The sequence below is a fragment of the Ruegeria sp. YTSA226 genome (genome assembly GCF_059609905.1).
On sequence record NZ_JBXWMQ010000001.1, the window covers coordinates 111,912 to 167,385 of the forward strand.

Consider the following 55,474-nt stretch of genomic DNA (forward strand, 5'->3'; position numbering starts at 1 on the left):
TGCGAATGGCCTGAGGCAGCCAGATCCTGCGGAACATGGTAAACCGAGGCATGCCAAAGGATTGCGCCGCTTCGAGTTGACCCTTCTTAACGCTGGCAAAGGCACCGCGCATGATTTCGCCCTCGTAGCCCGCGTAAGACAGGGTCAGGGCCAGAACCGCATAGGGCCAAGCCTGTCGCAGATAGGGCCACAGCTCGCTGCCGCGTATCCATGGAATCTGAGGGAAAAGTGATCCAAGCCCATAGTACAACAGCCAGATTTGCAGAAGAATTGGGGTGCCGCGAATGACGGTGCAGAACACTTTTGCCGGTGCCGAAAGGTACCAGGGACCAATCGCCTGAGCGAGACCCAGTGGAACGGCGAGCAAGAACCCAAGCACACAGGTGACGGCCAACAGCCAAATGGTCCTCCACAGACCTTCAAGCGCCAGCGGGGCATAGGTTGGAATCCAATCCCAGCGCAGTGAGACGGCGCACCAGATAACGAAAGCAGCAAAAAGTGCCATCAGCACGATCCGATGCGGCTGCATGAGTGCTCGCCAGTCCATTATCGGCTTCCTCCCTTCAGCGAAGGCTGCCCACGACGGGCCCATTTCTCGATACGCGCGAACACGACACCGGAACAAAGCGTGACGATCAAGTACAAGGCACCTGCAGCAAGGAAGAAGGTGAAATAGGCGCGGGTGCTGGCCGCAGCCTGACGGGTCTCCAGCGTCAATTCGCTAAAGCCGACAATGGCCAGCAGGGCCGTATCTTTGGTTGCAATGAGCCACAGATTGGCCAATCCAGGCGTGGCAAAAGACATCATCGCCGGTATCGTCACCCGTCGCATCAGCAAAAGAGAGGGCATGCCATAGGCACGGGCGGCTTCGATCTGACCAGTAGGAACCGCTTGAATCGCCCCCCTGAGGACCTCGGTCGCATAGGCGCCCTGAACAATGCCCAAAACCCATATACCGGCGACAACGCCGCTGATTTCGACCCGGCCATATCCCATTGCCTGCGCGGCCTGATTGATCAGGTCGGTCCCGACGTAATACAGGATTAGGATCAGCACCAGTTCAGGCACGGCGCGCATTACAGTAGTGTATATGCCGAGCAGGTCACGCGTGACCGGCCCGCCATATAGTTTTCCATAGGCCCCGAAAAGCCCGATGATCAACCCGAACCCGAACGCTCCAAAAGCGATCTGCAACGAGTTAGCGAGGCCACGCAGAAGGTTGCCGCCCCATCCCGGAGGACTAAGGGCAAGCAACTCCAAGCTTTGGGCCAAACCCAGGCTTTCGAGGATAGCTTCCACGACGGATCTTACTCGCTGTAGATGCTGGCTGTGAAATAGCGCGAGGTGATTTCGTCATGCGTGCCGTCGGCAAGAATTGCCGCGATACCCGCATTCAGCCTTTCACGCAGCGCGTCATCGCCCTTGCGGACACCCGCGCCGACGCCGCGACCCAGGATCGAGACGTCATTTTCGACCGCGCCTTTGATTTCACAGCAGGCACCAGTGTCAGAAGAGACAAAATCTGCCATGGCGATGCTGTCGGCCTGGGTCGCGTCGATACGGCCGGCGAACAGATCCTGGTTGGCTTCGTCCTGAGTCTGATACACCCGGATTTCTGCCGCATCCTTGAAATGCTCGTTGGCATAGGCCTGGTGGATCGTAGAGGCCTGAATGCCGATGATCTTACCGGCCAGAGATTCTGGTGTCGGTTCAATGTCCATCGACTTGTCGGCGACGATAACGGCCGGAGTGTTGTAGTAAGGGTCGCTGAAATCGATCGTTTTCATGCGCTCTTCGGTGATCGACATCGACGCCATCAGGGCATCAATCTGCTGACCGGTCAGTGATGGGATGATCCCGTCCCACGCAACCGGAGTGATCACACACTCAAGCTCGGCGGCGGCACAGACCGCATCAATAACCTCGATCTCCCAACCGACCCATTCGCCAGAGGCATCCAGCGATGCGAAAGGCGGATAAGGCTCGGCTGCGATCCCGATCTTGACTTCATCTGCGCCAGCCGTTCCAGCCGAAAGCACAGCAGCAGCCAAAGCGGCCACGATTAGCTTTTTGTTTTTCATTGATATTCTCCCTGTTTGATATTTTGTTTGTTCAGCCGACTGATTTTAGGAATTGTTGCAGCCTTGCGGATTTCGGATTGTCGAAAAGTTCGTCGGGTGGCCCCTGTTCCTCGATCTTTCCTTCGAAAAGATACACAACATGGGTCGCAACCTCGCGCGCAAACTTCATCTCATGCGTGACCAGCAACATGGTTCGGCCCTCGGCCGCCAGATCGCGAATTACGGTCAGTACTTCACCAACAAGTTCTGGATCTAACGCGCTGGTTGGCTCGTCAAACAACATTACGCTGGGATCAACGGCAAGAGCACGCGCAATCGCAGCGCGCTGTTGCTGACCGCCTGACAGAAAGGAAGGGAAGGTGTCCGCCTTGTCGCCAAGCCCAACGCGCTCCAGCAGCTGGTGCGCGCGCTTGATCGCCTCGTCCCGCGGTACTTTCAGCACGTGAACGGGCACCTCGATGACATTTTCCAGCAACGTGCGGTGGGTCCAAAGGTTGAAGGCCTGAAACACCATTGCCAGTCGGGTGCGGATGCGTTCCAGCTGACGCCGGTCCTTAGGCGTGCCATCCGAGCGCATCTCAATCGGCTCGCCGTTTACGACGATTTCTCCGGAACTGGGCGTTTCAAGGAAATTGATACAGCGAAGGAACGTGGATTTCCCCGAACCACTGCCTCCGATGATGGCGACGACATCACCCTGATGGGCAGTAAGTGAAACGCCTTTGAGAACTTCGAGCGAGCCAAAAGACTTGTGCAAGTCAGTGACCCGAATGGCTTCATCCGGCGTGGTTTCTGGGTCAGCGTTCATTTTGCAGTTTCATCCCTCTCAACCGTTTTTTTACTTGCAGCTTTAGCAAATCCCTACAATTATGCAACTGTATAATTATAATTTCTGGAAAGATAGATGTCGGATCACGCAACAAAATTCAAGCGAGAACCCGCGGAGCAGCGCAAAGAGGCGTTGATCCAGGCCACGCTGTCTTTGATCGCCGAGCAAGGTTTGCAAGGTGCGACCGTTCGGGCGATTGCCGAGCGGGCCAGTGTAACTCAGGGTCTGATCCGGCACTATTTTTCTTCGAAAGAAGATTTAATTACAGCAGCTTATGACTTTCATATGCGGCGACTGACGGATATGACGTCGGCCCCTGCAGACGGAGATTATAGCACAGCCAGATTGCGGCTGGCGACGTTTGTAACGACCGGGCTGACCCATCCAGTGGTCGATCCGGGGTCAGTGTCCCTATGGGCGGGCTTTTTGAACAAAGTTCTGGCGGACGACAAAATGCAAGCGATCCACGAACAGACATATCGGGATTTTCGTGACCGCTTGGAATCACTCATTGCAGATGCGCTGAACGAGGTAGGCATACCAGCCAGCCCGGCGGAACTGCGCAGGTTGGCTATCGCATGCAACGCCGTGGTCGACGGCTTGTGGATGGAAGGCGGCGCCCTGCCATACGCCTTTGAGCCGGATGAGCTGCCCAAGATTGGGCTGGCTTCGGTTGGGGCAATTATCGGTGTTGAATTGACGGATCTTGAGCAGAGGCAGACATGAAGAAAACAGCGATTACCGAACGCCTTGCCGGCCTGGGTGGCGCCAAATGGGAAGTTTATCTCAAGGCCAAAGAACTTGTCGAGCAGGGGCAGGATATCATCGAATTGACCATTGGCGAGCCGGATGTGCCAACGCCCACCGAACTGGTGGAAAGCGCTGTGGACGCTTTGCGCGCCGGGCGAACCACCTACTCCAATGGGCGTGGTGAGGCTGGACTGCGCTCTGCACTGGCCGATCGTTATTCGGCCAGATCCGGGCGCACGATCACGGATAATCAAGTGCTGTGTTTTCCAGGCACCCAGACCTCGCTTTTTACCGTCCTGATGGGCGTGGCCGAGGCGGGTTGTGAGGTGCTGGTGGGCGATCCGATGTATGCAACCTATCAAGGTGTGGTACGCGCAAGCGGTGCGGATATTGTGCCGGTACCATTGCGGCCGGAAAACGGTTTTCGTATTTCTGCGGATGATATCGCGGACAGGATTACCGCGAAGACCACTGCGCTTTTGTTGACCACACCGCATAATCCTACCGGGTCGATCCTGACAGGCGAAGACATCGACGCAATCGGCAAGCTGGCCATCGAGCATGATCTATGGATCATTTCTGATGAGGTTTATGAAGAACTGATCTTTGACGGATCTGTGTTTTCCTCACCCCTGTCGCTGTCCGAGTTGGCGGATCGGGTAATCGTCGTCTCGTCGATATCAAAATCCCATGCCGCCCCCGGATTCCGCAGCGGTTGGTGCATTGGTCCCGAGGAATTTACCGCGCGCCTTTTGGCGCTGTCGGAAACCATGCTGTTTGGAAATCAGCCCTTCATCGCCGACATGACCGAGACGGCTATTCGCAACGGTTCAACCGTGGCTGAAGGCATGGCGCAACGGTACGCCCGCCGCGCCCGGATGCTGAACGACAGGCTGCCGAACGAGACACATCTGCGCGTGCATCTTCCACAGGCAGGTATGTTTGCGATGATTGATGTCTCGGCCACAGGGATGAATGGAAACGAGTACGCCTTTCATCTGCTCGAACATGGCAAAGTCGCGGTGATGCCGGGGCCGTCTTTCGGTGGCACGGTTGATGACTGGGTCCGTATCGCGCTGACAGTGGACGACGCGATCTTTACCGAAGCCTGTGACCGGATCGTTGCCCACGCGACCCAACTGCAACTGGAAAACGCATGACAAGCATTGGTGAGGCGCTGGTTGATCAACTGGTCAGGCGCGATGTGGATACCGTGTTTGGCATCCCCGGCGTGCATACGGTCGAACTGTACCGCGGGCTGGCCGCATCGGGCATTCGCCATGTCACCCCACGACACGAGCAGGGGGCAGGGTTCATGGCTGATGGTTATGCCAGGGTATCCGGCAAGCCCGGCGTGGCCTTTGTGATTACCGGCCCCGGTCTGACCAATACACTCACGGCGATGGGGCAGGCTCGGGCAGACAGCGTTCCGATGCTGGTGGTGTCGGGGGTCAACACGTTGTCCAGTCTTGGCAAAGGGCTTGGTCACTTGCATGAGTTACCGGATCAACGAGCGATGGCGCGAACAGTCGCTCTGTCATCGGACCGAGTTGAAAAGTCAGTTGAACTAGCAGCCGCGTTGGACCGCGCCTTCGCCCTGTTTCAATCCGGTCGCTCAGGGCCAACACATATCGAAATCCCGCTAGACGTTGCGGGGGACGAGTTTGCTGGTCCGACCGATGCTGCGAAAGGTCCCGTCGATAAGTCTCTTGATCCGGCGCTTCTTGACCGTGCTGCCAAGCTACTGGGGTCGGCAAAAGCGCCGGTCATTCTGGTCGGCGGAGGTGGGCGCAGCGCCGGCAGGTCGATCCGGCAGCTGGCCGAAGCGCTGGATGCGCCGGTTGTTCAAACCGTGAATGCGCGCGGGTTGATGTACGATCACCCGTTGAGTGTACCAGCAAGCCCGAGCCTGAATTCAGTGCGTGCTTTGATCGAGCAGGCCGACGTGGTTCTGGCTTTGGGGACTGAGCTGGGCCAGACGGACTACGATATGTACGCCACCGGCACGATGGCTGAAATGCCATACCTGATCCGTGTGGACCTATGCCCCGATCAGCTGAAGCGCCACGCGGCGGACATTGCCATTGTTGGTGATGCGGCGATGGCAGCGGCCGAGCTTGTGGATCGGTTTGCCGCATCGCCCAAGTCGGCAAACGGTGCCGCGCGCGCGGCTACTTCGCGGCAGAACGCGGTCGAAGAAATCGGGCCAGAAATGCAGGCGTTACTGGCTGTGCTGAACGCCATGCGCGATGCAGTCCCTAACGCGATCATGGTGGGCGATTCTGCTTATCCGATCTATGCAGGAAACCTGTACTACGATCATGATCGGCCCGGCGGGTGGTTCAACGCCGCGACCGGGTTCGGAGCGCTTGGATATGGCATACCCGCCGCGATCGGCGCTGCATTGGCGGACCCTGACGCTCCGGTCATTTGTATCGCAGGCGACGGCGGGGCGCAGTTCAGCCTTCCTGAGCTGATGTGCGCCGTTGATGAAAAACTGCCGATTACCTTCGTGATCTGGAACAACCACGGCTATCAGGAAATCGCCACATCAATGCAGGCGGTCGGCGTGACCGTGCTGGGATGTGATCCGACCCCGCCGGATTTTGAAAACGTCGCCCGATCTTGCGGCATGCCGTTCTGGCGCACTGGCCCTGACCCGTTGGACGTGGCCCAAGCTTTGTTGTCTGCACAATCCCAAGATGGCCCGCGGCTTGTTGAAATCCGCGCGCCCAACCAATCACACTCTTGATGAAAAGTGAGACCGAAAATGACTGACCCGACCTATGAATTCTCGCGCGCGATCACCCGTCGCCCAGCAGCGTCCATCACCGATGGTCTGCGTGCAGAAGATATCGGTACGCCGGACCTAGACCGAATGCTTGCATCTCATGCGCACTATGTCGAAACCCTCAAGAAAACCGGAGCAGAGGTTATCGAACTGGCTCCCCTTGAGACGTATCCGGATGCCGTCTTTGTCGAAGATACCACACTGTGTCTTCCTCAGGGTGCGGTGATGATGCGCCCCGGTGCACCCAGCCGCATGGGTGAGGTGGCCGAGATGGAGCCGACAATCCGCGGCGTTTATGACGAGGTTCGGCAGATCGCTGGGCCCGGCCATATTGAAGGCGGGGACATTCTGGTAACGGGTCGCGAAATTCTGGTTGGCCGGTCAGATCGGACCGATGCGGCCGGTGTCGCAGAGCTGACCGAAATCGTTTCCGACTGGGGCCACACCGTACGCGAGGTTTTTACACCACCGGGCGTGTTGCACTTCAAAACGGATTGTTCGTTGCTGGATGGGGAAACCATCCTGTCCACGAAACGGCTGGACGCATCCGGGTGCTTCGAAGGATATCGGGTTCTGCATGTGGCAGAAGGCGAAGAAGCCGCTGCAAACTCGATCCGGTTCAACCAATTTGTCCTGGCTCCGGCCGGCTTCCCGCGTACCACCGAGATGTTGCGCCAGAACGGCTATGATGTGGTCGAAATCGACAATGTGGAATGCGCCAAACTGGATGGCGGAATGTCATGTCTGTCGCTGAGATTCTGACCTGATTCACGACGATTCAGAACCGACTAACCTTGAACCAGCCAAATGCGTCCTGCTGCAACCAAAGAAAGAGTGGGCGCATTTTGGCGTGATTAAGGTTAGCCGCTTCAACCGCTTGGATATTCATTCGAAATAGTATGATCCCTATCCAGTGGGTGTAGCTTTGCACCAGTTTCGCGCAGTATTTCTTTTGCACCCAAATCCCATCTCGCTCGTGCTTGCCGGGTTGTGTATGACTTGGGCAAAGAAGTTATGGCAGGAAATACATGTCTCAGGCGCTCACCGTATTCACGACGATGAAGAACGAAGGCCCCTATATGCTGGAATGGGTAGCATTCCACAAAACACTGGGAGTCGATCACTTTGTGATCTTCACCAATAGCTGTGAAGACGGCACGGATGCCATTGCCCGCAGGCTGCAGGAATTGGGTCTTGCCACACATGTCCCGAACGAGGTCAAAGAAGGGGGAAACCCGCAGCATCAGATGCTACGGCGCGCGCGGCGTCAGCCCAAAGTGAAAGAGGCCGACTGGCTGATGTGTCTGGATGTTGATGAATTCTGGAACATCCGCTGCGGTGACAACAGCTTTGCGGCGCTGATCGCAGAAACCGAACAGCGGGCCGGAAAGCCGGTGGATGCGATCTCATTCGCGTGGAAATTGTTTGGTAGTTCGGGGAATATCAGCTTTGAAGACAAACCTGTGACCGAGTCCTTTTCGATGGGGGATCAGGAATTCCCGTATCATTCCGGCCGGGCCTATGGTCTGAAAACCCTGTTTCGTAACAACGGAAAATTTACGCGGTTCGGCCCGCATCGCCCGAAAGGGGTCGAAGAAGGGAAAGAAAGCGAAATCGCTTGGTCCGATGCAGGTGGCAGGCTGTTTCCGTCCGAGAAGGTCGGGTGGCGCGCATGGAGGAAATTTGATCATTCGCTGGGGCGGATTCATCACTATTCCGTCCGGTCTTTGGATGGGTTTCTGGTCAAAAGGGATCGGGGCCGGACCAATCATATCCGCGTAGACCAAGGGCAAGCCTATTGGCAGGACATGAATGCCAACAAAGAAACAGATCACTCGATACTGCCAGCGGCGCATCGCGCGGCCCCATTGCTGGCCGAACTGAAAGCCGATGAAGAACTCGGCCGCCTGCACGCGCAGGCATGTGACTGGCATCGCGCCAAGATATCAGAGATCAAGTTGCGGCCTGACTGGGTGGATTTCCGCCTCTGGCTTGCGGAAAATCTGGTCTGATCACCATGGCAGAAGACCTTTCAAAAGAGCAGCTCAAGCCTGATCACCCCGATCGTAAGACGGGGTATGAACGGATTCTGACAGACCCTGCGCCCCCTTGGTTTGTCGAGCTGTATCCAGGTGGGGACGGGACCGGGTTTCTGCAAAAGCTGAACAGACACTCGGTTTTGTTTCACCAAAGGTCTGCGTCCCGGCTTGTGGTCAGCTTTGACAACATTGCCAATGCCAACGACCTGTCTTTTTCCCGCGAACCCTGGGGCTGGAAGTTCTTCCGTGACGAAGGCTGGTCCCATATGGGGATATTTGCGCGGACCAAAGCTTGGTACCGCGATCCCGAGATCATCTCGTATTTTCAGACCCAAGCGGATCAGGGTTTTTTTGCACAGTTTGATCAGGTTGTGTTTGCGGGCGCTTCGATGGGCGGATTTGGAGCGCTGACATTCTCGGCCCTTGTTCCCGGCGCCAATGTCATCGCTTTCAATCCGCAGACAACGCTGGATGAACGGCTGGTCCCGTGGGAGACCCGGTATCGGTTCGGGCAGGTGCAAGACTGGGATCTTCCCTTTAGCGATGCCGCGCAAACCGTAGAAAATGTGGGGAAAGCCTACGTTTTCTATGATCCCTTTTTTGATCTTGATCGCCAGCAGGTGACGCGATTGAAAGGCGATAATGTCGTGCTGCTGAAGACATGGTTTTCAAACCATTTCGCGGCCCCGATGCTGCGCAAATTGGATATACTGAAGCCGGTTATGCTCGAGGCGATGGACGGCACACTGGAACCCCAGGCCTATTACCGGATGATGCGGGCGCGGCGGCGACTGCCTTTGTATATGCGTGGGATCGAGGCGATTGGCGGCGAACGTCACCCACAGCTTGTTGCGCAAGCAAGGCAGAGGTTCCGACGGCTGCGGCGCGCAGCCTTGGCCGAAGCAGCCTCATGAAGCCCGAAAAGGGGGTCTTTATCGGCCAGCGCAAAGACCGGATGGGTGCCCGGTTGCTGATGATGCTGACCTGCATCCGGTTGGCCGAGGATTTTGACACCAGCTATCGGGTCAACTGGTTTCCCAAAGGTGCGGATGCGCCAGAGCTGGACCAGCCGCAAGAATTGTTCTCACAAGAGTGGATGGATGAGCATTTCCTGAGCACCGAATCCTTTGATGCTCTAGGCGAGAACGCCCTGCCGATATGGTCGTTTCAGGGCGATGCGACACCGGATCGGCTGATATCCCATCTGAATTCCGGCCGCTCTGTTGTCGTCGAGGAAGGCTTTGAGGTTCTGGCCTTTCAATGGGAAGATGTCGAGCAGATCCGCCCCCGGTACCGAGAGTTCATCCATCAGATCGGGTTCACGGATGAAATCCGGAACATTATGGAAAAGGCAGATGCCAAACTAAGTGGCAAGGGGGTGTCGGCCTATCACATTCGCCGTGGCGACATCCTGAATGGTCTGCCGTGGAAGCATACGACCTGGCCGGCAAAGATCGAACCGGAAGAACTGTATGCGGCACATCTTGAAAAAAACGCAGGGTGTGCCGCGATCATGTTTTCAGATCAGCCCGAGCTTGTGGCTCGATTCCAAGTGCAGTTTCCGCACCTTATGCAAATGTCAGATATCGCGGATCTTTCCAGTCTGACCCGCGCACAACGAGACTTTCTGGAACTCTATACCATGTCGCGCGCGGATCAGGTGATTGCACCGTTTATCTCGGCGTTTTCCATGGCAGCAGCGCGGATTTCCGGGCAACAAAGGAAGGTTTTTCGGGATGTTTTAGCGGAAAAGGACATCAACCAGGCCAACGAACAGATGATTGAACGGTTGCGCCTTGGTCCGGAAGAATTTCTAAATCTCTCAGAAGCCGCTCATATCTATTCCAAAGCGTCCTTTTACCTTCATGGTTTGGGCGCTGGAGATAGGGCCGAAGAGGCATTGGAACTCGTTCAGCCGCTGATGGATGCGGGTTCTGATAATGCCTTTGTGCCGCTGCTTCAGGCATTGAATTACTTTTACCTGACCCGATGGGCTGAAGCGTTGGAATTGACGGAAGAGGCCCTGAAGAACCCACATATCTGGCCGGAAGATTTTGCAGTCGCTACGGCACTAAAGGCAGCAATCTTGGGGGGGCAGAAAAAGCGCTGGATGGCAGCGCAAGTGCTTAGCCGGGCGTTCTGGACCAAACCAATGCGGCCGGATGTCATCATATTTGGCTCTCGGCTTTTGTATCGCGATCAAATCGCCCATCGCGCTATGCCGCCGATAGATTGGGCAATGCAAAAGATTATTCGGAGGCCTTGGTTCAACTATAATTCCCACGTTGCCCAAAGAAAAGTTCTGGTGCGCTTGCCCTGTAATTTCGACCTGATCCTATTGGATTGGGCTAGTCTGTCCGTAGATCAAAGGGCGCGCCGTCTAACCTCCAACCGATCCCGTTTGCAGACTTTGGCTGACGGGCTAGAAAGCTCAACTCAGTTGCCCGAGGACGTTCGTATTTCCCGCGAAGACCCGCGCTTTGAAGGGGTGCAATCTTTGCTGCGTTTGCATTTGGGAGATACATCTTTGGCGCAGTCTTTGGATATTGCGCGGAAAGTGGCCAAGCGCCTTCCGGATAACCCGTTATACTTAAAGCGACTGGCCGAACTGTATGAGAAAGATGGAGATTTTGTAAACGGAAGGCTGGCCATGGCAGATGCGTTGGCCTGTGATCCGGGAAACCCATTTCTGGTCTTTGCGATGGGGCAGTACCTTGAAAGGAACGGGGCTGAAGAACAGGGGCAAAACCAAATTATTCAGGCTGGGGAACTGGATGACAATACAGCGGCGATCCAAGGCGAGGCCGGCAGGATATATCTGCAACGAGGTGAAAAGCAGAATGCGCGCGTTCATCTTTCCAAGGCCCACGCGCTGTGCCCAACCCTTAAACGATATTCCAATCAGCTGAAACGTGCAGGTGGAAAATAGACGGATTTCTCTTGGTGACCAGCTTGAATACCGGTAGTTTGCGGTCAAAATCTTAAACAAATCTCCGATACCATCGGGGCAATGAAAACAAGCAGGGCAGTCAGGTATGGCCGAACAGGATCCTCGATATATCAGCGTTACCCCTATGAAGAACGAAGGACCATTCGTTCTTGAATGGATCGCCCATAATCGTGCCATTGGTGTGGACCAGATTGTGGTCATGACCAATGACTGTACCGATGGTACAGATGCCTTGCTGCAGCGATTGCATGACCTTGGCATTGTCACACATGTCGACAACAACTCGAGACGTCAGACCAGCCCGCAAAAACGCGCCTATAACGCCTTTCTGAAAATGGATGTGGCCCGTCCACAGGATTGGGTGATCGTTATCGACGCGGATGAACATATTAACGTCAGAACCGGCGACCATACATTGCGTGCGCTGACAGGTGCCATGCCGGATGCAAAAACGATTTCAATGACTTGGCGTCTATTCGGAAACGCCGGCATTGTTCGGTACGAGGACCGTTTCCTGTCGGATCAGTTTCGCCAAGCTGCACCTGAGCGTATTTTTCGACCGCCGCAAGCTTGGGGCTTTAAGACCATGTTCCAACGCGGCCTGTGGGATGCGCTCGGTGTCCATCGACCGAAAAGGCCGACCGTTGAAACGATGGAAGAATGCCATTGGTACAACGGATCCGGTCAACCGATGCCCGAAAGGTATTTTACTGCCAGTTGGCGATCGGCGCGGGACTCCGTTGGGTACGAGCATGTTCAGATCAATCACTATGCCCTGAAATCCTGTGAAAGTTATCTGGTCAAGAAAATGCGTGGTCGGGCCCATCATCTGGGGGAAAGCCTTGGGATGGAATATTGGAACATGATGAACCAAAACGCCGAAACTGAGACCTCGATCGACACAATCCTCGATCGGAAACGGGCTTTGTACTACGAAATGCTCTCAGACGCTGAGACGGCCCGCCTGCACCATATGACCTGCGATCTGCATCGCCAGCAGGTTGCCCAGTTGCGCGAACAACCCGAGATGCAAGACCTCATGCGTCAGATGACCGCCGGGTTCTCAGCCAAGGCCGAGACCTGAGGTCGCTTGGCGAATAGGAACGTTTCATGCTTTGGCTACACATAGGAATGCCCAAGACTGGGTCGACCGCGTTACAGGGGTTTGTTCGCAAAAACGGTCAAGTGATGGCTGGGGCCGGATTACACTATATGGAAACGGGCCGCAGGCGAACCGAGGGGCAGGGGCGTCTGGCCAGCAGTCATAACCTGATTGCCTTCCACATGAACCAAACCGATCAGCCGGTCACCGCCCTGCGCGAAGCGATGGCAAGGGAATATGCTGAGCATGAGGATAAGGCATGCTTGGTATCTTCTGAGATGTTGTATTCAGTCGATCTGCACAAACTGGCCGAGATTTTCGCTGAGATCCCCGCGCGTGAGATGAGGATTGCTTTCTACTGCCGTAGATATTCTGACTTTTTCGAAGCCGACTATAAACAAAGGGCAAAGAACGGCAGGCTTGCCGGGGGCGGCTCGGAATATATTCGTACCCAGCTGGACGAGATACGTGCGCATCCTGAGCGTTTCAGCTTTGCCAGTGCTGCGGCTCGGATAAGGTCAGCTTTTCCGGGCGTCTCGTTGGTGCCTATGCTGTATGAGCGCTCTGAAATGGCCAATGGCAACATTGTCGATGATTTTCTGGATCGCATCGGCGTCCAACTGCCCTTGGGCAGCAAGACCGAAACATCGTCCAATCCTTCGCATTCAAGAGCCGCGTGTGAGGCGTTTGGTGTGGTCACTAGGGCTATGGGACGCAAGAAAAGTCGCCAGTTGCGACGTCGGGCTGTCGATGATCCCGTGATGATGCGTAAGAATGATGTGCTTGAACCGGAAGAACGCACCTGGCTGGACTCGTTTATGGCAAATGAAGATGTGAGTTTTCATCAAGAGTTCTTTCCCGACCGGACGCAGCTTTTTGCCCCTGTCAGGTTGAGCATGCATGATCAGTCGTTTCGCCGGGACACAGCCGCGGAATATCAGGCGCTGCGCCAGGCATCCGAGATCGTGTTTCGCATGGCGCTAGAGGGTTAAGCCCTTATTCGACGGTAATTTCCTGGCGCTGCCGGCCAGTGGTTTTGTCAAAGATCAGGATGCGATTGTCATCAGTCACAACCGCAAACCAGTTGTTTCCAATGGTGACCGCCTGCGCTTTTGCGCCATCGGGCAACTCAACCTGATCGGGCAGGGTGGGGGTCCGGTCCGATAGCCGGATGACAATCAGTGCGAATGTCACTAGAACCCCGCCAATCATCACCGCGGTCAGCAGCATGACCATTCTCCGCAGCAGGCGAAGCTGCGGCGTTTCCTGCGGTTCTTGGGGTTCGGAAGGGACAGTCATGGGCACTCGCCAGATTGAGTTTCAAATCGCGGCCGATCCGCCGCCCCGCCTTGATAAGGCGCTTTCCCGCGATGTGCCAGCGGGGGAAAGCCTGTCGCGGACCCGATTGGGGAAGTTAATCGAAGAGGGGGCCGTGATGATCAACGGAACCGCCACCCGCGACCCCAAGGCCAAGGTGGCCGAAGGCGCAGTGGTGGCGATCACCGTGGCCGAGGCCGAAGACAGCCATATCGGCCCCGAAGACATCCCGCTGGAGGTCGTGTTCGAGGATGCCGACCTGATCGTGATCAATAAACCGGCGGGTATGGTCGTGCATCCTGCGCCGGGTTCTCCGAACGGGACATTGGTCAATGCGTTGCTGCATCACTGCGGTGATGACCTGTCTGGCGTAGGCGGCGTAAAGCGCCCCGGCATCGTGCATCGTATCGACAAGGAAACCAGCGGGTTGCTGGTGGTGGCCAAATCCGACGCGGCCCATCACGGGCTTGCCGCGCAGTTCGAGGCGCATAGTGTCGAACGCTATTATCGCGCCATCTGTTACGGTGTCCCGGATGCCAATGATCCCCGGTTGCGCGGCGTCAAAGGTGTCAGCTTTGAGCCCGGAAACATCATGCGGATCACCACTCAGCTGGCCCGTCACAAAACAGACCGGCAACGGCAGGCCGTGCTGTTTCACGGTGGGCGCCACGCTGTCACGCGCGCCCGTCTGGTCGAAACGTTTGGGGCCCCGCAAGGGCTGGCTCTGATCGAATGCTGGCTGGAAACAGGCCGCACGCATCAGATTCGGGTTCACATGACCCATGCCGGTCATGGTCTGGTCGGTGATCCGGTTTATGGGGGCAAGCGGAAACTCGCAGCTAAAGCCTTTAGCGCGTCTGCCGCAGAGGCCGTACGAGACTTTCCTCGTCAGGCGCTTCATGCTGCAGTTTTAGGTTTTGAGCACCCGATATCGGGTGAAAACCTTCGCTTCGAGGCTGTGTTGCCGGATGATATGGAAAATCTGATTGAACAGCTGCGCACACCGCTGACATAATAAGCAAAGTTGCGTGAATAACGTTTTCTTAGGTTTCCTTTATCAAACGTTAATTTCAAACTGTTAACGGTACCTCTTGAACGGATCGGGACGACCTCCCATATCCATGTTAACGACTTAAACATTTGTCGGAGGGACAAGAAACATGGCCAATTACGCAAATCTCCCCGCGCCGACGCCGGAAGGCGGGCTGAACCGCTATATGCAGGAAATTCGGAAGTTTCCCCTGCTGGAGCCAGAAGAAGAATACATGCTGGCCAAAAGCTGGGTTGAGAAGCAAGATACTGAAGCTGCACATAAAATGGTGACTTCCCACCTACGGTTGGCGGCCAAGATCGCTATGGGTTATCGCGGTTATGGGCTGCCACAGGCCGAAGTGATCTCCGAGGCCAATGTCGGTCTTATGCAGGCCGTGAAACGGTTTGACCCGGAAAAAGGATTCCGGCTGGCGACCTATGCCATGTGGTGGATTCGCGCCTCGATTCAGGAATACATTCTGCGGTCATGGTCTTTGGTCAAACTGGGTACAACCTCGGCGCAGAAAAAGCTGTTTTTCAACTTGCGCAAAGCTAAGGCACGCATCGGTGCGCTGGAAGAGGGCGACCTGCGTCCGGAAAACGTGGCCCGGATCGCAAATGACCTTGGTGTGACCGAAGCAGAAGTGATCAGCATGAACCGCCGGATGTCCGGTGGCGACGCCTCTCTGAATGCGACCGTCGGGTCCGAGGGCGAAGGCACCATGCAATGGCAGGACTGGCTTGAGGACGAGGATGCCGATCAGGCGGGCGACTATGAGGCCCGCGATGAGCTCGACGCCCGCCGCGAGCTGTTGGCGGCTGCTCTTGAAGTTTTGAATGACCGGGAAAAAGACATCCTGACCCAACGCCGCCTGATGGATCAGGCCGTCACACTGGAAGAGCTGAGTACGCAGTACAATGTCAGTCGCGAACGCATTCGCCAGATTGAAGTCCGCGCATTTGAGAAACTTCAGAAGAAGATGCGAGAGCTTGCCCGCGAAAAAGGGATGCTGGCCACAGCCTGACCTCTTCGTTTATTGAACGGACCCGGTGCGACATTGGCCGTGCCGGGATTTCTATTTGTGTTAGCGCTAATGACACTCGGACTGAGGGCGATTACAACAGACCGGATCAAAGCCATAAGGGGTGTCCATGATGCAGAATCCGGTGAATTGGGGCGTATTGGGAGCTGCGAAATTCGCGCGGCAATATATGGCCCCAGCAATCCACGCAGCTGAGGGCGCGCGTCTGGCAGGCCTTGCGACGTCCGATCCCACCAAAGCCGAACCGTTTCAGGCCTTTTGCCCGGATTTGACGGTTTATGACAGCTATGATGCGTTGCTGAACAACCCACAGATTGAGGCCGTTTACATCCCGCTGCCCAACCATTTGCATGTCGAATGGAGCCTTAAGGCACTGGACGCCGGTAAACATGTGCTGTGTGAAAAGCCGATGGCTATGACCGTGTCCGAATTTGCCCCATTGATCAACAAACGGGATGAGACCGGATTGTTGGCGGCCGAGGCTTATATGATCGTCCAACACCCTCAATGGAAGTTTGTACGCAAGCTGATCGCCGACAAGGCGATCGGGAATTTGGCCCATGTGACAGGTGCGTTCAGCTTTGACAGCCGGGCGGATACGGCAAACATTCGCAACCGGGCTGAGACCGGCGGAGGTGGGCTGCGTGATATTGGCGTCTATGTGATTGGCAGCGCGCGCTTTGTCACCGGGCAGGAGCCGGTTCAGGTCGAATCCGCCATCCGGTGGGAGGATGGGGTCGACGCTTTTACCGAGATTCGCGCTCAGTTCCCGGATTTCACCTATTCCAGCTATGTCTCGATCCGAATGCATCCGCATCAAGAGATGGTGTTTCATGGCGACCGCGGCATGATCCGGCTGACTGCGCCGTTCAATCCGCGTGTGTTCGGAGAGGCGCGTGTCGAATTGCACCGCCCCGGCCTGGAAATACAGGTCACACGTTTCCCCGCGGACGATCACTATAAGCTGCAGGTCGAAGCTTTTTGTCGGTCGGTCCGTGAGGGTGCCGAATATCCGTGCCCGCTTGAGTTTTCACGCGGCACGCAGGAAGTGATTGACCGTGTGCTGGAGAATGCAGTGGCGCTGCCATGACTTGCCACGCTTCTTGAACCGCTGCAAAATCGGCTAACACCTTTACAGGAGGCATCCCGATGGCAGGTGGCTGGGCGCGCGACGGCGCAGTAAGCGAACAGATCGAGGCATCCATTTCGGATGAGCTGGCCCGAATGCAGGCCCAGAAACGGCCCGTAGGCGAAAGCCTGACCCATTGTGCCGAATGCGAAGAACCAATCCCCGAAAAGCGCCGCACAGCACTGCCTGGCGTGAAACTGTGCCTCGAGTGCCAGCAAGAACGTGACGGGGCGCACAAAATGCGCGGCGGTATCAACCGGCGCGGGTCGAAGGACAGTCAGTTGAGGTGAGTTTATTATGTTTGCTTTGAGCCCAAAGTTTCACTAGTCGGTACGCAGTTTTGAGAGCATGGGGCAAGAGACATTCCCGCTGTCGCAGTTGGCTGTGAGTTCGTTCAGCGCTGCTTCCAATCGCTTCAGCTCGTTTATCTTTTCACGCACATTGAAGATATGAAGCTCAGCCAGTTCTTTTACGGATCGGCAATCTTCTCCGTCGCCTTCGGACAGGGTTAGAAGCGTCTTTGTATCGGCTAGTGGAAAGCCCAAATTACGGCATTTTTTCAGGAAACGAAGCCTTCCAACATCGTGCGCGGAGTACATCCGCCGGTTATTAGGTGCTCGTTCTGGTTTGGGCACGATCCCTTCGCGTTCATAGTAGCGGATCGTTTCAATGCCGACACCGCTTTGCCGGGATGCTTCCCCAATCGCAAACATGTGAGTTTTCCCGTCTTGATCCTGTAGCGACTACAGAAGTTATACGAGAAGCAGTCACTTTGACAACTCCAACTAATCAAGGGAATGAGATGCAGAAGTACCTTAGCGTTAGTTATCTGGGATCACTGACAGCACTTGGCGTCGCGACTTGCTGTGTATTGCCCATGACAATGATGTTGCTGGGACTGGGGGGCAGTTGGCTAGCCATTTTCGGAAAGATCGCGGCGGCAAGCTACTACGTATTGGCGATATCGACGGCGCTTGTCGCTATATCGTGGCTTGTATCTTATCAGCGCGGTTCCCTAACAAAGTTGAAATGGTGGCTTTCGGGGACTACCGCAATCACCGCGTCAGCTTGGGTCGTCGTCTATAACGAGGCCCGTATCAACGATTACCTGATAATGCAGATGTGAAACAATGACAGAGCAAACTGTAGTGCTTGAAAGCACCCTGACGTGCCCGAAATGCGGTCACAGCGAAAGCGAAATAATGCCGACGGATGCTTGCCAGTGGTTCTATGAATGCAAGTCTTGCGCAGCGGTCTTGAAGCCATTGGAAGGGGACTGTTGTGTCTACTGCTCCTATGCCACGGTGCCTTGCCCCCCGATCCAGAATGGCGATAGTTGTTGCGGATGACAAAGTCCGCTTTGTCCGCAAAGCAGACATCACCGTCTCCGCTTCAGGCGACTTCAGCCCTCCATCGCTTCCAATTCATCAATAAAGCCCGAGATTATCGACAGGCCTTTGTCCCAGAACTTGGGATCGCTGGCGTCCAGACCGAACGGGGCCAGCAGCTCTTTGTGGTGTTTTGATCCACCGGCGCGCAGCATGTCGAAGTATTTGTCCTCGAACCCGTCGGCGCCGCTTTCGTAGACGGAATAGAGCGCGTTCACGAGGCCGTCGCCAAAGGCATAGGCGTAGACGTAGAAGGGCGAGTGCACGAAATGTGGGATATAGGCCCAGAACGTCTCATACCCTTCCATGAATTCAAATGCGGGGCCGAGGCTTTCGGCCTGAACGCTCATCCACAGGGCGTTGATGTCGTCCGGGGTCAACTCGCCCTCGCGGCGTGCGGCGTGCAATTTGCATTCGAAGTCATAGAACGCGATTTGGCGCACGACCGTGTTGATCATGTCCTCGACCTTGCCAGCCAGCAGAATCTTGCGCTGCTCAGGGGTTTCGGCCTTGTCCAGCATTTTGCGGAAGGTCAGCATTTCACCAAAAACCGAAGCGGTTTCGGCCAGCGTCAGCGGGGTGGATGACAGCATCTCGCCCTGATCGGCGGCCAACACCTGATGAACGCCATGGCCCAGCTCATGCGCCAGGGTCATCACATCGCGCGGCTTACCAAGATAGTTCAGCATCACATAGGGGTGGACGTCAGTTACGGTGGGATGCGCAAATGCGCCTGGCGCCTTGCCCGGCTTCACCGCCGCATCAATCCAACCCTTCGAGAAGAACGGCGCGGCGATTTCACCCATACGGGGATCAAAGGCCTCATAGGCATCCATCACGGTTTTCTCGGCGTCATCCCAGCCGACAATCTGCGTGTCTTCCATCGGCAGGGGCGCGTTGCGGTCCCAGACCTGCATCACATCCAGACCTAGCCATTTGCGTTTCAGCTCGTAATAGCGGTGGCTCAGCTTGGGGTAGGCGGCCACGACCGCCTCGCGCAGGGCCTCGACGACTTCGGGCTCGACGTCATTCGACAGGTGACGACCAGTTTGCGCGGTCGGCATATTGCGCCAGCGGTCGACGATTTCCTTTTCCTTGGCCTGCGTGTTGTGAACGCGCGCGAAGGTCTTGACGTTGTCCTGAAACACGCGGGCCAATTCGCGAGAAGCCGCTTCGCGTTTGCTGCGGTCCTGCTCGGTCAGCAGGTTGAGTGTGCCTTCGATGTTCAACTCTTCTCCGTCAACATCAAAGGTCAAGCCTGCGATGGTCTCGTCGAAAAGGCGTTCCCAGGCATCGCCAACAACGCCCAGATCGTGCAGGAATTTTTCAAGCTCGTCAGATAGCTGATAGGGTTTCATCGCGCGGATGCGGCGGAATACGGGCTCGTAACGGGCCAGATCGGTGTTGGCGTCGAAATGCGCTTTTAGCGCGTCGTCGTCGAGGCGATTGATTTCCAGCGTGAAGAACACCAGCGGCGTGGTAAAGACAGTGATCTTTTCCTGCATGTCCGAGAGGAACTTGGCGCGTTCGGCGTCGGTTGTCAGCTGATAATAGCGCAGTCCGGCAAAGGACATGATACGCCCGGCGATCGAGTTGATCTTTTCGTTCCGCAACACGCAGGTCAGCAAGCCCTGGGCATCAAGATCCGCCAAATTGCCTTCGTAATCTGCGGCAAAGGCGGCGCATTCGGTTTCCAACCAGTCCAGGTCACGCGCAAGCTCGGCCGCGTCTTCCGAAGCATAGAGATCCGTCAGATCCCATTCCGGCAGGTTGCCAAGATTATCGGCCCCGCCGACCGCGTTTGCGTCACGTAGTGGAAAAGGAAGGTCGCGCATGGATCACCTCGAAAATCTGCTTTGGCAAACATCTAGGCGCGACCGGCGAGGATCACAAGCGGACAGTCAAAGAGAAAGCGCCGGTTCCAGGGGGTGATCCGTCTATGCAGCTTTGAAATGCGCGGCGATTTGGTCAAATGCAGGGTCGCGCACCTCTGGCGGTTCCATCAGGACTTCGTGTTCACCGTCTGGAATTTCGATCAACGTGCTGTTCGGCCAGTTTGCCATGCGTGCGCGGATGGCCTTGCGGTCCACAATCTGCTCGTGGGAGCCAAGATATGTCAGGCATGGGACGGCTGGGGCAGTCTGCACCATCAACCAGTCGCATTCATCTAATGCCTCGCGCAGCCAGATCGTCGACGGTGCACCAAGGGAAAGTTCGGGATACTTGGCCAGATGATCCTGCATCATTTTGTACATGGCAGGATCGCGCGTCAGGCTATTGCCTTCGAAAGGCTGTGTCAGAACATAGCTGTCCAGTGAAGTGGTCGGGGGGGTCTTTTCGCCAAACCCCAGACGCGGGGCCCAATTTGCGGTCAACCGGCTGATGGGTTTCATAAGGGGCGTAAAGAAAATCCCCCACATCGGACCGGTAAAAACACAGGTAGCAAAACAATCGTTTTCCAAAACTGCCCGCAATCCAATGGCACCACCCATAGAGTGGCCGATAACATGCCAGGGCCTGGGCAGATCAAGCTTTGTGGCCAGCTCTAGCGACACATCTACGTCTTGCTGATAGTCAGTGAATTTATTGACATGGCCAACCCGCGGATCGTCAAGCAACCGGTCTGCCAATCCCTGACCCCGCCAGTCGATCACCAGCACGGCAAAGCCACGCTTGACGAATTCACTCGCTGCATCACCGTATTTTTCGATGTATTCAGTGCGACCGGGAAACAGCATGACAGTCCCGTTCGCTGTACCTTCGGGGCGCCAATGCGCCACGCGAATTCGGGTACCGTCGGCGGTGTTCAACCAATGTGCAACACCGCCAGCGGGGCCGCCAGCCACGTCTTCGAACAAAGGGGCCGACGGGTATTCCATCAGGCCAGGGCCGAGGCGAGTTTCATTGCCGCGCCCATGTCGCCGTCAATGCTCAGTTTTCCGGCCATGAAGGCGCTTGTCGGGTCCAGATCACCATTGAGAATTTGCTCGAAAGTGTCCGCATCAGCGTTCAAAGTCACGTCCGTTTCTTCATCGCTGATGCGCGCGCCGCTTGCATCAACTACGATCGCGCCCAAATCCGCGATGGCAAATTTAGCCGATGCGTCGAAATCGCCGCCCGACAGTTTCTCATTCAGCACTGCTGCGGCTTTTTCCAATGAATCGCTCATGATCTTCCTCATTTTGTTAGTACGCCGTGAATGGACATCCTCGGTCGCAACGCTACACTGACACTTGTTATGAGCAATGCAATCAACAATCTCAAAGGTACCGTTGCGGCACTTTCTGTCCTAGTCATGTTTTCCTCCACTTGCCTTGCGCAGCAGGAGGATTCCCGCGACGAGGCCGAGTTGTTGCAGAACCTTGCGCAGGCCACACCGGACCAGGCGACTGGAATCGACCGCCAGTTACGGGCGCTCTGGTCGCAATCTGGTTCGGCCTCCGCCGATCTGCTGCTGGAGCGTGGGCGCGAAGCACTGGATGATGGTGACACCTATGCCGCGATCGAGCATTTGACGGCCCTGACAGACCACGCGCCTGATTTCGCCGAAGGCTGGCACGCGCGGGCCTCTGCGTTTTTTGGGATCGAAAGGTTCGGGATGGCTGCCGCAGATCTGGAACATGCCCTGACGCTGAACCCGAACAACTATGAGGCCATCTACGGGCTTGGATTGATATTTGAGATTCTGGGTCAGCCCGAAAAAGCATTTGCGGCCTATTCCCATGCCTTGGCTATACATCCCCATTACGAAGAAGTAACCAATGCAGTGAATCGACTGAAAGCCCAGGTCGAGGGCTCGGCCCTCTGAGAACCGGGGGCAGGGGGCAAAGGTGAGCGGGTCATCCCGAATCGTGGCCGTACTTGGCCCAACCAATACAGGCAAAACCCATTACGCAATCGAACGTATGCTGGGGTACCGCACGGGGGTGATCGGCCTGCCGCTGCGCCTGCTTGCGCGCGAGGTATACGACAAAATCGTCGCCATTCGCGGACCGTCGGTGGTGGCGCTGATCACCGGGGAAGAACGTATCGTACCGCCACGTGCTAAATATTGGGTCTGTACGGTCGAGGCGATGCCCGAAGGCATGGGTGCCGATTTTGTGGCTATCGACGAAATCCAACTCTGCGCCGACCCGGAACGCGGCCACGTCTTCACCGACAGGTTGCTGCGCGCGCGCGGCACTAATGAAACCCTGTTTCTGGGATCCGATACCATGCGCGGCCCCATCGCGGCACTTGTGCCCGAAGCACAATTCGTCCGGCGAGAGCGGATGTCGCAATTGGTCTATGCCGGTTCCAAGAAAATCAGCCGCATGCCACCGCGCAGCGCCATCGTCGGGTTTTCGGTCGACAACGTCTATGCCATCGCCGAGCTGCTACGCCGTCAAAAGGGTGGGGCGGCTGTGGTCATGGGGGCGCTCAGCCCACGTACACGGAATGCGCAGGTTGAGCTCTATCAGAATGGTGAGGTCGACTATTTGGTTGCCACCGATGCCATCGGGATGGGGTTGAACCTGGATGTGAACCATGTTGCGTTCTCGTCCCTGACCAAATTCGATGGCCGGCGCATGCGGCCCCTGGCCCCGAATGAGCTTGCCCAAATTGCTGGCCGCGCTGGGCGCGGTATGTCCGATGGAACCTTCGGCGTGACCGGCGAGGCGCCGCCTCTGGACGACGGTGTCGCGCAGGCCATTATGGACAGCCGCTTTGCGCCGATGAAAAAACTGAACTGGCGGAATGCCGCCTTGCAGTTTGGTTCGATTGACGCTCTGATCCACACGCTCGAGATTAGCCCGGATAGCGAACACCTGATCAAAGCCCGTCCGGCAGATGATCTGAATGTGCTTAAATCCTTGTCGCAAGTTGCCGAAATTGCGGCCCGTGCCAGTGATCCGCAATCCGTTCGTTCGTTATGGAATGTGTGCCGAATCCCCGATTTTCGCGGCATCAGCCATGCCGAACATGCCAGCCTGCTCGAAGTGATTTTTGGCCACCTGCATGAAGGTGGTTCGATCCCGGATGACTTTATGGCGCGGCAAATCCGCCGGATCGACCGAACGGATGGCGATATAGATGCACTGTCAAAAAGGTTGGCATATATTCGCACCTGGACTTACGTTGCGCAACGAAATGGTTGGGTACGTGACGAATCCCATTGGCGTGATGAGACGCGCATTGTAGAAGACAGGCTGTCAGACGCTCTGCATGACCGTTTGACTCAGAGATTTGTGGACCGGCGCACATCCGTTTTGTTGCGCCGGCTCAAACAGAAGGAGGCCCTTTTGGCCGAAGTAAATGACAAGGGTGAAGTGACCGTCGAAGGTGAATTCGTCGGTCGTCTGGAAGGGTTCCGGTTCAGTCCGGACAAAAGCGCGCAAGGAGCCGAGGCGAAAGCCTTGAAATCGGCGTCCTTGCAAGCCCTCGCGCCGCAATTCCATCTGCGTGCCGATCGCTTCTATAATGCACCCGATACCGAAATTGATTTTACCGATCAGGGTGGCCTGATGTGGGGTGAATATGCCGTTGGCAAGCTGGTTGCCGGGGCAGAGCCTCTCAAGCCGCTGGTCGAGGTTTTTGTGGACGAGGCCGCGGGCCCCGATGTTGAACAGAAAGTTCAGCGTCGCCTGCAACATTTCATCGACCGCAAAGTGGCCGCACTGTTCGAGCCGCTGCTGAACCTGTCGCGCGATGAAGAACTCAATGGGCTGGCCAGGGGCTTTGCCTTCCGCATGGTTGAGGCGCTGGGCGTATTGCCGCGCGCAGGTGTCGCGCAAGACGTCAAGGATCTGGATCAGGACGCCCGTGGCGCGCTGCGCAAACACGGTATCCGCTTTGGTCAGTTCACCATTTTCATGCCGCTGCTGCTGAAACCGGCCCCAACGCGTCTGCGTCTTGTTCTGTGGGCATTGGCAAATGGCCTGCAGGAATTTCCCGACGCGCCGCCTCCGGGTCTTGTTACTGTGCCCATCGCCAAGGGCGCACCTGACGGTTATGACACTATGTGTGGTTATCGCGATGCGGGCGAACGCTCGATCCGGATCGATATGCTGGAACGTCTGGCCGACATGCTGCGCGCTGAAGACAGCCGTGGTGGGTTCGAGGCCAAGCCTGACATGCTGTCGATCACCGGTATGACGCTGGAACAATTCGCCGACCTGATGCAGGGGCTGGGCTACAAGGCCGAACGCGCCGAGCGTGAAAAGGTTAAGCCCGCACCAGCAGAGCTACCTGCCGCAGAGGCCACGGAAGTAGCTGCCTCCGAGGAAGTACCCGCACCAGAGGGAACCCCCGAAGAGGTCGCCGCACCAACCGAGGCGTCAGCCGAGGCCACCGAAAGCACCGAGGCAGCAGCCGAGGCCACCGCGCCGACAGCAGCAACAGATGAACCCGAGGTTGAGGTCTTCTATACCTTCACCTGGGGCCGTCAGCGTCAGGCCAACCAAGGCCCACGCCGTGAACAGCGGCAGGGGCAGGGCAAAGGTAAGCCGCGCGGTAAGCCTCAGGATGGCCGGGGCAAGCCGCAGGGCAAGAAAGGTGGCAAGCCGCAGGGTGCCAAGACCTTCTCGTCTCGTCCGCCGAAAAAGGAAAAGCCCATTGATCCCGATAACCCGTTCGCGGCCGCGCTTATGGGTTTGAAGGAAGGCAATTAACGCCTTATGACCGAGGCCCGGCTTCGGATCGATAAATGGCTGTGGCAGGCTCGGTTCTTCAAGACCCGCAGCCTGTCCGCCAAACAGGTCAGTGGCGGCCATGTCCGCGTCAACGGAAACCGGATCCTGAAACCGGCGCAGCCTGTGGCCCCCGGTGATGTTCTGACCTTCCCTCAGGGGCGGATTGTGCGCGTTGTGCGTATCGAAAAACTGGGTGATCGGCGCGGACCGGCAACCGAGGCGCAGACACTGTATACCGATTTGACCGAAAAGCAGGACACGCAGCCGCGAAATCCAGGGTTTGAGGGAAAAGGTCGTCCCACCAAGAAGGATCGGCGTCTACTTGATCTTTCTCGCAATCAAGATAGCTGAACATATCTTGAAGCTGACGCCATACTGATTTAGCTAGACGCCCAAACCGCAAACGGGAAATTCACCATGACCTATGTTGTCACTGAAAACTGCATCGCCTGCAAATACACCGACTGTGTCGAAGTGTGTCCGGTGGATTGTTTCTATGAAGGTGAGAATACACTGGTCATCCATCCCGATGAATGCATCGATTGCGGAGTATGTGAACCTGAATGTCCCGCTGATGCGATCCGTCCGGATACTGAGCCGGGCATGGATCAATGGGTCGAGTTTAATCGCAAGTTCTCCGAGCAGTGGCCGGTGATCGTGACCAAGAAAGACCCGCTGCCTGATGCAGAAGAGCGTGATGGCGAAGAGGGTAAGATGGAGAAATACTTCTCTGAGGCCCCCGGCGAAGGCGGCTAAGCGATTCGCGCTCTGAACTTGTCAGTTCAGCAGTGGGATGGCGCCTTATCTATCTGTTTCTTAACACCTTTCTTTCAAGTGGAAAGGGGCAGCCTTTCGAGTGTCTCAATTTTGTGATATACTCGGAAATTGAACGTTGATTGAGATGGGGATGACTCCGTAAGTATGCTCGCTTTGGAGTTCTGATTAGTTGAAAACACAGCAACCTGACCGGGCCGTACTGGCACGGGGTGGGTCGTTTTGTTGTCTGTCCCGCGCTCTCGTAACCAAGGAAGAACCTGTATGTCTAAGTCGAAGAAGCTTGAGTTTCGCCCCAACGACTATGTTGTTTATCCGGCCCATGGTGTCGGTCAGATCATTTCGATCGAAGAACAGGAAGTTGCGGGATACTCGCTCGAGCTGTTCGTCATTTCCTTTGAGAAAGACAAAATGACCCTGCGCGTGCCGACCAACAAGGCGACCGAGTCCGGTTTGCGCTCGCTCAGCTCGCCAGATGTCATCAGCCAGGCCATGAAGACACTGAAGGGCAAGGCCAAGGTCAAGCGTGCCATGTGGTCCCGCCGGGCACAGGAATATGAACAAAAGATCAACTCGGGTGATCTGATCTCGATTGCCGAAGTTGTCCGCGATCTGCACCGCACCGATGATCAGCGCGAACAGAGCTATTCCGAACGTCAGCTTTATGAAGCCGCGCTTGAGCGTCTGACCCGCGAAGTCGCGGCAGTATCCGGCGCAGGCGAAGTGTCTGCGGCCAGGCAGGTGGATGAGGTTCTGACCTCGCGCGCGGCAGCGGCGGCCTGAACCTGCTAAAATCAAAGTTTTAAGGCCATCCCCGCAAGGAGGTGGCCTTTTTATATTGCAGTCACCTATTGAAATCGGGGCCACTAAACCTGCGTAGCTACGGCCATAAGAAACCCTATTTCGGCCAGTTGTTGAGTGGCGCCCAGTATGTCACCGGTCTGACCCTCGATCTTGGCCTTGGCTAGCATCGCCATTGCCACCGCAGACAAAGCGGCAATCAGCGCAGGGAAAACCACCTGCAACCCGATCATTGGCAGAGTGAGCAGCAGCGCCATGGCCCCGCCGAGTATCACCGCGGTCGATCCGGGTGCGCCCACTGAATGGCTAAGGCCCGATTGGCGGGCATTTGGAAGGACGGACATAACAACAGGCATCATAGCCCGCGAAACGATGCATGCGGCCAATATGGTGGCAAAACCCGCATTCGAAAGGATCGCAGCAATCAACGACACGCGCAGCAGTTGCGAAGAAATCAGGGCAAGGACGCCATAGGTGCCGATGTGGCTGTCCTTCATAATCTCTAGCCGCCGTTCAGGCGTGAAACCGCCCCACAGCCCGTCAGCGGTATCTGCAAGCCCATCCTCGTGCATCGCGCCGGTGGTGATGGTCAGGACAAGAACGACAAGTATGGCACACGCTATCGACGGCAGCCCCATAGCCGTCGCCATCCATCCCACGGCACCGGCCAACATGCCGACAACAAGCCCCGCCAATGGAAAGGCCCAAACGGCGCTGGCCTGACGCGAGAACACTCTGTCAGGCAGCCGCGGCACGGGCAAACGCGTCAACAGGACCAAAGCCAGCGGAATATCCCAGGCAGAAATGAGCTTGGTGTCGTTTTTTAGCACTCCTGCGCCTTTCAGGGTCTTGTCGGTTTGATCGCTTCGGTTAAACACGCAGGACCACTCTGATGCAACGAGGCTTTGGATGCTGCCCGAAATTAACAATCTGAATTCTTTCCGCGAAGCTGTCCGGCAAGCCTCCGGGCCCGATGATGCCGCTGCGCAAGGGGCGACTGACCGTAATGGGCAGCTGACCAAACCTCCGGGCGCGCTTGGTCGGTTGGAAGACCTGGCAATCTGGTATGCAGGCTGGCGCGGGGATGCCCGCCCGCAGATCACCTCGCCGCAGGTTATCGTGTTTGCCGGAAACCACGGTGTCACAGCACAGGGTGTTTCGGCCTTTCCGCCGGAAGTGACCGTGCAGATGGTGTTGAACTTTGAACATGGCGGGGCGGCCATCAACCAGCTGGCCAAGGCGGCTGGGGCAACGATGGATGTCCACGCGCTGGAGCTTGAACGACCGACCGCGGATTTCACATCAGGTCCAGCTATGTCAGAGGACGACCTGTTGCAGGCGCTGCGCACCGGGTGGACTGCGGTCAGACCAGACGCCGATCTTCTTGTTGTTGGTGAAATGGGTATCGGCAACACAACCCCCGCAGCGGCGATTGCTTGCGCCTTGTTCGGAGGTCAGGCGGGCGATTGGACTGGTCGCGGAACAGGTGTCGATGATGCGGGATTAGCAAACAAAACCCGTGTGGTGGCCGAAGGTGTTACGCTACATGGCGGTTCGGGCGATGGGCTAGAGATTCTGCGCCGTCTGGGCGGACGCGAGATCGCCGCTATGGCCGGAGCCATTGCCGCCGCACGCGCGCTGCACATTCCGGTTATTCTGGATGGCTTTATCTGCTCAGCGGCCGCCGCGTGTCTGTCTGACCTTTCAGAGAGCGCGCTGGATCACACGATCGCCGGGCACCAGAGCGCGGAAGGTGCGCATGGCGCTGTGTTGGCCAAGCTCGGTAAAGAGCCTTTGCTGAAGCTGGGGCTGCGACTGGGTGAGGGCTCTGGCGGGGCGCTGGCGATCAATATCCTCAAAAGCGCTGTTGCCTGTCATTCCGGCATGGCGACCTTTGCCGAAGCTGGCGTCTCGGACAGTTGATCCGCGCGGCCTGACCGTCAGTTGAAGGTCAGGCCGATTTTTTGTCGTTTTCTTCCGCCAATTCCAGCAGTTCGGTCTCAAGGTCTTTTTCCAGCTGCTGCGCACGCTCGATGTATTTTTTGTTCTCGGCGGTGGGCAGCCCGGGAATCCAGAGCTCTGCCAGTTCACGAACCGACATGCGATCATGGTGGTAGAAAGTCTGTTCGGCCTGCGCTGCCTCGTATTCGCTGAGACCCACATTCTCGAGCACATATCGCCCGGCCCGCAATGAGCCATCGAATGTCTCGCGCACAATGTCGTTCGCGCCGGCTTGATACAGCTCGTACACATGGGTCCGATCCCGTGCCCGCGCGACGATGTGTAGGTCTGGGCGCTGGCGGCGCGCATAGCCGACAAGACGCGTCACCTTCTTGCGATCATCCATCGCAGCCACCAGAACAGATGCTTTTTCAAGGCCGGCCGCGCGCAACAATTCCGGACGGGTCGGATCCCCCAGGAACCCTTTTACTCCAAAGCGACGCATCAGCTGGATGGTTTCGATGTTATGGTCAAGAACGATGGTTTTGAACCCGCTTGCCTGCACCAGACGATTGACGATCTGACCAAATCGCCCGATCCCGGCGATGATGACCGGGCCTTTCTCGTCGATCTCATCCGGTTCGGGTGCCGGTGTGCCATCCCCCATCCGGCGCGAGAGAAGATCATAAATGATGAACAAAAGCGGCGTGATCAGCATGGTCAGCGCAATGATCATCAGAAGTTTTTGTGACAGATCCCCTGGAATCACATTCTGCTGGGTCGAAAACGCCAGCAGGACAAAGCCGAACTCACCCGCTTGCGCCAGCCCCAGTGTAAACAGCCAGTGATCACGCCCGCGCAGTTTAAAGGCGCGGCCAACCAGGAACAGAATGATCCCTTTGACCAAGATTACCAACAGGGCCAGTCCGATCAGGTCGAAGGGGTCGTCAAAGAAATAGGCGACATCGATGCCCGCGCCAACGGTGATGAAAAACAGACCAAGGAAAAGGCCTTTGAACGGCTCTAGGTCGCTCTCCATTTCATGCCGGAACTCGGAACTGGCCAGCACCACACCTGCAAGAAACGCGCCCAGAGCGGGTGACAGGCCAACCAGCGTCATCAGGAAGGAAATGCCAACCACAATCATCAACGCCAGCGCCGTATACATCTCGCGGAGGCGGGTCGCATGAATAAAGCGGAACAAGGGCCTGGTCAGGTACACTCCGGCAAGAATGACGAAACCGATCGCGGCAATGGTGACAAGCGTTACCGCCCACCCTGGCAACCCCTCGACCAATGACAAGCTATGATGCGCCGCGCCGTGGTGCCCCGTGGATATGCGGTTGATAGATCCGTCATTTGCAATCTGGGGAATGGCAGGCAGAGCCAGCAGTGGAAGCAGTGCCAGGATTGGTATGACCGCGATGTCCTGAGTCAGCAGTACTGAAAAGGTCGCCCGTCCTCCATTCGTTTTCATCAAGCCCTTTTCCGACAGGGTCTGCAAAACAATCGCAGTTGATGACAGGGAAAGCGTCAACCCCACTGCCAGGGCTACGGACCATGGATGATTTGCATACATGGCGACGCTGGCGATCACTGCGGTCGATAAAAGCACCTGGAGGCCGCCAAGCCCCAAAAGCCTGTCCCGCATATCCCAAAGAGCGCGCGGTTCCAGTTCAAGTCCGATCAGGAACAGCATCATGACTACGCCGAATTCAGCCACATGCTGCAGGTTTTCCGTTTCCGCACCCACCAATCCGAACAACGGCCCTATGACAAGGCCCGCGGCCAGATATCCCAGTACAGAGCCCAGTCCCAGACGCGCCGAAAGCGGCACGGCGATCACAGCCGCAGCCAGATAGATCGTCGCCTGGTAAAGGAAGTTGTCCATGATCGTCCTTTCAATGCGCTCAGGTGGGCAGGGGGGCGTCGCGTTTGAGCTGATCCATAACGATTTGGCTTTGTATCCGAGCCACTGCAGGATGTGGAAGGATTACCTGATGAAGCAAGCGATTAAGCGCGGATAGATCGTCGCAATAGACATGTAGTAAATAATCGGCCTCACCTGTCATTGTCCATGCGCTGGTGATTTCGGCGCGTGTTTCGACCATACGGGCAAAGCCTTCAGATTGCTCGGGGCCGTGCGTACTCAGATGAACCTGAACAAAACCCTGCACCTGCAACCCTAACTTTAGAGGATCGAGGCGTGCGACATAGCTGGTGATATACCCTTCAGCTTCCAGCCGTTGGCGCCGGCGACCAGCCTGACTGGGCGACAGGTTCAACATCTCTCCAAGTTGATGTGCTGTTAGGTGGGCGTTTTTCTGCAGCGCTGACAGCAGGCGCGTATCAGTGGAATCAAGCATGTGCGGAAAAACTCCGTGATTGGCCAATCTTATGCGCAATTTACGCGCGCTCCTTTAAGTTATTAGAAAACTATGCGCGAAAAAAGTGCCGATTAAGACGTATTTTGAAATCAGCAAATAAATTCCTGTATTAACGGAGACGCGCCATGGGTCCTTTCCCTCACAACGCCCAGAAATCTATCATATCGGATGAAAACCCCGCCGGAACCGATGGGTTCGAGTTTGTCGAGTTCGCACATCCCGAGCCGCAAGAGCTGCGCGATCTGTTCGCAAAGATGGGTTTCGCACTGGTAGGTCACCACAAGGACAAGCCTGCGATTGAGTTGTGGCAACAGGGTGATGTGACTTACATCCTGAATGCAGATCCCGACAGCTATTCTGCCCGGTTCGTGGGCGAGCATGGCCCTTGTGCTCCGGCGATGGGATGGCGCGTCGTGGATGCGCAGAAAGCCTATGAGCACGCTGTAGCGAAAGGGGCTGAACCTTATGACGCGGCAGACAAGACACTGAATGTGCCTGCAATCAAGGGGATTGGCGGATCGTTGATCTATTTCATTGATCAATATTACGAAACATCGCCCTATAATCAGGAATTCACATGGACCGAACAGTCCAAGCCCCGGGGGGATGGGTTCTATTATCTCGATCACCTGACCCACAATGTTTACAAGGGCAATATGGACAAGTGGTTCAAGTTCTATGGTGATTTGTTCAACTTCCGTGAAATCCGTTTTTTTGACATTCAGGGCAAATTCACCGGTCTTTTTAGCCGCGCGCTGACGTCTCCATGCGGGCGTATCCGCATTCCGATCAACGAAGATCGCGGCGAAACCGGGCAGATCGTTTCCTACTTGAAGAAATACAAGGGCGAGGGCATCCAGCATATCGCTGTGGGCAGCGAGGATATCTATGCCTCGACCGATGCGATTGCCGAAAAGGGGCTGAAGTTCATGCCCGGCCCGAACGAAGCCTATTATGAGTTGTCTAAAACCCGCGTGGTCGATCATGAAGAGCCGTTGGACCGGATGATGAAGCACGGCATCCTGATTGATGGAGAGGGGGTTCTGGACGGAGGTGAGACCCGGATTCTGCTGCAAATCTTCTCGAAAACGGTCATCGGACCGATTTTCTTCGAGTTCATTCAGCGCAAAGGCGACGATGGGTTTGGCGAGGGTAACTTTAAGGCGCTGTTCGAATCCATCGAGCGAGAGCAGATTGAAAGTGGAGAAATTTCAGCAGCTTGATGCAAGAAGGTAATCCTGCGTGGTCACCCGCGCAGGCCGCCTCCTAACCACGTGGCATCTTGAGAACCACGTTTCGCCCGCGTTTCTGATAGCGCAATTCATTGTCGCTGATAGCAATGACATTGCCGCCGTCAAGCCTGTCCCCGATCTTAAGCTTTTTGTACCTGCCGCTGGGCAGCCGAACCAATGCGCGGCGATTGGATGGGCTGCCGTAAACCCCGATCAGGTTCAGTTTCCGCAGGTTGATTGCATTGTCGATTGTGGCCTGCCGTGCAACCGAAGCCGAGGATGGGATTTTGGGCGCTGTGGTTTTGGGCTGGAACGTTCCAACCTCATTGTTGAGCTGTTCAATTCCAGCTGCCGAACCCAAAGTCGCAGTACCTGCACTGGCCTGCCGAGTCAGTCCGGCCGGTCGGAGTTTGGGGCGCGGCACCCTCATTTCCGCAAGGGGCTCAGTCGATTCCGGGGGCGGCGGGGCACGCAATAGGGATTCCGGGCGCGGTTTCGGGCGAATTCCGGACAATTCCTTCAATGTACGCCCTTGAAGCCGTTGCCGTTCAAAATTTTCGGCCAGGTTCTCGGGCCTTGGTTTTGGTCGCAATGTCGCCAGCCTGTTGTCGACCACTTCCTCAACAGGTGCCTTTTCCAGCCGGACCAAAGCCGATGGAGGGGGAGTTTTAGAAGGTGTTCCCAAATAGACAACCACCCCGTCCGGGTTCAAGACGCCTTCTTTGGTTGGTATTACCAGCCCGCGCTCGTCAAGGCTGAACCTTGCCCCGGCAGCGGTTGAAAGTGGTTCGAAATCAAATGGCAGGTCGGTGTCGTATGTGTGTACTGGCGGCAATGCGATTGCATCACGCGACAGATTCGAGTCGTCTTTGGAGGCCAGATACAGCTCAATTTGCGGATCCTGCGCTGGCGCTATCAAAAGGCCTGGTGACGTGATTTCGATCTCCGGCTGTGTCGGAACTAACTGAGGTTCAGGCTCAAGCTCGATTTCGTCTACCAACGTGGGCGCAACGTTCAGCGCCTCAAGAATTGCCTGGTCGGTTGCAGACAGCTCTGGCTCTGATTCAGAGGTCGGTGCCATTTCTGGCTCTGCGGCCTCGGGCACTGTGACTTCGGCCTGTGCTGCGGGTGTTTCTGCAGGCTCGACAGGTCCAGAACTCGGTTCGGGTTGGGATATTGTTTCGTCCAGCAGGGCCAGTTCTGAATCGGCAGGGGCAGGGCTGTCTTCTCTGAAAAGACTCCATATGCCACCGGCCACCAACATCAAAGCCACCGCCGCTGCAATTCGCACTGATGGCAGAGAGGTCCAGGTAGGTGCGGCCACTTTTTGGACAGGCCAAAAGCTGGTCGGAGCGGTAGAATCGGCGATCGCATGAACAACCGGACTATCCTGCGCGGGGTCTGTGGCGATCACTTTGGGCGCGTTCGTGGTCGCAGGCGCGTCCCCAAGCGGGAAAAACGGTTCGGTCGGAAAGTCATCTGTTTCATATGCAGCGCTGAACGCGACCGGAACGAATCCGTATCCCAGCACAAACCCCCGAGCTTCTTCCAGTGTATCGCGTGGAACGACGGCGACGCATGTGGTCGCCCCGTCATCTGCCGTGACATATACCAGCTCTGTCAGGTCATAAGGGGTGGCATCGGATACAGCATTTTGCACAGCCTGTTCGGTTTCTTCGAAGGATGATCCGGCCGTATCGACTTTGATGAATTTGACCTGATCCCTTGGGATAACGACCTTGCAACTCAGGTCATTTTCAAGCGCAAACCCCTTGTCCCGAAGCACTTTCAACTGCTCTTCCAAGTAGGAGGCATCCAACGACACCTTACCTATGGCGAACCAGTCGCCATCGGAATTGTGGTGCAAAGAAATTCCGGTTGTAGAAATGGACAGCGCAAAAGCGGGTTTCATAATCCGGAGGAACCATAATTGTCAGTTGCAATGCAAACGATGCCTCGTCCGCAGACCGACATTAAAGCAGGATCTCGCCGAGGGAAAGAAAAAGCCTGCGTCTCCTCTTGCCCCGTGACCCGGTGCAGCCCCATGTTGAAATCAGGATAATTGGAGGGAAGATATTGAAGAAAATCGCTTTTCTGGCTGCTGTGCTGGCCATGTCGTCGGTAGGGATGGCAACTGCGGAAGAACGTCGCATCATTGTTGATGCGGTAGGCATGGTGCATGCGGCCCCGGATATGGCCACCATTACCCTGGGTGTAACAAACGAAGATGCACAGGCATCAAATGCGATGCAGGCGACTTCGGACGCGGTGACCAAAATTCTGACTCGACTGGATGAGATGGGGATCGAAACCCGTGATGTGCAGACACGTGATCTGTCTTTGTCGCCGGTATGGTCTGGGCGGAACAGTTCTAGCGGAGAGCGGCCAGAGATTTCCGGCTTTGTCGCATCCAACAGCGTCGTGGTGCGTGTTCGCGATCTGTCGCAGCTGGGTACCATCATGGATGCGGTCATTGACGACGGGGCCAACAATTTCGGCGGGCTGAGTTTCGGAATTCAGGACCCTGCACCGCTCGAGGCACAGGCGCGGGCCAAAGCTGTCGGTGAGGCGCGGGCAAAGGCCAACCAACTGGCACAGGCGGCCGAAGTCACGCTGGGACCGGTTCAGATGATCCGCGAACAGGCCGGAGGGTTCAATCCCATGCCTCAAATGCGTGCAATGAACATGGCGGCTGAGGGCGGCGTTCCGGTTTCCGGGGGCGAGATTTCGGTCTCGGTCAACGTGTCGATGGAATTTCTGATTTCCGACTAGGATGTGTCGCTGGTTCGGGCCATCAGGGATTGCCGCTGCTGGCCCGACTGATCAAAATTGTCCGGCGACAGCCAGGCCTCGAAAGCAGAGCGGATACGCGGCCATTCTGTATCGAGGATCGAGTACCAGGCCGTATCGCGGTTGCGCCCCTTATAATGGGTGGCCTGCCGAAAGATGCCCTCGAAGGTAAAGCCCAGCCTTTGGGCCGCACTGCAGGACGGGGCATTCAGCGCGTCGCATTTCCATTCGTAACGGCGATACCCCAGCTCGTCGAACACGCGGCGCATCATCAGGTACATCGTCTCGGTGGATTTTGGGCTGCGCTGCAGCAGCGGTGAGAAATGGATGTGCCCAACCTCGACCACACCGGCCGCAGGTTCAATCCGCAGGAACGAGGCCATGCCAATCGGGGTGCCATCACCGTCTAGCACTGTGTGGAACATGGGATCGGCATCCATACAGGACGCGCGGGTCCAGGCGGCGAAATCTTCTTCGCTGTTGAATGGGCCATAGGGCAGATAAGTCCAGTTCCGCCCATCAGTGTCATTGGCAAACGCCCGGTACAGACCGGGCGCATGCCTGTTCACATCAAGGGGCACGACCGAGCAATATTGACCTTCCATCGGTGTATAAGGCGGCGTCGGGCGCGGAAACTTGCCCGAAACCGGCCGGCCGATGGGTTGGCCTAGATCGTTGGTATCGTGCCCGGCCATTTGTCAGGCTGTTGCCTTGGCCAGCGCCTGATCCAGATCGGCAATCAGATCGTTGGCGTCTTCGATGCCGATGGACACCCGAACAACGCTGGGACCGGCGCCTGCGGCCTCTTGCTGTTCCGGGGTCAGCTGACGGTGGGTGGTCGAGGCCGAATGAATGATCAACGACCGCGCGTCGCCCAGGTTGGCCACATGGCTGAAGATCTCCAGCGCGTTCACCAGTTTGACACAGGCGTCATAGCCGCCCTTGACAGCAAAGGTGAATAGCGCACCGGCCCCTTTGGGGTAGTGCGTCTTGACCCGGTCGTGATAGGGCGACGAGGGCAAGCCCGCATAGGTCACATATTCCACGCGGTCATCGGCCTCTAGCCAGGCCGCGATCTTTTGCGCGTTCTCTACATGGCGCTCCATTCGCAGAGACAGAGTCTCGATCCCCATCAGCGTGTAATGCGCCGCCTGTGGGTTCATCGTCATGCCCAGATCACGCAGGCCGATGGCGATGCCGTGGAATGTGAAAGCCAGCGGACCGAATGTCTCGTGGAATTTCAGCCCGTGATAGGCCGGTTCCGGCTGGCTGAGCGAGGAAAATTTGTCATTCGCGGACCAGTCGAACTTGCCCGAATCCACGATACAGCCGCCGGTGACAGTGCCGTTGCCGGTCAGGTATTTGGTGGTTGAATGCACAACCAGCGTCGCGCCGTGCTCAATCGGGCGGCACAGATAGGGTGTGGCCGAGGTGTTGTCGACGATCAGCGGAATGCCGGCGCCATCCGTCACATCCGCCAGTGCGCGGATATCGGTGACATAGCCGCCCGGGTTGGCGATGGATTCGCAGAACACCGCTCGTGTATTTTCGTCGATCGCGTCCTTCACAGCATCCAGATCGTCAGTATCCACGAACTTGGCAGACCAGCCGAACCGTTTGATCGTCTGGCTAAACTGAGTGATCGTGCCGCCATACAGCCGGGTCGAGGCCACCACGTTGCAGCCAGGTCCCATCAGCGGGAACAGTGCCATGATTTGGGCGGCATGACCGGACGAGCAGCAAACTGCTCCAACGCCACCCTCAAGCGTTGCCACGCGTTCCTGCAGAACCGCCACGGTGGGATTGGTCAGGCGGGAATAGATAAAGCCGACTTCCTGCAGGTTGAACAGAGCCGCCGCGTGGTCTGCATCGCGAAACACATATGCCGTTGTTTGATAAATCGGCGTCTGACGGGCACCTGTTGCCGGATCAGGGCGCGCGCCTGCGTGAATTTGAAGCGTGTCGAAACCGTAGGTGGGGCCGTCAGACATGGTAAAAATCTCCTGTTGGGCTATGTGTTGCAGAATCTCTAGGCGATTGGACGCGTGCGCACAACATTGCTGTCAGCGCATCCATAGACCTTTGCTTTTGATCTTGTTGCGAATGACCTGCTCGCGCTGAGGCAGGTTTTCGCGATCGAACATCTCGCGTATTTTGTGCCCTTTGCGCTGGAGCACCAGTTTCTTTATTGGGTCATAGCCCTTGAGCACTTTCTTGAACTTGTTGGGCGCAACCACAGTTTCCAGAACCTCGATCACATGGTCGCTTTCGCGGGCATACAGCAGCGGAAACAGACGGTAGTGGCACGTGACCGACCCGTCCAGCAGGCCAGTGGGCAGTGCGTCGCGGCCGCCGCCAAGGGCATGGATAACCAGCGGCAATGCGACCTGATCCAGCCATGGGTCCAGTGTTTGGCCCGCGAGTTCCAGGATATCCTCATCCCGGATGGTGCAGGCATATTCCAGGAACCGTTCGCCGAACTGGCGTGGGCATCTGTAAAAGAAATAACCCGCATTGAAATACAGGTAGCGCCGCCAGTATTCGGCCGGTTGGGCCTTGTCCAATGAGCTGTCGAAATCCAGTTCGAACCGCTCATACAGGGCGCGCCAGATACCGTCATACCCCGGACCATACAGGGTCGGGCGCGGCCATGTTCCCTCGACTTTCAGCGAGGCACCGGGGCGGTCAAAATCGAAGGGCACACTATTCAGGTCTCCGGTGACAAGCGTATCGCTGTCGAAAAAGACAAACGGTTCCCCCTCGGGCAGGGCCAAGAGCGCCTCGATCTTGTTTCCATAGGGATAGCTTCCACCGAAAGCCCGGTTTTCAAACGGTAGAATTTTGGCCCCAAGCTGATGTAGCGCTTTCAGGACATCCTCATCCTGAATGCTGGGATCCTGTGACCATCGGGCCCCCGGTTGAGGAACGGCTACAAACAGGCGGCCAGCGAAATCGGGACAGCTGTGTCGTAACGAGGCTGCAAACAGCAGTGCCTCGTATTGCAGCCGGTTGTTTTGGCCGATGACCACGATATTGAATTTATTGTTGGCGGTCTGCATCGGGCGTCTCTCGGGTTCGTGGCGTTGGGCCAGCACTGCTCGAATTTTGGTTGGGCGTACACTAGGTAGAGACGTGGCACAAAACCAGATGTGATCATAGATCATGCATCTGAATTTTGAATTCAGGACTTGCGCAACCATCTAGAGACCAGACCCAACAGGAGAAGCCGCATGAGAGTTAACGCAGATTTCACAAAACGTGTTGCTGTGCATTTCGACCGGAATGACTGGATTGCGTCACCTGCCGCAGGGGTCGAGCGCAAGATGTTGGACCGGATCGGGGAAGAGGTCGCCCGCGCCACCACGATTGTCCGCTTTGCCCCAGGAAGCGCCTTTGCCGCCCATACGCATGATGGAGGAGAGGAGTATCTGGTGCTGGACGGTGTGTTTCAGGACGAGACCGGTGATTTTCCTGCAGGTAGTTATGTGCGCAATCCTCCGACATCTTCCCATACGCCTTCGGCACAAGAAGGCGCGACGATACTAGTCAAACTGCACCAGTTTGACCCTGAGGACAGGACCGAAATTCGTCGGTCGATTACCGGGGATTCGAATCTTCAGCTTTTCAAGGGCTCACGCGAAGATGTTCGCGTATTGAATCTGTCACCTGGCGAAAAGCTGGATCTGGATGCAGTCGATGGGTTGGAGTTGTTTGTCATCGCAGGTTCGGTGCAGGAATCCGACGAAGAATTTTCGGTCTGGGACTGGTTGAGATTACCGCCAGGTGCGCGTTCCACTGCTTTGGCCGGAGCAGAGGGCGCGCGAATTTGGATCAAATCTGGGCACCTGTCACAGATGATCTGAGCGGTTCCGGCCCAAAAAACCAGCAATGTACAGTAAAAAACCGGGTGTTTCGGCCTGGTTATTCATTTTTTGACCATTTGGCAAAATTTACCATTTGATAAAAAATCAGATTGTGCCAAGCTGAGGCCATAACAACATATCTACAGGGAGTAGAGCGATGGCACAGGGCCAGATGGTCCCCGGCATAGTCTCCGGGAGGCTTTCCAGCGATGAGCTGACCTCGAATTTCACGGATCTGCATCCACCACTTGCCCCGCATGAGGCCGCAGTGGCCGCGGATCGGTGCTATTTCTGCTATGACGCGCCGTGTGTGACGGCCTGTCCGACAGACATTGATATTCCATTGTTCATGCGCCAGATTCAGGCCGGTCAGCCTGAAGCTGCGGGTGAAACCATCCTTGGCCAGAATATCTTGGGTGGCATGTGCGCCCGTGTTTGTCCGACCGAAACGCTGTGCGAGGAAGTCTGCGTACGCGAAACCGCCGAAGGATCGCCAGTCGAGATCGGGCGTTTGCAGCGGTTTGCTACTGACAGCGTTATGGCATCGGGCGACCATCCGTTCCAGCGCGCCGCATTCACCGGCAAAACGGTGGCCGTGATCGGGGCAGGGCCCGCAGGGCTAGCCTGTGCGCATCGGCTGGCGATGCTGGGGCATGATGTGGTCATTCACGAAAGCCGCCCAAAACCCGGCGGTCTGAATGAATATGGAATTGCCGCCTATAAATCGACCAATGATTTCGCTCAGGCTGAGATCGATTGGTTGCTGATGATCGGCGGCATCACCATCGAGACCGGATCGGTGCTGGGCGAGGGCCTGTCGCTGGATGGCCTTGTTGACAACTATGATGCGGTTTTCCTGTCCATCGGTCTGACAGGTGTGAATGCATTGCGAGCGGGCGGCGAGGATCTGACCGGCGTGCGCGACGCGGTCGACTTTATCTCGGATGTGCGTCAGGCGGCCGATCTGGCTGAGCTGCCCGTTGGGCGGAATGTCGTCGTCATCGGAGGCGGCATGACCGCGGTTGACGCAGCTGTAAAGTCGAAATTGCTGGGCGCGGAAAACGTCACCATCGCCTACCGGCGCGGACGCGAGGCGATGGGTGCCAGCCGCTATGAGCAGGATCTGGCCGCATCGCACGGCGTCAGGATCATGACCAATGTTCAGCCCATAGCCGTACACGGCAACGGGGCAGCCGCCGAGATCGAATTGGAGTATACTGCCAGCCATGACGGTCAGTTGAAGGGCACCGGCGAGAAAACCCGCCTGCCTGCCGATCAGGTGCTGAAGGCAATAGGTCAGACGCTGGAAGGAGCGCCCGAAGGGCTGACGTTGGACGGGAACAAGATCGCCGTCACGGGCGCCGGGCGCACATCGGTACAAGCGGTCTGGGCCGGAGGCGACTGCGCCGCAGGCGGGGATGACCTGACCGTGACCGCAGTGGCCGAGGGGCGCGATGCCGCGATGGATATCCACGCAAGTCTGATTGCGTGAAACTCAATGATCAAGATGCCTGCAAGCATCAGGGAGGCCGGATAAATGGCTGATTTGAAATCGAACTTTCTGGGAATTGAAAGCCCCAACCCATATTGGCTGGCATCTGCGCCGCCGACGGACAAGGAATATAACGTCCGCCGTGCCTTTGAGGCCGGATGGGGGGGGGTCGTGTGGAAAACACTCGGGTCCGAAGGTCCACCGGTCGTCAATGTTAATGGCCCGCGGTATGGGGCGATCTACGGCGCAGACCGTCGGTTGTTGGGTCTGAACAATATCGAGCTGATTACAGACCGCCCATTAGAGGTAAACCTTGAAGAAATGGCGCGGGTTAAGGCTGATTATCCAGATCGCGCCCTGATCGCCTCGATCATGGTGCCGTGCGAAGAAGAAGCCTGGAAGGCTATCCTGCCGCGTGTTGCCGAAACCGGTGCCGACGGGATCGAACTGAACTTTGGCTGTCCACACGGGATGAGCGAGCGCGGGATGGGGGCGGCCGTAGGGCAGGTGCCGGAATATATCGAGATGGTGACGCGCTGGTGCAAGAAATACTATGACCGTCCGGTCATCGTGAAACTGACGCCGAATATCACTGATATCCGCAAGCCCGCCGAGGCCGCAAAGAATGGTGGTGCGGATGCGGTATCGCTGATCAACACGATTAATTCGATTACCAGTGTCAATCTGGATAGCTTCAGCCCTGAACCCTCGATTGACGGCAAAGGCAGCCACGGCGGCTATTGTGGCCCTGCGGTGAAACCGATTGCCCTGTCGATGGTGTCCGAGATTTCGCGTGGACAGGCAACGAACGGAATGCCGATCTCGGGTATTGGCGGTGTGACTACCTGGCGCGATGCTGCAGAGTTTATGGCATTGGGTTGCGGCAATGTTCAGGTCTGCACGGCGGCGATGACCTATGGGTTCAAGATCATTGACGAACTGACGGCGGGCCTGTCGAAATGGATGGATGAAAAAGGGTATCAGGACGTCTCGGAAATTGTCGGTCTTGCGGTTCCGAACGTGACCGACTGGCAATATCTGAACCTGAATTATGTCGCCAAGGCCAAGATTGATCAGGATCAGTGCATCAAGTGTGGTCGTTGCTATGCCGCCTGCGAAGACACCAGCCACCAGGCCATTTCAATGTCCGAAGAGCGCGTGTTCGAGGTTATGGATGACGAATGTGTGGCCTGTAACCTGTGCGTGGATGTGTGCCCGGTCGAGGGATGTATTTCCATGGTGCCGATGGACGCTGGCGAAATCGACCCGCGCACGGGACAGGAAGTGCAGCCCGAATATGGCAACTGGACAACCCATCCCAACAATCCAATGGCGAAAGCCGCCGAGTAGTCCAAGAAAATTCGTCGAATTTTCTTAGAGCAGGATGTCGATGGGGGGCGTTGTGGCAGTTTGCGACATTTTGGGTGGCGGTGCGGATCAGATGATATCCGCGCCTCCTCACTTCGTCTTGGAACGCCTTATGTCCCACTTCTCGCTCTACCCACCCAACGAAAGCCTTACCACGGCACCTGTGTGTGGACAGGGAAGAAAAGAGTAGCGTCATCCTAGGCTCAGGGTGAGCGGGTTCCGGCTAACGAAAACCTAAGGCGCCAGCAATTTGCGGTAGAGCGTGTCGATAAACGGTTCAGCACCTTCATACGGGTCTTCGTCGCCAAGAATGGCCCGAACCTGGACATCGAAATCCGCATAATGCTGTGTCAAAGCCCAGATGGAGAAAATAAGGTGGTAGGGGTGGAGGCGCGCGATTTTACCCTGTTCCATCCAGGCCGTAAGGATTGCGGTCTTCTCATCCATCAAAGTTTTGAGATCATTGGACAATGCATCGTGTATGCGTGGCGCACCCTGGACCAGTTCATTGGCAAACAGACGGCTTTCGCGCGGAAGTTCCCGGCTCATTTGCAGTTTGCGATGGATATAAGCGCGTATCTCTTCCAATGGGTCCCCGTCGGCGTCGAGATCATGGAGAGGGGCCAGCCAAATCTCGAGAAGGCCAGATAGAAGGGCCGTGTGAATCGCTTCTTTTGAGGGGAAATAATATAGAAGATTCGGCTTGCTCAACCCGGCCTCGGCAGCAATCTGGTCGACGGTGGCACCGCGGAAACCGTAGGCAGAAAACACGTTCAAAGCGGCTTCTAGAATTGCAGCGCGGTTTTTTTTCTGAATTCGTGTTGGTGCGCGGTCTTTGGACATGTCTTTGCCTGTCTGATTTTTGGGCTCGCAAGTGCGGAATATGCCAAAAATTCCCACCGAGCTCTGCTATTTCTTGACTGATGTCGAACCCGTGATAGCGTGAGTTTGACCAGATGGTCAAATCAAGACACCAAAAGCGAGCAAATCGCAAGCAACAGGGAAGACTAGGATGGCAGCTCCGGCGCAGAACCTCAGGATCAATGGCGACAGGTTGTGGGACAGCCTGATGGAGATGGCCAAGATTGGCCCGGGTGTTGCGGGGGGCAATAATCGTCAGACCCTGACGGATGAAGATGCGGCAGGCCGCGCGCTGTTTCAGAAATGGTGCGAAGAGGCCGGGTGCACCATGGGGCTGGACCAAATGGGCAATATGTTTGCGCATCGAGAGGGCACGTACCCCGAGGCATTGCCGGTCTATGTGGGTTCACATCTGGATACGCAGCCGACAGGCGGCAAATTTGACGGTGTTCTGGGTGTATTGGGCGGGCTGGAAATCATCCGCACGCTCAATGATTTGGGAATCAAGACCAAACATCCAATCGTTGCGACGAACTGGACGAATGAAGAAGGCACGCGCTATGCACCTGCGATGCTGTCCTCGGGGGTTTTTGCCGGGATGCATACGCAGGATTGGGCTTATGACCGTGAGGATGCCGATGGTAAGAAGTTCGGAGATGAGCTGAGCCGCATTGGCTGGCGCGGTGACGAAGAGGTTGGCGCCCGAAAGATGCACGCCTTTTTTGAGCTGCATATCGAACAGGGCCCCATTCTTGAGGCCGAGGGGAAGGATATCGGCGTTGTCACCCATGGTCAGGGTCTCAGCTGGACCCAGATTACCGTTACCGGAAAGGACGCCCATACCGGGTCTACGCCGATGCCGATGCGCAAGAATGCCGGATTGGCGATGGCACGTATCCTTGAAAAGGTTGACGAGATTGCTTGGTCCCACGCGCCCCACGCGGTGGGTGCGGCGGGGCATATTGATGTGTTTCCGAATTCGCGTAACGTGATCCCGGGGAAAGTTGTGTTTACTGTCGATCTCCGTTCGCCCGATCTGGACGTGATCACCGATATGGAAAATCGTCTGCGCGTAGCGGCCGAAGATATCGTGGATGAGATGGGCCTACAGATCGAGTTCGAGAAGGTCGGCGGATTTGATCCGGTGCAATTTGATGAAGGCTGCGTGGCAGCCGTGCGCGATGCGGCTGAACGGTTGGGTTATTCTCATACAGATATCATTTCGGGCGCCGGTCATGATGCCTGCTGGATCAACCGGGTTGCACCAACAGCGATGGTGATGTGCCCTTGTGTGGATGGGCTAAGCCATAACGAAGCCGAAGAAATCAGCAAGGATTGGGCTGCCGCCGGGGCGGATGTTCTGTTTCATGCGGTCGTAGAGACGGCTGGAATTGTGGAATAGGGGGCTCTGCCCCCGTCGTCCGTTGGGCGACTCCCCCCCCCCGGTATTTGTAGCCAGATGAAGCAAGCGGCGCAGACCGCATCAGGGAGATTGATATGAGCACTGTTATCAAGAACGGGACCGTCGTAACCGCGGATTTGTCTTACCAGGCGGATGTGAGGGTCGAGCATGGGGTGATCACCGAGATTGGGCCGGACCTAAAAGGTGATACGGAACTGGATGCGACAGGCTGCTATGTGATGCCTGGCGGGATCGACCCGCATACGCATTTGGAAATGCCGTTCATGGGCACCTATTCCAGCGATGATTTTGAGAGCGGAACCCGGGCGGCATTGGCCGGAGGAACCACGATGGTGGTTGATTTCGCTCTGCCCAACCCAGGTGAAAGCCTGTTGGATGCGCTCAAGCGCTGGGATAACAAGTCGACACGTGCAAATTGCGACTATTCTTTCCACATGGCGGTGACCTGGTGGGGCGAGCAGGTGTTTGATGACCTCAAGACGGTGATCGAGACACGCGGCATCAACACGTTCAAGCATTTCATGGCCTATAAGGGCGCGTTGATGGTCAATGACGATGAAATGTATGCTTCGTTCAAGCGTCTTGCTGAGCTGGGTGGAACGGCCATGGTGCATGCCGAGAATGGCGATGTTGTTGCCGAGCTCAGCGCCAAGCTGTTGGCCGAAGGCAATACAGGTCCCGAGGCACATGCCTATTCCCGTCCGCCGCAGGTCGAGGGCGAAGCGACCAACCGCGCGATCATGATCGCGGATATGGCCGGAGTGCCGCTGTATGTGGTGCACACTTCGTGCGAAGAGGCGCATGAGGCCATTCGGCGTGCCAAGATGCAGGGCAAGCGGGTGTGGGGGGAACCTTTGATCCAGCATCTGACCTTGGATGAGAGCGAGTATTTCAACCAGGATTGGGACCACGCGGCGCGGCGGGTCATGAGCCCTCCGTTCCGAAACAAGCAGCATCAGGATAGCCTGTGGAACGGATTACAATCTGGTTCGTTGAGTGTCGTGGCCACCGACCATTGCGCCTTTACGACGGATCAGAAACGCTTTGGCGTGGGGGATTTCACCAAGATCCCGAACGGTACCGGAGGGTTGGAAGACCGGATGCCGATGCTGTGGACTCATGGGGTGAATACTGGTCGGCTGACGCCAAATGAATTTGTGGCAGTTACTTCAACAAACATCGCCAAGATATTGAATTGTTATCCAAAAAAGGGCGCAGTTCTTGTAGGTGCCGATGCCGATTTGGTGGTGTGGGATCCTGAGAAAGGCAAGACGATCAGCGCGAAATCGCAGCAATCTTCGATCGACTACAACGTGTTTGAGGGCAAAGAGGTCAAAGGCTTGCCGCGCTTTACTCTGACCCGTGGGCAGGTTGCAGTGCATGACGGAGAGATCAGGACTCAGGAAGGCCATGGCCAATTTGTTGAACGCGAGGCCAATACTACCGTCAACAAGGCGCTGAGTACTTGGAAAGAGCTGACAGCGCCGCGACCGGTGGTGCGCACCGGTATTCCAGCAACCGGTGTATGACAGAATATGTGGCAGATATCACGTCTTATTACGGTTTAAGTTCAAGGGGATGGAATGAATATTGAAACCGCTGCACCGCCTGTAATCGAGGCGCGGCAACTGGATCTGACCTTTCAGACCAATGACGGGCCGGTCCACGCTTTGAAGGATGTGAACCTGACCATCGAAAAGGGAGAATTCGTCAGCTTCATCGGACCCTCCGGCTGTGGTAAGACCACCTTCTTGCGGTGCATCGCTGCGTTGGAAACACCGACTGGCGGGACATTGACCGTCAACGGTATGACCCCGGATGAGGCGCGGCGGAATCGGGCCTATGGCTATGTATTTCAGGCCGCGGGTCTGTACCCTTGGCGCACCATTTCCAAGAACATCAAGCTCCCGCTTGAAATCATGGGGTTTACAGCTGCCGAGCAGGAAGAACGCGTAAACAAGGTTTTGGAACTTGTTGATCTTGAAGGGTTTGGTGGAAAGTTTCCCTGGCAGTTGTCGGGGGGGATGCAGCAACGGGCCAGCATCGCACGGGCGCTGGCCTTTGATGCGGATATCCTGCTTATGGACGAACCTTTTGGCGCGTTGGATGAGATTGTCCGCGATCACCTGAACGAGCAGCTTCTGGCGCTTTGGGCGCGGACTCAAAAGACCATTGGGTTTGTCACCCATTCCATCCCTGAGGCCGTCTATCTGAGCACCAAGATCGTTGTAATGAGCCCTCGGCCCGGACGGATCACTGACGTGATCGACAGTCCGTTGCCGAAAGAGCGGCCGCTCGATATTCGCGACACGCCGGAATTCATCGAAGTTGCCCATAGGGTGCGAGAAGGGTTGCGCGCGGGGCATTCGGATGAATAGCAGCGGGTTTAAGGCATTCTGGGCTGTATTGACGGTACTGGCCGTCATAGTAGCCTTTTGGTACGCCGCTTGTATTCCGATGAATATCAAAGGCGTTCTGACCGAACAAGAACGGGCCGGCGCCACTGTTCAGCCACCCTCGGCAAAAGATCGTCGCGATCTGTCCGAATTCAGTCTGGTTCTGGACAATAGCTTTGCCATTCCAGCCACGTGGGAACAGGATCGCCCACGGTTGCCCGCTCCGCATCAGGTGGCCGTTGAGATATGGAAGACAACGGTCCAGAAGAAAATCACCTCAAAGCGCTCGCTGGTTTATCACGGCTGGGTGACGCTGAGTGCGACGATACTGGGTTTTGCCATTGGCACCGGCCTGGGAATTCTGCTGGCTGTTGGGATCGTACATAGCCGGGTCATGGACCTGTCGGTCATGCCCTGGGCGATAGTCAGCCAGACCATCCCGATCATCGCTCTGGCCCCGATGATCATTGTGGTCCTTTATTCTGTTGGCGTGCAGGGGATCATCCCCAAGGCAGTCATATCGGCCTATCTCAGCTTTTTTCCTGTCGTGGTCGGCATGGTCAAAGGTTTGCGCAGCCCGGATGCGATGCAACTGGATTTGCTACGTACCTATAGCGCGAGCCACGCGCAGGGGTTCTGGAAACTGCGTTTGCCGGCCTCGATGCCGTATCTGTTCACCTCGCTGAAGATTGGCATTGCCGCATCCTTGGTGGGGGCCATCGTGGGTGAATTGCCCACCGGGGCAGTTGCGGGACTGGGCGCGCGCCTGCTGGCAGGCAGTTATTATGGTCAGACCGTGCAAATCTGGTCGGCCCTGTTTGCTGCGGCGATTCTGGCGGCCTGTCTTGTGGGGCTTCTGGGGCTGATTGAAAAGTCGGTCCTGAAACGGATGGGGATTGCGCAATGATACCAATTCTGGGCGCACTCGGTGTGTGGCTGTTAGGATGGTGGTTTAACAGCCGCTTGGCCAGCGGGCCCTATGCTGATACGCGGATGGTCCGGTTTCTGGCTCCGCTGATCTTTGGTCTGACTATCATCATCATCTGGGAGCTTTTGGTGCGTGGCCTTGAGGTGTCTTTGGTCATACTGCCCGCTCCATCGGTTATCTGGATTCGGTTCTGGGACAGCTTGCCAACGCTTTGGATGGATTTCGTGCAAACCATCATCAAGGGCGCGCTGAGCGGTTACATCATCGGCTGTGGAGCCGCCTTCCTGATGGCGATTGCAGTGGACCGATGGGATTTTCTACGCCTTGGGCTTTTGCCCGTGGGCAACTTCGTGGCTGCTCTGCCGATTGTCGGCACCGCGCCGATTCTGGTCATGTGGTTCGGGTTCGACTGGCACTCCAAAGCGGCGGTGGTTGTCGTGATGGTCTTTTTCCCAATGCTGGTGAACACCGTCGCCGGGCTGCGCGAGGCGACAGCAATGCAGCGCGACCTGATGGAGACCTATGCCGCCACCTATTGGCAAAGCTTTCTGAAGCTGCGCTTGCCTGCCGCGATGCCATTTGTTTTCAATGGTCTCAAGATATCCACCACCCTTGCATTGATCGGCGCTATCGTGGCCGAGTTCTTTGGCTCACCGACGCTTGGCATGGGTTTTCGGATATCAACCAGCGTGGGGCAGCTCTCACTGGATATGGTCTGGGCCGAGATCGTAGTGGCGGCTTTGGCTGGGACATCATTCTATGGTCTGGTGGCCATGATCGAAAAGGCGGTGACCTTCTGGCACCCATCGCAGCGCGGATAAAAATTCAACAGACCCCAAAAATGAAAAATGGGGCGCCAACTGAAACTAGGAGATGTGAAGATGAAAAAGATACTCAGCGGGGCGGTTGCCGCCTTTAGCCTGGCCGCCAGTGCAGCCTGGTCGGCGGATGAGGTGACATTGCAGTTGAAATGGGTCACGCAAGCTCAGTTCGCAGGTTATTACGTGGCCAAAGACAAAGGGTTCTACGAAGAAGAAGGTCTTGATGTCACCATTCTGCCAGGCGGCCCGGACATAGCGCCGACACAGGTCATTGCCGGTGGCGGCGCTGACGTGACGGTCGAGTGGATGCCAGCTGCGTTGGCCGCGCGCGAAAAGGGCCTGCCGCTGGTGAATATTGCCCAGCCTTTCAAAAGCTCGGGTATGATGCTGACCTGCTGGAAAGATGCCGGTATTTCCGCACCAGAAGACCTTAAGAACCGGACACTGGGCGTCTGGTTCTTTGGCAACGAATTCCCCTTCATGAGCTGGATGAGCCAGCTGGGCATTGATACCGGTGGCAAGAGCGAAAATGGCGTCGAGGTTTTGAAGCAGGGCTTTAATGTCGACCCGCTGCTGCAGCGTCAGGCTGATTGCATCAGCACCATGACCTATAACGAATACTGGCAGGTCATAGATTCCGGCGTCAGCCCCGACGAACTGGTCACATTCAAATACGAAGATCAGGGCGTCGCGACGCTGGAAGACGGCCTGTACGTTCTTGAAGAGAACCTGAGCGACGCGGCATTTGTCGACAAGATGGAACGTTTCGTGCGGGCGTCGATGAAGGGGTGGAAATATGCCGAAGAGAACCCAGATGAAGCGGCCGATATCGTGCTTGAAAATGACGCGACTGGCGCCCAGACCGAAGCGCATCAGAAACGTATGATGGGTGAGATTGCCAAGCTGACTGCGGGCTCAAACGGATCGCTTGATCCGGCGGATTTTGAGCGCACTGTAGGGACGCTGCTTGCCGGTGGTTCTGATCCCGTTATCACCAAACAACCCGAAGGTGCCTGGACGCATCAGATTTCGGATGCAGCACTGAACTGAGACAGGTTCACGATGGAATATGGCGCGGTCCCAAACGGGGCCGCGTTTTTTGTTGGAAGCGTCGAAAATGTGACTGCACTTGTAGCGCGTTTGTCATAGTAATTACCTGTAAATTATAGCAAACTGTTCAATATGTGGAGTATTAGGTAGGTAATGCAGGATTTCACAACAGAATTCAGGTCGGCGCTTGCTTTGATCCTTCATTGGGATCCGGAGCTGTGGGCGATTGTTCTGTTGTCCCTGAAAGTCTCTGTTTTTGCCGTTCTGATTTCTGCCGTTATCGGGATGCCCATGGGCGCGGCTTTGGCCGTTGCGCGTTTTCCAGGGCGGCGGATTCTGATCGTCTTGATGAATGCCTTGATGGGCTTGCCCCCGGTTGTGGTAGGTTTGCTGGTCTATCTGATGCTGTCGCGTTCCGGTCCGTTGGGGGTCCTTGAATTGCTCTACACACCGACGGCGATGATTATTGCTCAGGTCGTTCTGGTGACCCCGATCGTTGCCGCACTGACACGTCAAGTGGTCGAAATGCTGGCCGAGGAATATTCCGAGCAACTCCGCTCACTCGGCGTGTCGCGGATGGCATCGATTCCGGTGCTATTGTGGGATGCGCGGCTGTCTCTTGTTACTGCATTGTTGGCAGGGTTTGGCCGTGCGATTGCCGAAGTTGGAGCGGTTATTATCGTTGGCGGCAATATCAATCACGTCACGCGGGTGATGACGACGACAATCGCCCTTGAAACGTCCAAGGGTAATTTGGCCTTGGCGCTTGCGCTTGGGGCGATCCTGATTGCCATAGCCATCGCAGTAAACGCCATGGTCAGCACGCTTAGCCTGCGGGCCGAGAAGGAAGGGTTGCACCATGCGTGATCTGGTGCTCGAGATGGTGAAATGTCTTTCTGTTCACGGTTTACAGATTTCCCGCAAGGGAAAGACACTGCTTCAAGTGCCAGAGTTATCCCTGATGGGGCTGGGACCAACTTTGATCCTTGGGCCGAACGGAGCGGGCAAGAGCCTGCTTTTGCGCTGTTTGCACGGGCTTATCGTCCCGGATAGCGGCAGGGTTCAGCAGGACGGGATTGCCCTGAATGCGTATCACAAATCACGACAGGCGATGGTGTTTCAAAGACCGGTTCTGTTGCGCCGGTCCGTGTCAGCCAATCTTGATTTTGTGCTAAAGCGTCAGGGCATGCCCCGTGCAATTCGCAAATCCCGGATCGACGAATTGCTGGCCGAAGGTGGGCTAGAGGGTAAGGCACGCCAGTCCGCCAGATCGCTGTCCGGGGGCGAGGCGCAACGGCTGGCCATCCTGCGCGCGCTGGCGCTGGACCCGGAGACTTTGTTCCTGGACGAACCAACCAGTTCGCTTGATCCCGGTGCTACGCAGATGATCGAACGGATGATCTTGCGCGCTTCGAACCGAGGGGTTCGCATTGTCATGGTATCCCACGATATCGGTCAGGCACGCCGTCTGGCAGCGGATATCGTCATGATGCAGGCCGGACACGTGGTCGAACACGGTGCTGCCAAACAAGTTCTGGATGCCCCGACAAGTGACGCCGCGCGCCGGTTTGTTGCCGGTGGTCTGGTAACCTAATCAGAATATGGAGTTCAAATGATCCGCAAATTCGTCGGGGCTGCAGTAATAGCGCTTGGCCTGAACACTACAGCCGCATTGGCCGAAACGCCATTTATTGTAGTCCAATCAACCACGTCGACTCAGAATTCGGGCTTGTTCGACCATATCCTGCCAGGCTTTGAAGCCGAAAGCGGGATTGATGTCCGCGTGGTGGCTGTTGGTACAGGGCAGGCGATCCGCAATGCGATCAACGGTGACGGGGACGTCTTGCTGGTTCACGCCAAACCTGCCGAGGAGAAATTTGTGGCTGACGGTTGGGGCGTTGAGCGGTCGGACGTGATGTACAATGATTTCGTCCTTGTGGGGCCAAAATCCGATCCCGCCAAAGTGAAAGGGGGAACTGACATTATCGCGGCGCTGACCGCCGTGGCTAAGGCCAAGGCGCCCTTCGCCTCACGCGGGGATGACAGCGGGACGCATAAGGCGGAGCTGGGCCATTGGGCCTCGTCCGGTATCGACCCGACCGACGCTTCGGGCACTTGGTACCGGGAAACTGGATCCGGGATGGGGGCGACACTGAATGTGGCCAGCGGGATGGGTGCCTATGCGCTGACGGATCGGGCGACCTGGCAGAGCTTTGGCAACAAGGGAAACCTAGAGGTCATGGTTGAGGGCGATCCACTCCTGTTCAATCAATATGGGATTATTCTTGTGAACCCTGACAAGCATCCCAAAGTGCGGGCGGCCTCGGGGCAGCGCTTTATTGACTGGTTGACCGGGCCCGAAGGGCAGGCGGCCATCGCATCTTACACGCTCGACGGCCAGCAGCTGTTCTTTCCCAACGCCCAATAGGGTCAGCCGCTGGCTCCATTGTGATGGATGGTTCCCAGATCCGACAAGTCATACCCGCCGAATTCTTCTGCCCGGGTGGCAAAGCGGTCGGATTGCACAAAGCCGAGCAACCGAAGCATCGGGCCATCGAAATAGGCGCGCCTCCAGATGGCAAGGTCCAGGCGTTCGGTATGGGTCGGGGCAAAGCCCAGATTGTACAGCCCCGCAAGCGCACCCAGGCCGAATCCGGCATCGGCTTTGCTGTCATGCAGGGCTATGGCCAGCTCTTCTTCGGTACGTGCGCAGGTCGGCAGGGTATCCAGATCGTCTCGGTTCAGGCCGTGCGCCTGCAGTTGCGTGTCGAACAACCGTTGACTGGCGGCACTGTCCTGACGAAGAAGAATGCGACGGCCCCTGAGGTCAGAAAAGTCCGATATCCCAGTCACACCGGGGGCCATCAGTAGCCCACGCTGGCGTTTTGCTAGTTCGAACAGAATGACGGGTGCCTCTCCCAGATGGTCCTGCAGAGATTGCGTGTTGAATCCGTCTGTCTCGTGGATATGCAGCGCCGCAGCCTGCGCTGATCGTTCTTTCAGACGATTCAAGCCGTCAAATGAGCCGTCATAATAAGTTGCCAGGCCCGACCCGCTTTCCCGCAGAGCCCAATCCAACAGCGGATCATGACTGCCCGCCACGATCGGCGGCAGCGACGGTTCTGCGACCTGCGGTCCGCTACGTGATGCGTTCAGCCAGGCAATGACTTCAGCCCTTGGAAACAAGAGTTTGCCCATGGCACGGACACAGGGGACCTCGCCGGATGAGGCAAGGTCATAGGCTTTACGCTCGCCAATGCGCAGCAGGTCCGCCAGTTCTTTGGTGGTCAGGTATTCTGACATTCAGTCGAGGCGCACGGCCGAACCCGCGCTGGCGTTCGCCGCGCTGAATCCGAATTGACCTAAGGCAAATGGCGCAGCGACGGCAATTACAGCCATCGTGGCAACTGCGGCTATAAAGGCTTTCATATTTACCTCCGGTTCAGTTTTCCGGTGCCGTGACGCGGCGCAGAAAGGCGATCAAATCTTTGCGGTCATCCGCTTGTGTAATCCGTTGCATGGGCATCTTCGATCCCGGAATGTAATGGTCTGGTCCTTGGTCGAAAAGGGCATTTATCGTCTCGTCATTCCAAATGATATCAGAGTCTTGCAGCGTGTCCGAGTAGAAATATCCCGGTAAGCTTCCCGCCCGGCGACCAAACACACCAGAGAGCGTAGGTCCAGCACGTCTGTGCCCGTCCGCCGTCAGGCTGTGACAGATCGAGCATTTGCGCACGAATTGGCGTTCGCCATTATCCATCTGGTCAGGGTTCTTCAGAAAACTTGGTTCAGTCGCGGCCATCTGTTGTTGGTCGCCAAGGTCAGATACCGGCCAGCTATACATCGCCTCATCTATACCACCTGCATAGATGTTTTTACCATCGGTTGAGAAGGCCAGCGCCCAGACCGGGCCGCGCAATGTGGCCCGGAAATCCTGTGCGATGCGCCAGTCGATGGTATCGACCAACATGATATGACCCTCACCATCCCCCACCGCCAGCAAGCTGCGGTCCGGGCTGAGAGCCAGCGCAAGGATTGGACGGCGGTCCAGGGTGAAATCATGCTCGTCGCCTGTAGTCAGATCACGAATGCGCGTGACGCCATCGACGGCCCCATAGGCAATCCAGTTTTCATGGGGATTCAGGACCAGTTCGTTGATGCCGAACCCGTTATCAACCAGTCGCAGTTTTTCCTGACCGGTTGCGACATCCCAAAGACGAACCGCCCCATCAACCCCGCCGGTATACAGCGCATCCCCGTTTGGTGTGAACACAACAGCATTCACACCGCTGCCTGTGGGCCCTAATACCCTTGGCTCTGTCCCGTCAAGCGGCCAAACCCCTATCGTGCCGTCCCAACTGGCAGTGGCGATGTAGGAGTCTGAAACAGCAATATCGACGATCTTGCCTTTGTGCCGCCCGAGGATTTGGCCATCCGGCCACCGGCGCAGGGTAAAGTCGTCACCCGCGGAATAGATCGCTGTGCCGCCAAAGGCGACGCTGTTCACGGCAGCCTCGTGCCCTTCAAGCCATTGCGGCGTGCGGTCTGACCACAGACCGACGGAGTTGTCGAAGCTGGCCGTCGCAATCCGGCCGTCCGGCGCGGCGGCAATCCCCATGATCGGTCCTCCATGACCTTTGAGCGTAAAGAACTCGGCCATTGCGGGCAGGGGGGTCAACACCAGTGCAAGGATTAGACCGCGCATCTATTCCGCAGGCGAGGCCGCTGCCTTACTGGCCTCTTTTTCCTGGACCTCTTCCAGCCAAAGCGAGTGGTGCTCACGCGCCCATTGTTCCTCGACCTCGCCGGTGCCCATCGCGTCGAAAGCGCCCTCCATCCCCACCGAGCCCAGGTAGATATGCGCGATGATGATGGCGATGAAGACATAGGCGACCATCACGTGCCAAACCTGAGCATATTGCATCTCTTCTTGTGGTGACATCTGCACCGGAAGGTTCAGACCCAACATCTGCGGGATGCTGGTGGCATTTGCGATTGAGAAGGTCTTAGCAAACAGCGGCATCTCAAACGGGAACAGCAGAGACAGGCCAGACAGGCTGATCGATACGCCCAGCAGGATACAGGCCCAGAAGATGATCTTTTGACCCGCGTTGAATTTTTTGGCCGGAGGATGGCTGCCTTTCGTGAACAACCCGCCGCCGGCGGCCAGCCATTTCAGGTCGGTGCGGTTGGGGATGTTGTGGGCGATCCAGTTCACAGTGACCATGATCAAACCCAGCATGAAGGCCCAGGCGAGGTTGTTATGCAGCCATTTGCAGCCCTGCGCTATGGCTGCAAAGCCTTCTTTCCCGAAGATTGGGATCAGAAAGTCTCGACCATAAAGGGTCAGCAAACCGGTCAGGCCAAGGATAAGGAAAGAGCCCGCGAACAGCCAATGTCCGAACCGCTCAAAGCCTGAGAAACGCGTAACCGTGCGTCCCGTCTTTTCACCATCAATGCGGATTTTACCCCGGACCAAGAAGAACAGCAGCAGGATGCCAAGCATCCCGGCCAGAATATACGTGCCGTAATCGCGCAACGGGCCTGTTCGGAAATTCAACCACCACATGCCTCCGTCCTGTATCAAGACGCTGGCGGCGGGGCCATTCGACGAAACGGTCACATCTGCCGAGCCATAGCGCAAAGCGCGATAGACGTCGCTGTCAGATGCTACGCCGCGTGTGCCCAACTGGCCCAACAGGCCTTCGGCATTGCCCTGGCCGGTGTTATCCGAGCGATATGTGGTGTCCACGTCTTCACCTCGCTGCCGGGCCAAGATATCCTCGAGCGTGGTCGCACCACCCGTCGAATTGCGATCCGGAGCATCCTGAGCAAGGGCAGGAACAGTCAAAACAATGAGACAGAACAGAAGTCGCAGGAAAGTCATATGAACCTCGTGACGCGGTCATTGGCGTAGGCCCTTTTCCGGGCGGGCAGAGATTTTTCGTCGAAAAATCTTAGTGGTCCCCGGCACACGGTTTGCGCGCCGGGGAAGGTTTGGCCAAGGATCAGCCGTCTTTTTGGTCGTAGGCTGTGCCCCACCCCCAGGCGCCAGACCCGAAACCGCGCGCCACGACGCGTTCGCGATAGATGGCCGATACCACGTCGCCGTCACCGGCAAGCAGGGCCTTGGTGGAACACATCTCGGCGCAGATGGGCAGTTTGCCTTCTGCGATCCGGTTGCGACCGTATTTGGCGAACTCTGCGGTCGAGTGCGTTTCCTCG

At 56.6% G+C, this 55,474-nt stretch carries 57 protein-coding genes (2 of these 57 only partly in view); 35 read left to right on the forward strand and 22 right to left on the reverse strand.

The window, feature by feature from the left end:
- The 4 genes in view from AC2FFF_RS00600 to AC2FFF_RS00615 are tightly spaced (at most 31 nt apart) and all read right to left on the reverse strand, a layout consistent with a single transcriptional unit that may run on beyond the window.
- Positions 1-547 carry the 5' portion of an ABC transporter permease gene (locus AC2FFF_RS00600; RefSeq protein WP_425595839.1) on the reverse strand. 224 nt of this gene lie to the left of the window's left edge, so only the first 547 of its 771 coding nucleotides appear in the window; the start codon lies at positions 545-547; the stop codon falls past the left edge of the window.
- Positions 547-1,299, reverse strand: coding sequence for an ABC transporter permease (locus AC2FFF_RS00605; RefSeq protein ID WP_281972280.1), 753 nt, complete (start codon positions 1,297-1,299; stop codon positions 547-549). The genes AC2FFF_RS00600 and AC2FFF_RS00605 overlap by 1 nt, the downstream gene beginning before the upstream one ends.
- An 8-nt stretch (positions 1,300-1,307) precedes the next feature.
- Positions 1,308-2,081: a transporter substrate-binding domain-containing protein gene (locus AC2FFF_RS00610; protein WP_281972279.1), complete on the reverse strand. Its 774-nt coding sequence runs from the start codon at positions 2,079-2,081 to the stop codon at positions 1,308-1,310.
- 31 nt (positions 2,082-2,112) lie between these two features.
- Positions 2,113-2,889, reverse strand: a complete 777-nt coding sequence (locus AC2FFF_RS00615) for an ABC transporter ATP-binding protein (RefSeq protein WP_281972278.1) — start codon at positions 2,887-2,889, stop codon at positions 2,113-2,115.
- 96 nt (positions 2,890-2,985) lie between these two features.
- Here AC2FFF_RS00615 and AC2FFF_RS00620 point away from each other — a divergent pair, with 96 nt between their 5' ends.
- The 9 genes from AC2FFF_RS00620 to AC2FFF_RS00660 all read left to right on the forward strand — a co-directional run bounded on the left by AC2FFF_RS00620 (position 2,986) and on the right by AC2FFF_RS00660 (position 13,534).
- Positions 2,986-3,636, forward strand: coding sequence for a TetR/AcrR family transcriptional regulator (locus AC2FFF_RS00620; RefSeq protein WP_142634456.1), 651 nt, complete (start codon positions 2,986-2,988; stop codon positions 3,634-3,636).
- Complete coding sequence (locus AC2FFF_RS00625) at positions 3,633-4,820, forward strand: pyridoxal phosphate-dependent aminotransferase (protein ID WP_281972277.1); 1,188 nt, start codon at positions 3,633-3,635, stop codon at positions 4,818-4,820. Before AC2FFF_RS00620 ends, AC2FFF_RS00625 begins: the two co-directional genes overlap by 4 nt.
- Positions 4,817-6,412, forward strand: coding sequence for a 5-guanidino-2-oxopentanoate decarboxylase (locus AC2FFF_RS00630; protein WP_281972276.1), 1,596 nt, complete (start codon positions 4,817-4,819; stop codon positions 6,410-6,412). Before AC2FFF_RS00625 ends, AC2FFF_RS00630 begins: the two co-directional genes overlap by 4 nt.
- An 18-nt stretch (positions 6,413-6,430) precedes the next feature.
- Positions 6,431-7,213, forward strand: coding sequence for a dimethylarginine dimethylaminohydrolase family protein (locus tag AC2FFF_RS00635; protein ID WP_281972275.1), 783 nt, complete (start codon positions 6,431-6,433; stop codon positions 7,211-7,213).
- Positions 7,214-7,479: 266 nt separating this feature from the next.
- Positions 7,480-8,463 (forward strand): glycosyltransferase family 2 protein, encoded by a 984-nt coding sequence (locus AC2FFF_RS00640; protein WP_142634447.1) that lies wholly within the window; start codon positions 7,480-7,482, stop codon positions 8,461-8,463.
- A gap of 5 nt (positions 8,464-8,468) precedes the next feature.
- Positions 8,469-9,404 (forward strand): hypothetical protein, encoded by a 936-nt coding sequence (locus tag AC2FFF_RS00645; protein ID WP_271946477.1) that lies wholly within the window; start codon positions 8,469-8,471, stop codon positions 9,402-9,404.
- Positions 9,401-11,419, forward strand: a complete 2,019-nt coding sequence (locus AC2FFF_RS00650; RefSeq protein WP_281972274.1) for a hypothetical protein — start codon at positions 9,401-9,403, stop codon at positions 11,417-11,419. Before AC2FFF_RS00645 ends, AC2FFF_RS00650 begins: the two co-directional genes overlap by 4 nt.
- Positions 11,420-11,525: 106 nt before the next feature.
- Complete coding sequence (locus AC2FFF_RS00655; RefSeq protein WP_281972273.1) at positions 11,526-12,524, forward strand: glycosyltransferase family 2 protein; 999 nt, start codon at positions 11,526-11,528, stop codon at positions 12,522-12,524.
- A 47-nt stretch (positions 12,525-12,571) separates the two neighbouring features.
- On the forward strand, positions 12,572-13,534 hold the full coding sequence (locus AC2FFF_RS00660; protein ID WP_282027458.1) for a hypothetical protein: 963 nt from the start codon (positions 12,572-12,574) through the stop codon (positions 13,532-13,534).
- Between the two features lie 4 nt (positions 13,535-13,538).
- On the opposite strand, the gene AC2FFF_RS00665 is transcribed toward AC2FFF_RS00660, so the two are convergent.
- Positions 13,539-13,841 (reverse strand): DUF6476 family protein, encoded by a 303-nt coding sequence (locus AC2FFF_RS00665; RefSeq protein WP_142634436.1) that lies wholly within the window; start codon positions 13,839-13,841, stop codon positions 13,539-13,541.
- Between AC2FFF_RS00665 and AC2FFF_RS00670 the strand changes: the two genes are divergently transcribed.
- The 4 genes from AC2FFF_RS00670 (at position 13,840) to AC2FFF_RS00685 (ending at position 17,353) form a co-directional block, all read left to right on the forward strand.
- Positions 13,840-14,874 carry an RluA family pseudouridine synthase gene (locus AC2FFF_RS00670; protein ID WP_496793388.1) on the forward strand — a complete coding sequence of 345 codons (1,035 nt, stop codon included), beginning with the start codon at positions 13,840-13,842 and terminating at the stop codon, positions 14,872-14,874. The genes AC2FFF_RS00665 and AC2FFF_RS00670 overlap by 2 nt on opposite strands.
- Positions 14,875-15,019: 145 nt before the next feature.
- Positions 15,020-15,916 (forward strand): RNA polymerase sigma factor RpoH, encoded by an 897-nt coding sequence (gene rpoH / locus AC2FFF_RS00675; protein WP_142634432.1) that lies wholly within the window; start codon positions 15,020-15,022, stop codon positions 15,914-15,916.
- Between the two features lie 130 nt (positions 15,917-16,046).
- Positions 16,047-17,024: a Gfo/Idh/MocA family protein gene (locus AC2FFF_RS00680; protein ID WP_142635148.1), complete on the forward strand. Its 978-nt coding sequence runs from the start codon at positions 16,047-16,049 to the stop codon at positions 17,022-17,024.
- A 59-nt stretch (positions 17,025-17,083) separates the two neighbouring features.
- Positions 17,084-17,353 carry a DksA/TraR family C4-type zinc finger protein gene (locus AC2FFF_RS00685; protein ID WP_281972270.1) on the forward strand — a complete coding sequence of 90 codons (270 nt, stop codon included), beginning with the start codon at positions 17,084-17,086 and terminating at the stop codon, positions 17,351-17,353.
- A gap of 33 nt (positions 17,354-17,386) precedes the next feature.
- On the opposite strand, the gene AC2FFF_RS00690 is transcribed toward AC2FFF_RS00685, so the two are convergent.
- Complete coding sequence (locus tag AC2FFF_RS00690) at positions 17,387-17,776, reverse strand: MerR family transcriptional regulator (RefSeq protein WP_281994762.1); 390 nt, start codon at positions 17,774-17,776, stop codon at positions 17,387-17,389.
- A gap of 89 nt (positions 17,777-17,865) precedes the next feature.
- Here AC2FFF_RS00690 and AC2FFF_RS00695 point away from each other — a divergent pair, with 89 nt between their 5' ends.
- Positions 17,866-18,189 carry a hypothetical protein gene (locus AC2FFF_RS00695; RefSeq protein WP_271946493.1) on the forward strand — a complete coding sequence of 108 codons (324 nt, stop codon included), beginning with the start codon at positions 17,866-17,868 and terminating at the stop codon, positions 18,187-18,189.
- Positions 18,190-18,193: 4 nt separating this feature from the next.
- The gene (locus tag AC2FFF_RS00700; protein WP_271946496.1) at positions 18,194-18,412 is read left to right on the forward strand and encodes a GDCCVxC domain-containing (seleno)protein; all 219 of its coding nucleotides are present in this window, start codon (positions 18,194-18,196) and stop codon (positions 18,410-18,412) included.
- A gap of 53 nt (positions 18,413-18,465) precedes the next feature.
- Here AC2FFF_RS00700 and AC2FFF_RS00705 read toward each other — a convergent pair whose 3' ends face one another.
- The 3 genes from AC2FFF_RS00705 to AC2FFF_RS00715 all read right to left on the reverse strand — a co-directional run bounded on the left by AC2FFF_RS00705 (position 18,466) and on the right by AC2FFF_RS00715 (position 21,620).
- The gene (locus tag AC2FFF_RS00705) at positions 18,466-20,286 is read right to left on the reverse strand and encodes a M3 family oligoendopeptidase (RefSeq protein WP_282021351.1); all 1,821 of its coding nucleotides are present in this window, start codon (positions 20,284-20,286) and stop codon (positions 18,466-18,468) included.
- 102 nt (positions 20,287-20,388) lie between these two features.
- Entirely contained in the window at positions 20,389-21,330 is a 942-nt protein-coding gene (locus AC2FFF_RS00710) for an alpha/beta fold hydrolase (protein WP_281972268.1), read from the reverse strand.
- Positions 21,330-21,620 carry an SCP2 sterol-binding domain-containing protein gene (locus tag AC2FFF_RS00715; RefSeq protein ID WP_142634424.1) on the reverse strand — a complete coding sequence of 97 codons (291 nt, stop codon included), beginning with the start codon at positions 21,618-21,620 and terminating at the stop codon, positions 21,330-21,332. The genes AC2FFF_RS00710 and AC2FFF_RS00715 overlap by 1 nt, the downstream gene beginning before the upstream one ends.
- 69 nt (positions 21,621-21,689) lie before the next feature.
- Between AC2FFF_RS00715 and AC2FFF_RS00720 the strand changes: the two genes are divergently transcribed.
- The 5 genes from AC2FFF_RS00720 to AC2FFF_RS00740 all read left to right on the forward strand — a co-directional run bounded on the left by AC2FFF_RS00720 (position 21,690) and on the right by AC2FFF_RS00740 (position 26,679).
- The gene (locus AC2FFF_RS00720; RefSeq protein WP_281972267.1) at positions 21,690-22,259 is read left to right on the forward strand and encodes a tetratricopeptide repeat protein; all 570 of its coding nucleotides are present in this window, start codon (positions 21,690-21,692) and stop codon (positions 22,257-22,259) included.
- Positions 22,260-22,281: 22 nt separating this feature from the next.
- On the forward strand, positions 22,282-25,101 hold the full coding sequence (locus AC2FFF_RS00725; RefSeq protein WP_281972266.1) for a helicase-related protein: 2,820 nt from the start codon (positions 22,282-22,284) through the stop codon (positions 25,099-25,101).
- Positions 25,102-25,107: 6 nt separating this feature from the next.
- On the forward strand, positions 25,108-25,473 hold the full coding sequence (locus AC2FFF_RS00730) for an RNA-binding S4 domain-containing protein (protein ID WP_271946509.1): 366 nt from the start codon (positions 25,108-25,110) through the stop codon (positions 25,471-25,473).
- A gap of 66 nt (positions 25,474-25,539) precedes the next feature.
- Complete coding sequence (gene fdxA / locus AC2FFF_RS00735) at positions 25,540-25,878, forward strand: ferredoxin FdxA (protein ID WP_085821728.1); 339 nt, start codon at positions 25,540-25,542, stop codon at positions 25,876-25,878.
- A 282-nt stretch (positions 25,879-26,160) separates the two neighbouring features.
- Complete coding sequence (locus AC2FFF_RS00740; RefSeq protein WP_142634416.1) at positions 26,161-26,679, forward strand: CarD family transcriptional regulator; 519 nt, start codon at positions 26,161-26,163, stop codon at positions 26,677-26,679.
- Positions 26,680-26,762: 83 nt separating this feature from the next.
- Here the strand turns inward: AC2FFF_RS00740 and cobS are convergent, their stop codons facing one another.
- Complete coding sequence (gene cobS / locus AC2FFF_RS00745) at positions 26,763-27,575, reverse strand: adenosylcobinamide-GDP ribazoletransferase (protein ID WP_345741749.1); 813 nt, start codon at positions 27,573-27,575, stop codon at positions 26,763-26,765.
- A 31-nt stretch (positions 27,576-27,606) separates the two neighbouring features.
- Between cobS and cobT the strand changes: the two genes are divergently transcribed.
- Positions 27,607-28,620, forward strand: coding sequence for a nicotinate-nucleotide--dimethylbenzimidazole phosphoribosyltransferase (gene cobT / locus AC2FFF_RS00750; protein WP_281972264.1), 1,014 nt, complete (start codon positions 27,607-27,609; stop codon positions 28,618-28,620).
- Positions 28,621-28,648: 28 nt separating this feature from the next.
- On the opposite strand, the gene AC2FFF_RS00755 is transcribed toward cobT, so the two are convergent.
- Both AC2FFF_RS00755 and AC2FFF_RS00760 read right to left on the reverse strand, forming a co-directional pair.
- Positions 28,649-30,529, reverse strand: a complete 1,881-nt coding sequence (locus tag AC2FFF_RS00755; RefSeq protein WP_142634410.1) for a monovalent cation:proton antiporter-2 (CPA2) family protein — start codon at positions 30,527-30,529, stop codon at positions 28,649-28,651.
- 19 nt (positions 30,530-30,548) lie between these two features.
- Positions 30,549-31,004 carry an Lrp/AsnC family transcriptional regulator gene (locus AC2FFF_RS00760; protein WP_142634408.1) on the reverse strand — a complete coding sequence of 152 codons (456 nt, stop codon included), beginning with the start codon at positions 31,002-31,004 and terminating at the stop codon, positions 30,549-30,551.
- 146 nt (positions 31,005-31,150) lie between these two features.
- Between AC2FFF_RS00760 and hppD the strand changes: the two genes are divergently transcribed.
- Positions 31,151-32,248: a 4-hydroxyphenylpyruvate dioxygenase gene (hppD, locus tag AC2FFF_RS00765; RefSeq protein ID WP_281972263.1), complete on the forward strand. Its 1,098-nt coding sequence runs from the start codon at positions 31,151-31,153 to the stop codon at positions 32,246-32,248.
- 43 nt (positions 32,249-32,291) lie between these two features.
- Here the strand turns inward: hppD and AC2FFF_RS00770 are convergent, their stop codons facing one another.
- Entirely contained in the window at positions 32,292-34,169 is a 1,878-nt protein-coding gene (locus tag AC2FFF_RS00770) for a hypothetical protein (RefSeq protein WP_496882803.1), read from the reverse strand.
- A 164-nt stretch (positions 34,170-34,333) separates the two neighbouring features.
- Here AC2FFF_RS00770 and AC2FFF_RS00775 point away from each other — a divergent pair, with 164 nt between their 5' ends.
- Positions 34,334-35,029, forward strand: a complete 696-nt coding sequence (locus AC2FFF_RS00775) for an SIMPL domain-containing protein (RefSeq protein WP_142634402.1) — start codon at positions 34,334-34,336, stop codon at positions 35,027-35,029.
- On the opposite strand, the gene AC2FFF_RS00780 is transcribed toward AC2FFF_RS00775, so the two are convergent.
- The 3 genes from AC2FFF_RS00780 to AC2FFF_RS00790 form a co-directional block, all read right to left on the reverse strand.
- Positions 35,026-35,742, reverse strand: coding sequence for a GNAT family N-acetyltransferase (locus tag AC2FFF_RS00780; RefSeq protein WP_281972261.1), 717 nt, complete (start codon positions 35,740-35,742; stop codon positions 35,026-35,028). The two genes, AC2FFF_RS00775 and AC2FFF_RS00780, sit on opposite strands and share 4 nt — an antisense overlap.
- A 3-nt stretch (positions 35,743-35,745) precedes the next feature.
- Positions 35,746-37,038: an O-acetylhomoserine aminocarboxypropyltransferase/cysteine synthase family protein gene (locus tag AC2FFF_RS00785; RefSeq protein WP_142634398.1), complete on the reverse strand. Its 1,293-nt coding sequence runs from the start codon at positions 37,036-37,038 to the stop codon at positions 35,746-35,748.
- Between the two features lie 72 nt (positions 37,039-37,110).
- Entirely contained in the window at positions 37,111-38,106 is a 996-nt protein-coding gene (locus tag AC2FFF_RS00790) for a GT-B fold glycosyltransferase domain-containing protein (RefSeq protein WP_281972260.1), read from the reverse strand.
- A gap of 171 nt (positions 38,107-38,277) precedes the next feature.
- Here AC2FFF_RS00790 and AC2FFF_RS00795 point away from each other — a divergent pair, with 171 nt between their 5' ends.
- The 3 genes from AC2FFF_RS00795 (at position 38,278) to preA (ending at position 41,752) form a co-directional block, all read left to right on the forward strand.
- Positions 38,278-38,910: a cupin domain-containing protein gene (locus AC2FFF_RS00795; protein ID WP_281994754.1), complete on the forward strand. Its 633-nt coding sequence runs from the start codon at positions 38,278-38,280 to the stop codon at positions 38,908-38,910.
- A gap of 157 nt (positions 38,911-39,067) precedes the next feature.
- Positions 39,068-40,402 (forward strand): NAD(P)-dependent oxidoreductase, encoded by a 1,335-nt coding sequence (locus tag AC2FFF_RS00800; protein ID WP_281972258.1) that lies wholly within the window; start codon positions 39,068-39,070, stop codon positions 40,400-40,402.
- A 45-nt stretch (positions 40,403-40,447) separates the two neighbouring features.
- On the forward strand, positions 40,448-41,752 hold the full coding sequence (gene preA / locus AC2FFF_RS00805) for an NAD-dependent dihydropyrimidine dehydrogenase subunit PreA (RefSeq protein ID WP_281994752.1): 1,305 nt from the start codon (positions 40,448-40,450) through the stop codon (positions 41,750-41,752).
- A 252-nt stretch (positions 41,753-42,004) separates the two neighbouring features.
- Here the strand turns inward: preA and AC2FFF_RS00810 are convergent, their stop codons facing one another.
- The gene (locus AC2FFF_RS00810; RefSeq protein WP_142634388.1) at positions 42,005-42,613 is read right to left on the reverse strand and encodes a TetR family transcriptional regulator C-terminal domain-containing protein; all 609 of its coding nucleotides are present in this window, start codon (positions 42,611-42,613) and stop codon (positions 42,005-42,007) included.
- Positions 42,614-42,782: 169 nt separating this feature from the next.
- On the opposite strand from AC2FFF_RS00810, the gene AC2FFF_RS00815 reads away from it, so the two are divergent.
- The 9 genes from AC2FFF_RS00815 (at position 42,783) to AC2FFF_RS00855 (ending at position 51,677) form a co-directional block, all read left to right on the forward strand.
- Positions 42,783-44,033 (forward strand): Zn-dependent hydrolase, encoded by a 1,251-nt coding sequence (locus tag AC2FFF_RS00815; protein ID WP_281972256.1) that lies wholly within the window; start codon positions 42,783-42,785, stop codon positions 44,031-44,033.
- 95 nt (positions 44,034-44,128) lie between these two features.
- Complete coding sequence (gene hydA, locus AC2FFF_RS00820) at positions 44,129-45,583, forward strand: dihydropyrimidinase (protein ID WP_281972255.1); 1,455 nt, start codon at positions 44,129-44,131, stop codon at positions 45,581-45,583.
- Between the two features lie 54 nt (positions 45,584-45,637).
- Positions 45,638-46,432 carry an ABC transporter ATP-binding protein gene (locus tag AC2FFF_RS00825; RefSeq protein WP_496882804.1) on the forward strand — a complete coding sequence of 265 codons (795 nt, stop codon included), beginning with the start codon at positions 45,638-45,640 and terminating at the stop codon, positions 46,430-46,432.
- Positions 46,425-47,357, forward strand: a complete 933-nt coding sequence (locus tag AC2FFF_RS00830) for an ABC transporter permease (RefSeq protein ID WP_142634380.1) — start codon at positions 46,425-46,427, stop codon at positions 47,355-47,357. Before AC2FFF_RS00825 ends, AC2FFF_RS00830 begins: the two co-directional genes overlap by 8 nt.
- Positions 47,354-48,199 (forward strand): ABC transporter permease, encoded by an 846-nt coding sequence (locus AC2FFF_RS00835; protein ID WP_496882805.1) that lies wholly within the window; start codon positions 47,354-47,356, stop codon positions 48,197-48,199. Before AC2FFF_RS00830 ends, AC2FFF_RS00835 begins: the two co-directional genes overlap by 4 nt.
- 60 nt (positions 48,200-48,259) lie before the next feature.
- Positions 48,260-49,249: an ABC transporter substrate-binding protein gene (locus tag AC2FFF_RS00840; RefSeq protein WP_271946556.1), complete on the forward strand. Its 990-nt coding sequence runs from the start codon at positions 48,260-48,262 to the stop codon at positions 49,247-49,249.
- A gap of 153 nt (positions 49,250-49,402) precedes the next feature.
- On the forward strand, positions 49,403-50,116 hold the full coding sequence (locus tag AC2FFF_RS00845) for an ABC transporter permease (protein WP_496882806.1): 714 nt from the start codon (positions 49,403-49,405) through the stop codon (positions 50,114-50,116).
- Positions 50,109-50,843, forward strand: a complete 735-nt coding sequence (locus tag AC2FFF_RS00850) for an ATP-binding cassette domain-containing protein (protein WP_281972251.1) — start codon at positions 50,109-50,111, stop codon at positions 50,841-50,843. Before AC2FFF_RS00845 ends, AC2FFF_RS00850 begins: the two co-directional genes overlap by 8 nt.
- Positions 50,844-50,861: 18 nt before the next feature.
- A complete protein-coding gene (locus AC2FFF_RS00855; protein ID WP_281972250.1) occupies positions 50,862-51,677 on the forward strand; it encodes an ABC transporter substrate-binding protein in 816 nt (271 codons plus the stop codon).
- A 2-nt stretch (positions 51,678-51,679) separates the two neighbouring features.
- Here AC2FFF_RS00855 and AC2FFF_RS00860 read toward each other — a convergent pair whose 3' ends face one another.
- The 5 genes from AC2FFF_RS00860 to fdh3B form a co-directional block, all read right to left on the reverse strand.
- Positions 51,680-52,552: a substrate-binding domain-containing protein gene (locus tag AC2FFF_RS00860; protein ID WP_281972249.1), complete on the reverse strand. Its 873-nt coding sequence runs from the start codon at positions 52,550-52,552 to the stop codon at positions 51,680-51,682.
- Positions 52,553-52,678 (reverse strand): hypothetical protein, encoded by a 126-nt coding sequence (locus AC2FFF_RS00865; RefSeq protein WP_281972248.1) that lies wholly within the window; start codon positions 52,676-52,678, stop codon positions 52,553-52,555.
- A gap of 13 nt (positions 52,679-52,691) precedes the next feature.
- Positions 52,692-53,954: a c-type cytochrome gene (locus AC2FFF_RS00870; protein ID WP_281972247.1), complete on the reverse strand. Its 1,263-nt coding sequence runs from the start codon at positions 53,952-53,954 to the stop codon at positions 52,692-52,694.
- Positions 53,955-55,136, reverse strand: coding sequence for a formate dehydrogenase subunit gamma (locus tag AC2FFF_RS00875; RefSeq protein ID WP_281972246.1), 1,182 nt, complete (start codon positions 55,134-55,136; stop codon positions 53,955-53,957).
- A gap of 121 nt (positions 55,137-55,257) precedes the next feature.
- A protein-coding gene (gene fdh3B, locus AC2FFF_RS00880; protein WP_085821701.1) for a formate dehydrogenase FDH3 subunit beta crosses the window boundary here: on the reverse strand, positions 55,258-55,474 show its end. 377 nt of this gene lie beyond the right edge of the window; 217 of the gene's 594 nt are visible here — the last part of the coding sequence; its start codon lies beyond the right edge, outside the window — the gene reads right to left on this strand; its stop codon occupies positions 55,258-55,260.

What these genes read in the sequence shown, in the direction of transcription:
- AC2FFF_RS00860 (WP_281972249.1), bottom strand. Translation starts at nt 52,552, where the DNA reads ATGTCAGAATACCTGACCACCAAAGAACTGGCGGACCTGCTGCGCATT.
- AC2FFF_RS00795 (WP_281994754.1), top strand. Translation starts at nt 38,278, where the DNA reads ATGAGAGTTAACGCAGATTTCACAAAACGTGTTGCTGTGCATTTCGAC.
- AC2FFF_RS00800 (WP_281972258.1), top strand. Translation starts at nt 39,068, where the DNA reads ATGGCACAGGGCCAGATGGTCCCCGGCATAGTCTCCGGGAGGCTTTCC.
- AC2FFF_RS00610 (WP_281972279.1), bottom strand. Translation starts at nt 2,081, where the DNA reads ATGAAAAACAAAAAGCTAATCGTGGCCGCTTTGGCTGCTGCTGTGCTT.
- AC2FFF_RS00665 (WP_142634436.1), bottom strand. Translation starts at nt 13,841, where the DNA reads ATGACTGTCCCTTCCGAACCCCAAGAACCGCAGGAAACGCCGCAGCTT.
- AC2FFF_RS00620 (WP_142634456.1), top strand. Translation starts at nt 2,986, where the DNA reads ATGTCGGATCACGCAACAAAATTCAAGCGAGAACCCGCGGAGCAGCGC.
- rpoH (WP_142634432.1), top strand. Translation starts at nt 15,020, where the DNA reads ATGGCCAATTACGCAAATCTCCCCGCGCCGACGCCGGAAGGCGGGCTG.
- AC2FFF_RS00780 (WP_281972261.1), bottom strand. Translation starts at nt 35,742, where the DNA reads ATGGCCGGGCACGATACCAACGATCTAGGCCAACCCATCGGCCGGCCG.
- AC2FFF_RS00840 (WP_271946556.1), top strand. Translation starts at nt 48,260, where the DNA reads ATGAAAAAGATACTCAGCGGGGCGGTTGCCGCCTTTAGCCTGGCCGCC.
- AC2FFF_RS00855 (WP_281972250.1), top strand. Translation starts at nt 50,862, where the DNA reads ATGATCCGCAAATTCGTCGGGGCTGCAGTAATAGCGCTTGGCCTGAAC.
- preA (WP_281994752.1), top strand. Translation starts at nt 40,448, where the DNA reads ATGGCTGATTTGAAATCGAACTTTCTGGGAATTGAAAGCCCCAACCCA.
- fdxA (WP_085821728.1), top strand. Translation starts at nt 25,540, where the DNA reads ATGACCTATGTTGTCACTGAAAACTGCATCGCCTGCAAATACACCGAC.
- hydA (WP_281972255.1), top strand. Translation starts at nt 44,129, where the DNA reads ATGAGCACTGTTATCAAGAACGGGACCGTCGTAACCGCGGATTTGTCT.
- AC2FFF_RS00755 (WP_142634410.1), bottom strand. Translation starts at nt 30,529, where the DNA reads ATGGACAACTTCCTTTACCAGGCGACGATCTATCTGGCTGCGGCTGTG.
- AC2FFF_RS00730 (WP_271946509.1), top strand. Translation starts at nt 25,108, where the DNA reads ATGACCGAGGCCCGGCTTCGGATCGATAAATGGCTGTGGCAGGCTCGG.
- AC2FFF_RS00685 (WP_281972270.1), top strand. Translation starts at nt 17,084, where the DNA reads ATGGCAGGTGGCTGGGCGCGCGACGGCGCAGTAAGCGAACAGATCGAG.
- AC2FFF_RS00845 (WP_496882806.1), top strand. Translation starts at nt 49,403, where the DNA reads ATGCAGGATTTCACAACAGAATTCAGGTCGGCGCTTGCTTTGATCCTT.
- AC2FFF_RS00785 (WP_142634398.1), bottom strand. Translation starts at nt 37,038, where the DNA reads ATGTCTGACGGCCCCACCTACGGTTTCGACACGCTTCAAATTCACGCA.
- AC2FFF_RS00680 (WP_142635148.1), top strand. Translation starts at nt 16,047, where the DNA reads ATGCAGAATCCGGTGAATTGGGGCGTATTGGGAGCTGCGAAATTCGCG.
- AC2FFF_RS00740 (WP_142634416.1), top strand. Translation starts at nt 26,161, where the DNA reads ATGTCTAAGTCGAAGAAGCTTGAGTTTCGCCCCAACGACTATGTTGTT.
- AC2FFF_RS00715 (WP_142634424.1), bottom strand. Translation starts at nt 21,620, where the DNA reads ATGAGCGATTCATTGGAAAAAGCCGCAGCAGTGCTGAATGAGAAACTG.
- AC2FFF_RS00655 (WP_281972273.1), top strand. Translation starts at nt 11,526, where the DNA reads ATGGCCGAACAGGATCCTCGATATATCAGCGTTACCCCTATGAAGAAC.
- AC2FFF_RS00870 (WP_281972247.1), bottom strand. Translation starts at nt 53,954, where the DNA reads ATGCGCGGTCTAATCCTTGCACTGGTGTTGACCCCCCTGCCCGCAATG.
- AC2FFF_RS00660 (WP_282027458.1), top strand. Translation starts at nt 12,572, where the DNA reads ATGCCCAAGACTGGGTCGACCGCGTTACAGGGGTTTGTTCGCAAAAAC.
- AC2FFF_RS00650 (WP_281972274.1), top strand. Translation starts at nt 9,401, where the DNA reads ATGAAGCCCGAAAAGGGGGTCTTTATCGGCCAGCGCAAAGACCGGATG.
- AC2FFF_RS00815 (WP_281972256.1), top strand. Translation starts at nt 42,783, where the DNA reads ATGGCAGCTCCGGCGCAGAACCTCAGGATCAATGGCGACAGGTTGTGG.
- AC2FFF_RS00695 (WP_271946493.1), top strand. Translation starts at nt 17,866, where the DNA reads ATGCAGAAGTACCTTAGCGTTAGTTATCTGGGATCACTGACAGCACTT.
- AC2FFF_RS00630 (WP_281972276.1), top strand. Translation starts at nt 4,817, where the DNA reads ATGACAAGCATTGGTGAGGCGCTGGTTGATCAACTGGTCAGGCGCGAT.
- AC2FFF_RS00635 (WP_281972275.1), top strand. Translation starts at nt 6,431, where the DNA reads ATGACTGACCCGACCTATGAATTCTCGCGCGCGATCACCCGTCGCCCA.
- cobT (WP_281972264.1), top strand. Translation starts at nt 27,607, where the DNA reads ATGCTGCCCGAAATTAACAATCTGAATTCTTTCCGCGAAGCTGTCCGG.
- AC2FFF_RS00760 (WP_142634408.1), bottom strand. Translation starts at nt 31,004, where the DNA reads ATGCTTGATTCCACTGATACGCGCCTGCTGTCAGCGCTGCAGAAAAAC.
- AC2FFF_RS00770 (WP_496882803.1), bottom strand. Translation starts at nt 34,169, where the DNA reads ATGAAACCCGCTTTTGCGCTGTCCATTTCTACAACCGGAATTTCTTTG.
- AC2FFF_RS00790 (WP_281972260.1), bottom strand. Translation starts at nt 38,106, where the DNA reads ATGCAGACCGCCAACAATAAATTCAATATCGTGGTCATCGGCCAAAAC.
- AC2FFF_RS00875 (WP_281972246.1), bottom strand. Translation starts at nt 55,136, where the DNA reads ATGACTTTCCTGCGACTTCTGTTCTGTCTCATTGTTTTGACTGTTCCT.
- hppD (WP_281972263.1), top strand. Translation starts at nt 31,151, where the DNA reads ATGGGTCCTTTCCCTCACAACGCCCAGAAATCTATCATATCGGATGAA.
- AC2FFF_RS00625 (WP_281972277.1), top strand. Translation starts at nt 3,633, where the DNA reads ATGAAGAAAACAGCGATTACCGAACGCCTTGCCGGCCTGGGTGGCGCC.
- AC2FFF_RS00810 (WP_142634388.1), bottom strand. Translation starts at nt 42,613, where the DNA reads ATGTCCAAAGACCGCGCACCAACACGAATTCAGAAAAAAAACCGCGCT.
- AC2FFF_RS00700 (WP_271946496.1), top strand. Translation starts at nt 18,194, where the DNA reads ATGACAGAGCAAACTGTAGTGCTTGAAAGCACCCTGACGTGCCCGAAA.
- AC2FFF_RS00640 (WP_142634447.1), top strand. Translation starts at nt 7,480, where the DNA reads ATGTCTCAGGCGCTCACCGTATTCACGACGATGAAGAACGAAGGCCCC.
- AC2FFF_RS00865 (WP_281972248.1), bottom strand. Translation starts at nt 52,678, where the DNA reads ATGAAAGCCTTTATAGCCGCAGTTGCCACGATGGCTGTAATTGCCGTC.
- AC2FFF_RS00835 (WP_496882805.1), top strand. Translation starts at nt 47,354, where the DNA reads ATGATACCAATTCTGGGCGCACTCGGTGTGTGGCTGTTAGGATGGTGG.
- AC2FFF_RS00645 (WP_271946477.1), top strand. Translation starts at nt 8,469, where the DNA reads ATGGCAGAAGACCTTTCAAAAGAGCAGCTCAAGCCTGATCACCCCGAT.
- AC2FFF_RS00705 (WP_282021351.1), bottom strand. Translation starts at nt 20,286, where the DNA reads ATGCGCGACCTTCCTTTTCCACTACGTGACGCAAACGCGGTCGGCGGG.
- AC2FFF_RS00850 (WP_281972251.1), top strand. Translation starts at nt 50,109, where the DNA reads ATGCGTGATCTGGTGCTCGAGATGGTGAAATGTCTTTCTGTTCACGGT.
- AC2FFF_RS00690 (WP_281994762.1), bottom strand. Translation starts at nt 17,776, where the DNA reads ATGTTTGCGATTGGGGAAGCATCCCGGCAAAGCGGTGTCGGCATTGAA.
- AC2FFF_RS00830 (WP_142634380.1), top strand. Translation starts at nt 46,425, where the DNA reads ATGAATAGCAGCGGGTTTAAGGCATTCTGGGCTGTATTGACGGTACTG.
- AC2FFF_RS00720 (WP_281972267.1), top strand. Translation starts at nt 21,690, where the DNA reads ATGAGCAATGCAATCAACAATCTCAAAGGTACCGTTGCGGCACTTTCT.
- AC2FFF_RS00825 (WP_496882804.1), top strand. Translation starts at nt 45,638, where the DNA reads ATGAATATTGAAACCGCTGCACCGCCTGTAATCGAGGCGCGGCAACTG.
- AC2FFF_RS00670 (WP_496793388.1), top strand. Translation starts at nt 13,840, where the DNA reads ATGGGCACTCGCCAGATTGAGTTTCAAATCGCGGCCGATCCGCCGCCC.
- AC2FFF_RS00710 (WP_281972268.1), bottom strand. Translation starts at nt 21,330, where the DNA reads ATGGAATACCCGTCGGCCCCTTTGTTCGAAGACGTGGCTGGCGGCCCC.
- AC2FFF_RS00615 (WP_281972278.1), bottom strand. Translation starts at nt 2,889, where the DNA reads ATGAACGCTGACCCAGAAACCACGCCGGATGAAGCCATTCGGGTCACT.